The organism is Verrucosispora sp. WMMA2121 (assembly GCF_027460185.1).
GTDB lineage: Bacteria > Actinomycetota > Actinomycetes > Mycobacteriales > Micromonosporaceae > Micromonospora > Micromonospora palythoicola.
Window position 1 is genome coordinate 2,531,069 of the sequence record NZ_JAPZBH010000006.1, and the last position, 57,671, is coordinate 2,588,739.

40 protein-coding genes and 3 pseudogenes (1 of these 43 cut by a window edge) are annotated in these 57,671 nt (G+C 67.3%); 16 read left to right on the forward strand and 27 right to left on the reverse strand.

What is annotated here, in order from left to right:
- Window positions 1-66 precede the first annotated feature (66 nt).
- The 4 genes from O7605_RS20540 to O7605_RS20555 all read right to left on the reverse strand — a co-directional run bounded on the left by O7605_RS20540 (window position 67) and on the right by O7605_RS20555 (window position 3,359).
- Window positions 67-831: an SDR family NAD(P)-dependent oxidoreductase gene (locus O7605_RS20540; protein WP_269740661.1), complete on the reverse strand. Its 765-nt coding sequence runs from the start codon at window positions 829-831 to the stop codon at window positions 67-69.
- Window positions 832-900: 69 nt separating this feature from the next.
- A complete protein-coding gene (locus O7605_RS20545) occupies window positions 901-1,884 on the reverse strand; it encodes an NADP-dependent oxidoreductase (RefSeq protein WP_269740662.1) in 984 nt (327 codons plus the stop codon).
- Between the two features lie 24 nt (window positions 1,885-1,908).
- On the reverse strand, window positions 1,909-2,652 hold the full coding sequence (locus O7605_RS20550) for a DsbA family oxidoreductase (RefSeq protein ID WP_269740663.1): 744 nt from the start codon (window positions 2,650-2,652) through the stop codon (window positions 1,909-1,911).
- Between the two features lie 101 nt (window positions 2,653-2,753).
- Window positions 2,754-3,359 carry a TetR/AcrR family transcriptional regulator gene (locus tag O7605_RS20555; protein WP_269740664.1) on the reverse strand — a complete coding sequence of 202 codons (606 nt, stop codon included), beginning with the start codon at window positions 3,357-3,359 and terminating at the stop codon, window positions 2,754-2,756.
- 901 nt (window positions 3,360-4,260) lie between these two features.
- On the opposite strand from O7605_RS20555, the gene O7605_RS20560 reads away from it, so the two are divergent.
- On the forward strand, window positions 4,261-4,917 hold the full coding sequence (locus O7605_RS20560) for a nuclear transport factor 2 family protein (RefSeq protein WP_269740665.1): 657 nt from the start codon (window positions 4,261-4,263) through the stop codon (window positions 4,915-4,917).
- 113 nt (window positions 4,918-5,030) lie between these two features.
- Here O7605_RS20560 and O7605_RS20565 read toward each other — a convergent pair whose 3' ends face one another.
- Complete coding sequence (locus O7605_RS20565; protein WP_269740666.1) at window positions 5,031-8,303, reverse strand: hypothetical protein; 3,273 nt, start codon at window positions 8,301-8,303, stop codon at window positions 5,031-5,033.
- A gap of 1,331 nt (window positions 8,304-9,634) precedes the next feature.
- Here O7605_RS20565 and O7605_RS20570 point away from each other — a divergent pair.
- Window positions 9,635-10,711: a hypothetical protein gene (locus O7605_RS20570; protein WP_269740667.1), complete on the forward strand. Its 1,077-nt coding sequence runs from the start codon at window positions 9,635-9,637 to the stop codon at window positions 10,709-10,711.
- A 129-nt stretch (window positions 10,712-10,840) separates the two neighbouring features.
- On the opposite strand, the gene O7605_RS20575 is transcribed toward O7605_RS20570, so the two are convergent.
- The 7 genes from O7605_RS20575 to fxlM (O7605_RS20605) all read right to left on the reverse strand — a co-directional run bounded on the left by O7605_RS20575 (window position 10,841) and on the right by fxlM (O7605_RS20605) (window position 20,237).
- Window positions 10,841-11,251 carry a RidA family protein gene (locus O7605_RS20575; RefSeq protein WP_269740668.1) on the reverse strand — a complete coding sequence of 137 codons (411 nt, stop codon included), beginning with the start codon at window positions 11,249-11,251 and terminating at the stop codon, window positions 10,841-10,843.
- Window positions 11,252-12,110: 859 nt separating this feature from the next.
- The gene (locus O7605_RS20580) at window positions 12,111-13,379 is read right to left on the reverse strand and encodes a helix-turn-helix domain-containing protein (protein ID WP_269740669.1); all 1,269 of its coding nucleotides are present in this window, start codon (window positions 13,377-13,379) and stop codon (window positions 12,111-12,113) included.
- A gap of 896 nt (window positions 13,380-14,275) precedes the next feature.
- Window positions 14,276-15,724, reverse strand: a complete 1,449-nt coding sequence (gene ltrA, locus O7605_RS20585) for a group II intron reverse transcriptase/maturase (protein ID WP_269740670.1) — start codon at window positions 15,722-15,724, stop codon at window positions 14,276-14,278.
- Window positions 15,725-16,421: 697 nt separating this feature from the next.
- A complete protein-coding gene (locus O7605_RS20590; RefSeq protein ID WP_269740672.1) occupies window positions 16,422-16,619 on the reverse strand; it encodes a hypothetical protein in 198 nt (65 codons plus the stop codon).
- A 249-nt stretch (window positions 16,620-16,868) separates the two neighbouring features.
- On the reverse strand, window positions 16,869-17,504 hold the full coding sequence (locus O7605_RS20595; RefSeq protein ID WP_269740673.1) for an AAA family ATPase: 636 nt from the start codon (window positions 17,502-17,504) through the stop codon (window positions 16,869-16,871).
- Entirely contained in the window at window positions 17,501-18,742 is a 1,242-nt protein-coding gene (gene fxlM / locus O7605_RS20600; RefSeq protein ID WP_269740674.1) for a methyltransferase, FxLD system, read from the reverse strand. Before fxlM (O7605_RS20600) ends, O7605_RS20595 begins: the two co-directional genes overlap by 4 nt.
- A 277-nt stretch (window positions 18,743-19,019) precedes the next feature.
- The gene (fxlM, locus tag O7605_RS20605; RefSeq protein WP_269740675.1) at window positions 19,020-20,237 is read right to left on the reverse strand and encodes a methyltransferase, FxLD system; all 1,218 of its coding nucleotides are present in this window, start codon (window positions 20,235-20,237) and stop codon (window positions 19,020-19,022) included.
- Here fxlM (O7605_RS20605) and O7605_RS20610 point away from each other — a divergent pair.
- From O7605_RS20610 to O7605_RS20620, 3 genes and pseudogenes are all read left to right on the forward strand, one after another.
- Window positions 20,230-20,670 carry a hypothetical protein gene (locus O7605_RS20610; protein WP_269740676.1) on the forward strand — a complete coding sequence of 147 codons (441 nt, stop codon included), beginning with the start codon at window positions 20,230-20,232 and terminating at the stop codon, window positions 20,668-20,670. The genes fxlM (O7605_RS20605) and O7605_RS20610 overlap by 8 nt on opposite strands.
- A gap of 132 nt (window positions 20,671-20,802) precedes the next feature.
- A pseudogene (locus O7605_RS32170) lies at window positions 20,803-21,516 on the forward strand (helix-turn-helix domain-containing protein); the annotation flags it as partial.
- 635 nt (window positions 21,517-22,151) lie between these two features.
- On the forward strand, window positions 22,152-22,817 hold the full coding sequence (locus O7605_RS20620; RefSeq protein ID WP_269740678.1) for a 2'-5' RNA ligase family protein: 666 nt from the start codon (window positions 22,152-22,154) through the stop codon (window positions 22,815-22,817).
- A gap of 612 nt (window positions 22,818-23,429) precedes the next feature.
- Here O7605_RS20620 and O7605_RS20625 read toward each other — a convergent pair.
- From O7605_RS20625 to O7605_RS20640, 4 genes are all read right to left on the reverse strand, one after another.
- The gene (locus tag O7605_RS20625) at window positions 23,430-23,837 is read right to left on the reverse strand and encodes an Imm1 family immunity protein (protein ID WP_269740679.1); all 408 of its coding nucleotides are present in this window, start codon (window positions 23,835-23,837) and stop codon (window positions 23,430-23,432) included.
- Window positions 23,834-24,274, reverse strand: coding sequence for a DddA-like double-stranded DNA deaminase toxin (locus O7605_RS20630; RefSeq protein ID WP_269740680.1), 441 nt, complete (start codon window positions 24,272-24,274; stop codon window positions 23,834-23,836). The genes O7605_RS20625 and O7605_RS20630 overlap by 4 nt, the downstream gene beginning before the upstream one ends.
- Window positions 24,275-24,423: 149 nt before the next feature.
- A complete protein-coding gene (locus O7605_RS20635; RefSeq protein ID WP_269740681.1) occupies window positions 24,424-24,951 on the reverse strand; it encodes a DUF6244 family protein in 528 nt (175 codons plus the stop codon).
- Between the two features lie 117 nt (window positions 24,952-25,068).
- Window positions 25,069-25,632, reverse strand: a complete 564-nt coding sequence (locus O7605_RS20640) for a class IV adenylate cyclase (protein ID WP_269740682.1) — start codon at window positions 25,630-25,632, stop codon at window positions 25,069-25,071.
- A gap of 162 nt (window positions 25,633-25,794) precedes the next feature.
- Between O7605_RS20640 and O7605_RS20645 the strand changes: the two genes are divergently transcribed.
- Window positions 25,795-27,150, forward strand: coding sequence for a helix-turn-helix domain-containing protein (locus O7605_RS20645; protein WP_269740683.1), 1,356 nt, complete (start codon window positions 25,795-25,797; stop codon window positions 27,148-27,150).
- On the opposite strand, the gene O7605_RS20650 is transcribed toward O7605_RS20645, so the two are convergent.
- On the reverse strand, window positions 27,151-27,867 hold the full coding sequence (locus O7605_RS20650; protein WP_269740684.1) for an alpha/beta hydrolase: 717 nt from the start codon (window positions 27,865-27,867) through the stop codon (window positions 27,151-27,153).
- Window positions 27,868-28,409: 542 nt separating this feature from the next.
- Here O7605_RS20650 and O7605_RS20655 point away from each other — a divergent pair.
- The gene (locus O7605_RS20655) at window positions 28,410-29,729 is read left to right on the forward strand and encodes an IS701 family transposase (RefSeq protein WP_443083951.1); all 1,320 of its coding nucleotides are present in this window, start codon (window positions 28,410-28,412) and stop codon (window positions 29,727-29,729) included.
- On the opposite strand, the gene O7605_RS20660 is transcribed toward O7605_RS20655, so the two are convergent.
- Complete coding sequence (locus O7605_RS20660) at window positions 29,707-30,525, reverse strand: hypothetical protein (protein WP_269740685.1); 819 nt, start codon at window positions 30,523-30,525, stop codon at window positions 29,707-29,709. The two genes, O7605_RS20655 and O7605_RS20660, sit on opposite strands and share 23 nt — an antisense overlap.
- Before the next feature lie 257 nt (window positions 30,526-30,782).
- Between O7605_RS20660 and O7605_RS20665 the strand changes: the two genes are divergently transcribed.
- The 3 genes from O7605_RS20665 (at window position 30,783) to O7605_RS20675 (ending at window position 34,628) form a co-directional block, all read left to right on the forward strand.
- Window positions 30,783-31,388, forward strand: coding sequence for an RNA polymerase sigma factor (locus tag O7605_RS20665; protein WP_269740686.1), 606 nt, complete (start codon window positions 30,783-30,785; stop codon window positions 31,386-31,388).
- A complete protein-coding gene (locus O7605_RS20670; RefSeq protein ID WP_269740687.1) occupies window positions 31,385-32,890 on the forward strand; it encodes a hypothetical protein in 1,506 nt (501 codons plus the stop codon). Before O7605_RS20665 ends, O7605_RS20670 begins: the two co-directional genes overlap by 4 nt.
- A gap of 85 nt (window positions 32,891-32,975) precedes the next feature.
- A complete protein-coding gene (locus O7605_RS20675) occupies window positions 32,976-34,628 on the forward strand; it encodes a DEAD/DEAH box helicase (RefSeq protein ID WP_269740688.1) in 1,653 nt (550 codons plus the stop codon).
- A gap of 402 nt (window positions 34,629-35,030) precedes the next feature.
- On the opposite strand, the gene vsr is transcribed toward O7605_RS20675, so the two are convergent.
- The 4 genes and pseudogenes from vsr to O7605_RS20690 all read right to left on the reverse strand — a co-directional run bounded on the left by vsr (window position 35,031) and on the right by O7605_RS20690 (window position 42,523).
- Window positions 35,031-36,866, reverse strand: coding sequence for a DNA mismatch endonuclease Vsr (gene vsr, locus O7605_RS20680; RefSeq protein WP_332317140.1), 1,836 nt, complete (start codon window positions 36,864-36,866; stop codon window positions 35,031-35,033).
- Between the two features lie 152 nt (window positions 36,867-37,018).
- Window positions 37,019-40,960, reverse strand: coding sequence for an nSTAND1 domain-containing NTPase (locus tag O7605_RS20685; RefSeq protein WP_269740689.1), 3,942 nt, complete (start codon window positions 40,958-40,960; stop codon window positions 37,019-37,021).
- Between the two features lie 24 nt (window positions 40,961-40,984).
- Window positions 40,985-41,206, reverse strand: a pseudogene (locus tag O7605_RS31955) (helix-turn-helix domain-containing protein); the annotation flags it as partial.
- Between the two features lie 963 nt (window positions 41,207-42,169).
- Window positions 42,170-42,523 (reverse strand): tyrosine-type recombinase/integrase, encoded by a 354-nt coding sequence (locus tag O7605_RS20690; RefSeq protein ID WP_332317183.1) that lies wholly within the window; start codon window positions 42,521-42,523, stop codon window positions 42,170-42,172.
- Between the two features lie 47 nt (window positions 42,524-42,570).
- Here O7605_RS20690 and O7605_RS20695 point away from each other — a divergent pair.
- The 4 genes and pseudogenes from O7605_RS20695 to O7605_RS20710 all read left to right on the forward strand — a co-directional run bounded on the left by O7605_RS20695 (window position 42,571) and on the right by O7605_RS20710 (window position 47,262).
- Window positions 42,571-43,121: pseudogene (locus tag O7605_RS20695) on the forward strand (Tn3 family transposase).
- A 61-nt stretch (window positions 43,122-43,182) separates the two neighbouring features.
- Entirely contained in the window at window positions 43,183-43,692 is a 510-nt protein-coding gene (locus O7605_RS20700; RefSeq protein ID WP_269740690.1) for a hypothetical protein, read from the forward strand.
- A complete protein-coding gene (locus tag O7605_RS20705; RefSeq protein WP_269740691.1) occupies window positions 43,689-46,301 on the forward strand; it encodes an ATP-binding protein in 2,613 nt (870 codons plus the stop codon). The genes O7605_RS20700 and O7605_RS20705 overlap by 4 nt, the downstream gene beginning before the upstream one ends.
- A 409-nt stretch (window positions 46,302-46,710) precedes the next feature.
- The gene (locus O7605_RS20710) at window positions 46,711-47,262 is read left to right on the forward strand and encodes a class I SAM-dependent methyltransferase (protein ID WP_332317141.1); all 552 of its coding nucleotides are present in this window, start codon (window positions 46,711-46,713) and stop codon (window positions 47,260-47,262) included.
- Window positions 47,263-47,906: 644 nt separating this feature from the next.
- On the opposite strand, the gene O7605_RS20715 is transcribed toward O7605_RS20710, so the two are convergent.
- From O7605_RS20715 to O7605_RS20735, 5 genes are all read right to left on the reverse strand, one after another.
- Window positions 47,907-49,847 carry a UvrD-helicase domain-containing protein gene (locus O7605_RS20715; RefSeq protein ID WP_269740692.1) on the reverse strand — a complete coding sequence of 647 codons (1,941 nt, stop codon included), beginning with the start codon at window positions 49,845-49,847 and terminating at the stop codon, window positions 47,907-47,909.
- Complete coding sequence (locus tag O7605_RS20720) at window positions 49,844-51,847, reverse strand: ATP-dependent nuclease (protein WP_269740693.1); 2,004 nt, start codon at window positions 51,845-51,847, stop codon at window positions 49,844-49,846. The genes O7605_RS20715 and O7605_RS20720 overlap by 4 nt, the downstream gene beginning before the upstream one ends.
- A gap of 1,171 nt (window positions 51,848-53,018) precedes the next feature.
- Window positions 53,019-53,741 (reverse strand): ABC transporter permease, encoded by a 723-nt coding sequence (locus O7605_RS20725; protein ID WP_269742708.1) that lies wholly within the window; start codon window positions 53,739-53,741, stop codon window positions 53,019-53,021.
- Window positions 53,742-53,758: 17 nt separating this feature from the next.
- Window positions 53,759-54,694 (reverse strand): ATP-binding cassette domain-containing protein, encoded by a 936-nt coding sequence (locus O7605_RS20730; protein WP_269740694.1) that lies wholly within the window; start codon window positions 54,692-54,694, stop codon window positions 53,759-53,761.
- Window positions 54,691-54,900: a hypothetical protein gene (locus O7605_RS20735; protein ID WP_269740695.1), complete on the reverse strand. Its 210-nt coding sequence runs from the start codon at window positions 54,898-54,900 to the stop codon at window positions 54,691-54,693. The genes O7605_RS20730 and O7605_RS20735 overlap by 4 nt, the downstream gene beginning before the upstream one ends.
- Before the next feature lie 62 nt (window positions 54,901-54,962).
- Here O7605_RS20735 and O7605_RS20740 point away from each other — a divergent pair, with 62 nt between their 5' ends.
- Both O7605_RS20740 and O7605_RS20745 read left to right on the forward strand, forming a co-directional pair.
- Window positions 54,963-55,961 (forward strand): LysR family transcriptional regulator, encoded by a 999-nt coding sequence (locus O7605_RS20740; RefSeq protein ID WP_269740696.1) that lies wholly within the window; start codon window positions 54,963-54,965, stop codon window positions 55,959-55,961.
- Between the two features lie 1,412 nt (window positions 55,962-57,373).
- A protein-coding gene (locus tag O7605_RS20745) for a hypothetical protein (RefSeq protein ID WP_269740697.1) crosses the window boundary here: on the forward strand, window positions 57,374-57,671 show its 5' end (the start). Its footprint extends 818 nt past the window's final position; the window shows 298 of its 1,116 coding nt (coding positions 1-298); the start codon lies at window positions 57,374-57,376; its stop codon lies beyond the right edge, outside the window.

The following is a 57,671-nucleotide window of genomic DNA, read 5'->3' on the forward strand; positions in this document are numbered from 1 at the left end:
AGCCGTCAGAGGCGATGGCATCGTCGGTCACAGCGTTGTACGCGCCGAAGGTTGGCAGGCGAGTCGTCAGACAGCGGTCAGGCCGCCGTCGATCGCGAGCGCGGCTCCGGTGACGAACTGGGCTTCGTCGCTGAGGAGGAAGGCCGCGAACGCGGCGATCTCCTCGGGCCTTCCGATCCGGCCCACGGGGTGCATGGCGCCGGCAGCACGGAGGGCCTCCTCCGGGTTCGGGCCCATGTTGCCGCGCAGCAGGGGGGTGTCGACACCACCGGTGACGAGCGCGTTGATCCGCACGCCCGTCGCGGCCACGTCGAGTGCCGCCGACCGGGTGAGCCCGACAACGCCGTGCTTGGCCGCACTGTAGGCAGCCATGCCAGCCATGCCGGTGACACCGAGGTTGGATGCGTTGTTCACGATCGAACCCCCGCCGGAGGCCTGCAGTGCGGGGATCTGGTGCTTCAGACCGTGAAAGACGCTGTTGAGGTTGAGTGCCAGTTCGGCACCCCAGGCGTCACCATTGATGTCGGTTACCGGGCCGTACGCGGTGGCCGCGCCGACGTTGTTGAAAGCGCCGTCGAGCCGGCCGTAGTGGTCAACCGCCTGCTGGACCAGCCGCGCCACCTCGGCCTCGACCGTCACGTCGGTCGGCACGAAGAGGGCGTCGCGCCCGGCGGAACGCATCTCGGCGGCGAACGCGTCGCCGGCGTCCTTGCTGCGGGCCGCCAGGACGACCTTGGCGCCTTCGGCGGCGACCCGCTCGGCGGTGGCTCTGCCCATGCCGGAGGTGGCACCGGTGATCAGAATGACCCTGTCTGCGAATCGGGTGGACACGATTGATCCTTGTCTCTTGTCAGTGGAATGTTTCAGTGGATGGTTCAGGCTGGGTAGTCGGTGTGTGGTTCAGAAGGTGAGCACGAGTCGGCCGCGGACACCGCCGGCGGCGAATCGGCGGTGCGCGTCGGGTGCCTCGGCGGCGGGTAGGGTCTTCGCCACCCGCGGAATGAGCACACCCGCCTCTGCGAGCCGACGGATCTTGTCCAGCTTGTCCGTCCGGCCGGCGTAGTCGGGCACGAACGGCGTCAGCACCGTGATGCCCCGGGTGCTCGCGGCCTGGTAGCCGCCGGGCTCGTCCGCTTGGCGGACCTGGATCAGGGTGCCACCGTCACGAACGACATTGAACAGCCTCGTTCCGAGCAGCGCCACGTCGGCGACGGCGTCCACCCCGTCCGGGAAATGCGCCCGGATACCGTTGACGACCTCGGCTCCCCTGGCCACCACGATGGCTGCACCGGATTCCCGGACCAGGGCCTCGTCGGCCGGGGCGGCGTCGGCGACCACGGTCAGCCCGGCGTTGCTAGCCATCTGGACCAGGTAGCCGCCGAGCGCCCCGGCGGCCCCGACTACGGCCAGGGTCGAACCTGGCGCGAGTGCCAGCTGATCGAGCGCCAACAGCGCGGTGAGCCCGTTCATCGGCAGCGTCGCCGCCGCCTCATGACTGACGCCCGCTGGCGCGCGGACGACCCAGCTGGCCGGACGCACCACGTACTCCACGTAACCGCCACCGCTGTTCTCCAGGGTGCCTTCCGCGGTCGGGGTCACCGGCAGGAGCATCGCCATCACCCGGTCACCGACCGACAGATCGGTGACCGTACCCGGGCCGATCTCATCGACCACGCCCGCGACATCCATTCCGGGCACGTAGGGCCCTGGCACCCCGGCCAGGGCCGACGCGTGCACGCCCGAGCGCAGCAGGATGTCGGACGGATTAACCGCCGCCGCGTGTACGCGTACCCGAACCTCGCCAGGGCCCGCATGCGGTTCCGGCAGTTCGATGACGCGCAGCACCTCCGGCCCGCCGAATTCATGTAGACCAACAGCTCGCACGACACATCTTCCTCTCGTGGTTCATCAAACAACCGGCGTACTGGGTTCGCCGGTGCTCCCGCCGCTGGGCAGTTCACACCCGTGCGCGTCGCATCCGGCCTGGTCGCCAGCACCGAGGACCGTCAGCTCCGGTTGGCGCTCAACCCAGGCCCGCCTCAGTACCTCGGAGAAGGCTTCGACCGACTGGGCACCGGAGACGCCGTACTTCCGGTCGATCACGAAGAACGGCACGCTGGTGATGCCCAGCTGCGCGGCCTCGCCCTCGTCCCCGCGCACCTCGTCGGCGTATGCCCGCCTGTCGGCTAGCACGGCGCGTACCTCGGCCTCGTCGAGTCCGGCGCGGATGGCGATCTCCACCTGGTGCTCGGAGTCGTAGATGCTTCGTTTTGCGGCGAAGTTGCCCTGGTAGAACAGCGTCAGCAGCTCATCATGCAGGCCCCGGGCCGCCGCCAGGTGCAGCAGACGGTGCAGGTCGAAGGTGTTGCCATGGTCCCGGAAGTCGACAAGGTAATCGAGTCCTTCCTTCCTGGCGATGCCCGCGAGGTTCTCCTCGGCCGCCCGAGCCTCGGCCGACGTCAGGCCGTACTTCTTTGCATGCGCCGCCCCGGTCGTCGGGCCGGTGTGGGCAAGCTGAGGGTCGAGTTCGAAGGAGCGGTGGGTCACCTCGACGTGGTCCCGATGAGGGAACGCGGAAAGCGCCTTGTCGAAGCGAGCTTTGCCAACAAAGCACCATGGACAGGATATATCCGACCAGATTTCGACATGCATGGTCTGCCTCCCTATTGGCAAGGGTCTGTCGCGTGCAAGGAGGTAGCGCCTGCGGCTAGCAGAAGCTTGGGCCTACCTTGTGGGTGGCATCTCCGGTGGTCCTACCTGGCGGACTGTGGCCCGGACCCGTCAAGAGTTGTTCGCCCGGGGGCACGCATGCCGTCGAGCAGGATGGTGACGACGCGCCGCCACCCGCCGGGTCCCGCGTCGACACCGAGACAGTGATCGGTGTCCAGCGACGCGCGTGAGCAGATCATGATGTCCTGCCAAGTCATGTCGGCACGCAGCTCGCCGGCGGCGTGCGCCCGCTCGGTCAGTTGGATGACGGCGTCCTGGAGTGCGGCGGTCCGCTCCGCCAGCTCGGGTGACGGCGGCCTTTCGCACGCTGCGGTGACCTCTGCCAGGCCGCGACTGTCCCGATGTGCTCCCGCCAACTCCATGACGAAATCGGCCAGCCCGCTCCATGGATCCGGGCGCTCGATACAAGCTTGTGCGGTCTCGCACAACTCGTCGTAGAGGCCGAGGACCACGGCGTCGAGCAGTGCCTCTTTGGTGCCAAAGCGCCGGTACAACGTGCCCACTCCCACGCCCGCAGCCGTGGCGATGTCCAGAGCCGACACGTCGAGCCCACGGGCGGCGATCGCCTCTCGTGTGGCGACGATCAGTTGGCGTCGGTTGCGGCGAGCATCCGCCCGGACGTCAGACATGGCACCCAGGCCAGACATATAGGATCCGGCGCTCCTCACTGCTTCCGATCGCCTTCGACGCGTCCCGCAGCCGGGAACCTTTACTGGAATGACTCACGGAGCCTCCCTGCGCATCCATCACCAATCGAGCATAACTAGGCGGACGGGTATCGTCCGCATCTGACTCTAACTCAACAGGACGGGTGTCGTCCGCTTTCTGGGCCTTCGGCAACGTGACCCTGGCCACCGTCCCGTCAAGGGCGGGAGCGCCCACAGGCGGGGTTGACCGATTGAACGGGTTCGGCCCGTCGGCGACCGCCAGTGCCGGCGCGACGATGCACGCCGGCGTCCGCGCCGATTGTCAGCCGAAGACTGGGGCGCGTGCGGGCGCGCTGAAACCGGCGGGACGCGTCCGCCACGGACGCCGGATCAGACGACGACCCTGTCACGTCGGATGACAGGGAATCGGCCAGCAGACAACAAAGTTGCGGCTGTCCGACCGCCGCCTCCCCGCCCCGCTCCCACGCCGCCTGCTGCCTCTCGGTCGCGGGTCGTCGCATCAACGACCGGCGGCCCGTCCGCCCATGCCGGGTGGCACCTCGACCGCGCCCTGCCCGACCCGGGCGTCCAGCCCTCAGGTCGCCAATGCCGGTCAACTCGGCTCAGCAGGGCGCCTGTCGGCGGCATGTCGGCTCCGGTGCCGCAACCTGGGGTGGTCAGGGCCACCTAGTCGACCGCCAGCAGAAGCGGACGAACATCGTCCCATTGAGCTAAGCTCGCTGTCAGCTAGAAGCGGACGCCTTCCGTCCGGGTAGAGACGGAGGGGCAAAGTGCGGGATTGTCCGATCTAGGCCCCTTCGCCTTACGAGGGCACGAAATCCGAGCCGTCCGAGACCGTTACAGAGACGAAAGGAACCACGTCATGAACAAGCAGGAAACCCGCCGGGCAGGGACGTTGCGTTCGCGGGCCAGCGCGGCGGTCGCGGCGGCCGCGTTGCTGGTCGGCGGTGGGGTGGGCCTCGCAGCCCTTACCTCCCAGGCGGCGAGCGCGCACGACCACTCGACGAGCGCCTCGCCCAAATCACTCGCTGACCGCGTGCAGCGCTTGGAGGACATCGAGGAAATTCACCAGCTCAAGGCCCGCTACTTCCGCTTCGTGGACGAGAAAAAGCACGATGAACTGGCCGCGCTGTTCACGCCCGATGCCAAGCTCGTGACCGACGGGATCACCTGGAAATCGCCGAAGGAGTTCGCCTCCACGATCCGTGACCTCACCGGCGCCGCTCCGTCAGCTCACTCGGGAGCCATGCCAGAGATCACGATCACCGGACCGGACACGGCATCCGGAACCTGGTCGATGGAAGACATCCTTACCTTCCCGGCCGGCCCGAACGCTCCCGAGGGGCACAACGGCTACGGGCAGTACCGCGAAACCTACAAGAAGGTCAACGGTGAGTGGCTTATCGATTCGCTACTGCTCACCCGCTTCTGGATGGACCCGCTGCCCGCCTGGACTCCTCCGGCGACCACGACCCCTTCGACCCCCAGCACCCAGCCAGCAACCACGAACGGCAAGTGACGCAAGTGGCGTGTCCGGTTGCGTAATGGGACGGCGGGTGGACGTGCCGGTGCCCTGGCCTGGCGAACTGTCAATCCTGTCAACGCTTCCAGTGCTGCTGCTTGGTCGGGCGGTTAGCTCATGTCGATTGCGTATGCCTGTTCGCGTACGTCGGCGTCGGGGTGTCGGCGCAGCCGGATCAGCAGGTCCCGCCATGGGGTTTTCCACCCGTAGCCGGCCCCGTGGCGGACCAGGGCAACCGCGAACAGGCCGTTGGTGAGGTCGCCGCGTCCCGTCAGGCGTGTGATGGTGTCGGTGAGGGCCGCGGGGTCGGGCGACTCCCGGAGGTTTTGTAGGCGGGTGCCGACGCGTTCGGCGGTGCGAGCGGCTAGGACGGGCCGGTCTGCGCACACTGCGGCGATTTCGTCGAGGTTGTCGAGTCGGCCGAGGTCGACCAGCAGGCCGGTGGCGGTGCTGGCGAAGGCGGGCCGGCCGGCGAGCCAGCGCGCGGCTTCGATCAGGGCGGTCCGGTCGGCGCTGGTGGGATGGTGAGCGGATCGGATCACCGCGCCGTGTGCGAGGAGTGCGATGCGGCGTCGGGCCGGGCGATCCGTGGCCGGGTCGCCCGGATGGTCGTCCTGGGCGTCGCGGTCCACCAGCCGGGCCAGCGCGGTGCCGAGGATGTCGTCGCCTCCGGCCTTGAGCAGGTGGGCGACCTCGGTGGGCACCATCGTTTCGTCGAGGTCGGTGAGTCGGTCGGTGACCAGGTCGGTGATTCCGGCCAGCCACGGTGACCAGTCCCCGAGTTGGTGGAAGGCGGTGCGTCGAACTTCCCGGTCGGTGGCCTGGCAGGCTTTGACGATGAGCGCGCCGTAGGCCGGGCGGTGTCGGTGCGGGATCGTGTCCGGGGATGCGTCCAGGACGGCGCGCCGTTCCTCCCGGCTACCGTCGACCGCGGCTCGCAGGATGGTCCAGCTTGCCTCGGCCTGTACTCGCTGCCGGGCGGCGGAGACGATCGCCGCGCGTAGGTCGCGGTGCGCGTCCGGGTGGTGATATGTGTCGAGCAGGGTCGCCATGACCCGCGGCGGTCCGTGGCGTGCCAGGAGCCGGGCGGCCTCTTTCCGGCTTGTGATCTTCGCCGGGCCGGTCAGCACCTCGGTGAGGACAGGGACCAGCCGGGGCGGCGCGACGTGCCGGGCGGCCCGGCCGGCCGCGTACAGCGAGACCCGCGCCCGGTCGCTGTCGGCGTAGCGGAGCAGCACCGGCAGTGCCTCGTCGGGCCGGTCGGTCCAGACCAGCGCGCCCAGCGCCGCTTCGGCGATCGCCACGTCGGGGGCGTCGAGGTGGCGCAGCACCAGCTCGCGGCCTGCGCCGGGCACGTGTGCGGCGGCTCGGATCGCCGCCGCGCGCTGCCACACTCCCTGGTCGGTGTCGGCGAGGATCAGCTCCAACTGTTCCACGAAGCGGGTCTGTTGGCGGGGCAGCCAACGCTCGGCGTGCGGCACCCAGGCGGGCACCCACCGTATTCCCGGTTCCACGAACCGGCCGCGTGGGCGGCGTTTGAGTACCTGGTCGAGCAGGTCGGTGCGGGAGGCGCAGATGATCGCCCACACCTCGTGGAGCGTCACCGCTGTCGGATCGGTGGCGAGTACCTCGGCGACGCGGTCCGAGCGGGTACGCGGGTCATCGAGCCACAACCGGATCGCGGTGCGGGCCACCGACGCCAGCGTGTGCGGGCCGATCGCCTGACGCAGTAGGTCCTGCAGTTGTGGCAGCCGCCAGGCCCGCTTGCCGAGCGCGTGGGTGAGCGCGAAGAGCGGCCCGTACCGGCCGCGGGCGATGCCCGCCTCGATCCAGCCGCGTAGCCGCTCGAAGACCAGTGTCTCCTGCCCGCGGCGCAGGACGGTGTCGAAGCGACGCAGTACCGGCACGGCGGCGCCGGTGCTGACCAGGTCGATTGTCAGTAGCGCCCATTCGCGTAGCTGCGGCTCGGCGACGTGGTGCTGCAGGACGTCGGCGGCGAGCGAACTCAGCGCTGTCGTGGTCGCGGCGGAGGCGTCGCGGGCGTCGACCGCGTCGGTGGTCAGCTGCGTGAGCCCGGCTACCGTGTCCGCGGTGAGGAGCGGCGCCACCTTCGCGAGCGCGGTGAGCGCGGCGGCGCGTACCGGGTCCTGCTCGTTGCGCAGCCGGCTGAGCCGCACAACCATCTCCGCGACCACCCGCGGGTCGCGGGAGCGGCGGGCGGCCTGCACCAGCAGCGCGTATCCGTGTGCCCGCTCGTCGGCGTCACCGGAGCGCAGCGCGACGTCCAGCGCCGCTGACGCGTCCGGCCAGGCCAGGTACGCGCTCCAAAGGCGCACCTCCGCCTCACGCTCCTGAATCTTCGCCAGGCCCAGCACCCGCCTCGCCTCGCGGATCCGGATCGCGGCCGGTAGCACCTCCATGATCTCGGCAGCCGGGATCAGCATCGCCGTGTCGACCTCGGACAGTGCCCGGTCGTACAGGTCCGCGCGTCGGGCCGGGGCGACGGCGTCGAGCAGCGCCGCCAGCGCCCGGCTGTGTTCCCGGTACCGGCTGGCCAGGGGCACCAGCTCGTCGGTGGGCAGGACCGCCAACCGGCGCAGCAGGGCCGGCGGGAGCACGTTCCGGCGCAGCCAGGCCGCGCGGCCGGGTGTGGTGAGCAGCCGGGCGACGCGAACCGGATCGTGTGCCGCGAGTCGTCCGTACGCGTCGAGCGGGCCGGGTAGCGACTCCTCCGGTGCGTACCGTTCGAGCAGATCGAGTGCCCGCGCCGGGTCACACCGCAGCACCGCGACGGCGGCGTCACCCCAGATCCTTGCCCGCGGTTCGGGCGGGGCTGCGGCCAGCCGCTCGCGGACCCGCTCCAGGAGCGGACCTCCATGCCGCCGGACCAGCCGCTCCAGGCGCAGCGCGTGCTCCAGATCCGGCAGCAACGCCCGTACTGTGTCGTCGCCGCAGGCTGGCAGTAGCGTGGCGGCCTCCTCGTCACCGAAGTGGGCGTGGACCTCACTGATCAGCGCGTCGGCGACAGCCGGCGCATACCGGCGGCGCAGGCTTCGATAGACACGACGCCGCTCCATCGCGGACCGGTCGGTGATATCGCCGACCGGGATGTCGGCGCGCAGCGCCGCGGTGAGCGCCGCACCCCTGATCGACGGCTGCGGGTCGCGGGCCGCCGCGGCGATGCCCTCGGCATCGCGGGTCGCCATCGCCGCGACCAGGGCCAAGTGCCGCGCATAGGGATCCTGCTCGCGCAGATCCCGACAGACCTGGACACGATCAGTCGCGGTACGTGCCCACTCGACGAGCCGGCTCATCCGCACGGGGTACGGCAGCGGATCGAGCGACGTCAGCAGGCTGCGGGTGGCGGTCAGCACGGCGTTCATTGTGCCCGCAGGCGCACCGTAACGAGATCGATTAAACGTCCAGCGCGACCGTCGCTTAGTCGGCCACTATCGATGTATATCCCAGTAGCCGAGACAACGGGAAGGAAGTTCTTGACAAAGCCTAGAAACAATACATCGATCCCCAAATCGGGCTGCGGGAAGGAATTTGATCAAGGCTCTGAGCTGTGGCGTCTGACTTCTCGTCTACGGATCAGAAGGTTAGGGGTTCGAGTCCCTTCGGGCGCGCAACGCAATCAAGGCCGTGGCCAGCGGAAACGTTGGTTGCGGCCTTGACTCTTTCCCGCTATGTGCCGTGATCTTCCACCATGTGGGAGCTTGGTGCTCCGTTGGTGCTCCAAAGTTCGAGTGCCGTTTCAGTGGCGGTTTGTGCGCGTGCGTGCTGACCAGTGCGTTCGCGTTTCGCATGGTCTGGATCATGGAGTCGGTGCGCGTCGACGGGCGGTTGGTATAGGTCCTCTGTGGCCTGTGGTGTGGATCTTCTTGGCGGCTGTCGCTGCGGGTGTGGTCGGTGGCGTTGACCTGGGTTCACGGCTTGGCGGGTCGGGGGCTGCATCATGGGGTGGGGGTAGTGGCCAGTGGTGGCGGTGGTGATGTGGGCATCTGATTTCCGCCCGGTTGTCCTGTCCCGGGCGGCGGGTAGTGGAGGGCACTTGACACGGTGCGGTTGAAGACCGTGCGGGTTTAGTTTGGGCCGGCACGAGCCGGGCGCCCGGCTTGTCGGCGGGGTGTCCATCGGGTCTGGACCAGGTCGGTGCCGGCTACGCGATGAACCGCAGCGGCCGATGTGGCAGCCGCCGGTGACCGGCGCGGGAGGGTGTTGGTCGAGCGGCTTCGCCCACGAACCGTTCACGTGCGGTGCCTGCACGACGCGGTTCGGGACTGCCATCACCTGTGCACGCTCATGCCGAGAAGAGTGTATTCGCGGCGCCGGACAACCGCTCATCCGGCGCTGGCGTCTCATCTTCACCGGGCTGCCGCTGGTCGCGCGACAAGTAGCCGAATAGAGCGCGGCCGGAGCAGGTGCATATCACGCTACACATATTCGCTCCCGAATCCTCAGACAAAGCTATGGCCGGGCGTTGTCTGTCAGGTATTAGATCGACGGAGGCCTCATGTTATGAGATGGTGGCGAGATGCGGAGCTGGTTTTTCTCACGTCGTCGGGCCACTGTAGCCGCCGAGCCGTCTGCGGAACCATTCCAGGGCAGCGTACTGCTTGACAACACGACGATCTTCGGTGCGCGTCGGGCACTCGAGTGGGATCCCCTACTCCCACGTACACTGCCGCCCGGAGTGGACCTCCGATCGCTAATGGATGTTCTCGAGGCGATAGTGCTCGTCAATGACATGGTTGTCGATTCGTCGAGCCGTCGAAATGATGCATGGCCGGAACTAGACGACCTTAGCGCCATTTCTAGTTCTTTTTACCGGGACACTGACATCGCCGAGGGGTACGGTGACAGCGCCCTAGAGATGGAGTTGTACCGCCTGAGTATCGAAAAGACGAGGAACCTTGTCTCCTCAGGAGATCTGCAACGACAGTTGGGTTTCCTGCCGTCGATGCGCGAGATAGAGGTTCTTCCTGTCATCTATCGAGACCGCGCAGATTTCGTCGAAAAGATTCTCGACTCAATCCGATCCTCTCCGAAGAATGCCGGTATCTCAACAGAACTGCATCGGCAACTCAACGGCTTTACTCAAAGCCTGAATGTGCTTCCTGACGCGCTTCAGAACTTCGCGCTCTTCGCCTTCCGTGGATTCTACTATCAAGAGCTCGCGCACCTTACCAGCGCCTCGTACATGCCGCACTCCTGGCGTTCAGGCATCATTCGATCGCAGCTCAATCGTTCTGTTTCCCGTTTCGCCGATGTCGCTATCGGTGCAGGTGAAAAGGTCCGTAGCAAGCTTCAAGCTGCTATCAACGACGAGTTTGGCGCCCAGGTAATCAGCGCGAATTTCCCGCTCATAGCCTCGTTTGTCATCGGGCAGGCGAGCCGGCGCAGTGACTTGCTGCGCACCGCTGTAGAGATTCGCGACTCGGCGAAGGCAACTGCATTTCGAGCCTGGGTCTACGAGATGGAGCGCAGGATCCGCAACGAACAAGACTTAGACAAGGTCAAGCAGGCGCAGGACGAACTGACCACGCTTGTACGAGAACTCGAGGTCGACCTCGGGCTGCAAAGAAAGCCGACGCAGGAGATGACGTTGACCCTCGCACTGCCGCTTCCGTTGACGCCCTCGATCGAACGCACGCTACATGTGAGCTCGCCAGCATGGGTCCGGCGTGTCCTACGCCGCAGGACCCACCTCGTTTTCCTTCGTGAACTAGCGCAAGAGTCGATCAGTCTGCCGCCGTTCGTCCGTTCGTACCAGATGCTCAAATTGTGAGTAGCGGTGCCGCTGTGGCTTAGGTCCAAAGAACCCAAGCAATCTCGCGCGGTTTCCCGTATGGAACGATTACCCGATGTCGCCAACCTGTGCACTCATCTGCCGCGCTGCGCGCGCTTAACTGAGTGATCAGCATAGGGCGGCGACGGCTTCTACCTCGACGAGTTGGTCGCGGTAGCCGAGGACGGCGACTCCCAGCAAAGTGCTGGGCACGTCGTGCGGGCCGAAGTGTCGACTGACCACGTCCCACGCTGTGACAAGGTCGTCCCGGCGGTTGCTGGCGACGTAGACGGTCGTCTTGACCACGTCGGTGAGGTCGGCACCGGCCGCTGCCAGTGCGGTGCGTAGGTTCGCCATGACCTGCTCGGCCTGCCCGGCCACGTCTCCGACCGCGACGGTGGCGCCGTCCTCGTCGAGCGGGCAGGCGCCGGCAGTGAACACGAGCTTCCGTACGTCAGACGCTACTGCGGCATAGGCGTACGGAGCCCGATCGGTTAGCTGTGGAACTCGGATCAGCTCAACGGAGTCGGATGCGGTCATGGGCGCATGTTTGCAGACGATCTCGGCAGAGACGGCCACATTATGTTGCCCACGATCTCGGGTACCCCGATCTGCCGCAGACAGGGCGCTACGTCGTGAAATCGAGACCGTGCAGGACCTGCGTCCGACCCTGCCGAGATGCGGCTGATGCTAGGGCCAGGCTGGGTCGCGGTACAGCGGAGCCGGTTCCCCATAGCGAACCCGCCGGACACCACCGGGCAGGGCCCTCGCCATAGCCTGGGACGCGTCGACGGAACATCCCACGGTGAACTCGACTTCCTCGTCGACCTCGCAGGCCAGGCACCAGGCTTGATCCTCGGGCCACACGAGGTGCGGTTCCTGATAGCCCTGCGCAGAGCCGTACCAAGCCAGGTACGCCGCATCTCTGAGTACTTCGACAGGCCCGGTGAACAGCAGCATCGCCCGATGAGGAATCGGCACTCGTGGCGCATCAGGATGTGGGTCCCCGCCCCAGCCTTCCCAGATCGCCGCATATGCAGTGGCAGGAGTCGCCGTGTAGGCAGCAAGGGTCGCGAGCGCTCGGCGAAGGGCAGGATCTTCTCCTTCCCCCGGATCCTGGGCGAAGGCGACACGCATATACACGTCGAAGCCTGGCGGGCCATAGCGAACAAGATCCCACCAATCAACCTCAGACCGGAGCAACCATTGCGCTGCGTCGGAAGTTGCCGCGGGTCGTACCTCGCTCATCCCTTCAGTCTGACGCCCCACGGCTACCAACCAACGCACTCACATGCCGCGATCCGCTCGCTACGCAGCGCTATGGACGACTTGCTTGTCGAGCTAGAGGATAAAGGCACGCCAGGCGCCGCTTGTCGTCTGAGCGCCGGATGGCGGCCGGTCATAGCTCGGCGAGGATGCGAGCGCGTTGCTCGGCGTGCTCGTGGTCGCTGATCAGTCCCTCCCGGTGCAGTGTGGCCGCGTGGCGGAGCCGGTCGGCGATGGTGTGCGGCGGTGGCGTTGTCGGGTTGGTGTGTGGGTGCATGCCACGGTTGTCGGGATCCGACCCGACAAGGTCACTGGGGGAGGGCGCTGCGTCCGGCGATGACGTGGTCGTGACGGTGTTGGCGATGGTCCAGAAGTCCTCATCGACGGCGGTGGCGCTGCTAGCGGCGTTGGTGAGGTGATGCAGGGTGTCCGGTTCGCAGTTCAGGACGGCCGCCAGGCGGGTGGCGTGGGCGGTGGTGGGTATCCGGCGGCCGGCGAGGATGTCTGCTGTCACGGTGGTGGCGATGTCGGCCCGGGTGGCCAGTTCGGTGGGGGAGATGCCGGCGAGTTCGGCGTAAACGCAGAGGTAGCGGGCCAGTGCCCGGCGGGCGGGTGGTGCGGTGGCGTCGATCGTGGCGACCAGGACGCCGAAGCGGATCCGGCGGCGGGTGGCAGGCAGTTCCGGTAGGTCGATGATCGGCTTCGCGCGTAGGTCGGGTGTGGCGATGAGTTCGAGGGCGACGCACTGGCGCGCGTACTCCTCCCGGATCGTCGCGATCTCCGCGGTGACGGTGCGGAGCCGTAGCAGCTCTTCCCTGGTCTGGTGGAACTGGGATTCGAGTTGGTTGGCGTGGCGTAGCGCCTGGTTGCGGGCTTTCTCCGAGGTCCGGAGGTTGTCGATGTGGCGCAGGTTTTCCGCGTAGAGGCGCTCCTGCAGGCGGGCGAGTCGACGCTGCAGGACGGGGACGCTTGGTTCGCTCTCGGGGACGTTGCGTTGGCCGGGTTTGCCGGGAGGGCGGCTGACGGGGCCTTTGTAGCCGTGGGGTAGTTGGCCGCGGGCGCACTGGTACCAGCCTGCGGCAAGTGCGCGGATGCTGGCGGTGTCGCAGCTGTCCGGCAGGCAGGCGATGATCAGCTCGGTCATCTCCCAGGTGGGGCCGAGGCGGTACCGGCTGAGTTGCTCGGAGAGCTTCTGCCGGTTGAGGCCGGGGTAGTGCAGGCCTCGGGCGCGGGCGTGTTCGAGAATCTTCGCCTGGCCGCCGATGCCCAGGTAGTCGTGGATGAGGCTGCGCACGTAGAGGGTGTATTCGGCGGCGTCGGGGTTGGCGCACCGGTTGCGGATGGTGGCCTCGTCGACGGCGTACGGGCGGGTGTTGCGGCGCGGCGCGGGGTAGGTGCTCATGCGGTCGTCCTTGATGCACGAGGGTTGCCCGACAGCGGTCGGTGTTGTCGGGAGTTCGTCGGGACCTCTTTCCCGACATTAGGGGCGTCGGGGAAAGTCATTCGCGCCGATCGGTGCTGACTGCCTGGTCGGTCAGGGTGCTCCGTGCCGCTTGGTTGGCCGCCCGGTTGCGCGGAGCACCCGCCATCTATACACCATGCGAGAAAGTGGTGACACAGTGCACTCGACAAGGATCTGGCGTGTGACGGCAACCCTGAGCGCACACGTTGTGCGGGCGTGGCTGAGGCCACACTCAGCCCGTCGCCCCAGCCGACCCGTCCGCCCGGCCCGCCACCGGCCCAAGCACCGTCGTCCAGGCCCGTGGACACGGCGCCCCCGCCGGCGACGTCCCTAGGTGGCGGTGACCAGGCGCTGAGTCGACAACCAGTGACGCACGCCGCCCGAGCGCTGTGACGAGTGACGATGTCGTCGCGATCGAGCGCTGTGGGCGGCGTGCGCCACAGGGCCGAATTCCGTGGAGCGCTCGACTGGGCAAGGTCCTCGTCGTGCTGGTCTGCAAGGGTGTGACGGACCGTAGACGGCGCGGGCGGGTCAGTCTTGCCTGACGTGCTCGCGCCACGAGCCAGGCGAGGGCGCGCGCAGGAGACGGTCGACCATGTCCTGGGCTTCGACTTGGCTGTCGAACTCCCACCGCAGCGTCTTGCCGGTCTCGCTGTCCCCGGCCCGGGCGACGACCGTCCATCGGGTCTGGCGGACGAGCCACACATCGCGGCGCGCAAGCCGCCCCCAGTGGGGTCGGGCCGAAGCGCGGTGCCGGGCTTTCGCCTGGTCCGTTTCTTCGGCCCGCCCTCCCGAACCGGACGTGCGGCTCTCACCGCATCCGGCTCTCCACGGCCTCATGTCGGCTGGGTCAGGCGGCGCGTTGTGGGTGTCCAGGGGTTGGGGATCACGTTGCGGCGTCGGTACCGGGACACGGTGACCGAGGCCGGGTTGAACAGGGTGAGCTGTCCGTCGGTGATCGTCCATCCGCCGGCCATGAAGCGTCGGCGGAGTTGCTTCCACGTCAGGCCCTTGTGTCGTTTGCGGAGCCAGATAGCTGTCCGGCGCCAGGTGAAGGCGCCGAGGTAGCTGAAGGTCCGTTTGGACACGCCGTGCTTGAAGTAGTTGCTCCACCCTCGTAGTACGCCGTTGACGCGTTCCAGCAGGGCGGTCAGGTCGGCTTGTGCTGAGCTGTGGGTCAGCGAGCGGACCTTGTCCTTGATCGCGGTGACCGCTCTCCTGGACGGGTAGGTGTACACGCAGCGCCGACCTGTGCCTCGCTTCCGGTGCCGCTGGATGCGGAACCCGAGGAAGTCGAAGCCCTCGTCGATGTGGACCACCATGGTCTTCGGCGGTGATAGGCGCAGGCCCATCCCGGCGAGGACCACGGCTACCTCGTCTCGTAGCTGTTCGGCGTCACGCCGATCACCGTGCACGAGGATGACGAAGTCGTCTGCGTAGCGCACGAGCCGCCAGTTCGGCTGGCCGTTCCGGCGGCGCTTCTCACGCAGAACTCTCGTCGACATCGCCGTCTGCCAGGTGTGCTGGGCGAAGTCGTCCAGCACGGACAGGGCGATGTTGGCCAACAGCGGAGACAGGATGCCTCCTTGCGGTGTCCCGGTGTGCGTCTCCTCGCGGGAGCCGGTCTCCGTGAGGATCCCGGCTTTGAGGAACGCCTTGACCAGGCTCAGCACGCGCTTGTCCCCGACTCGCCGACGCACCCGCGCCATCAGCGCGGCGTGGTCGATCGAGTCGAAGCACGCCTCGATGTCCGCTTCCAATATCCACTCGTATGACTTGGATGTCAGAAGATGAATGTCGGCGATCGCGTCCTGAGCGCGTCGGCGAGGCCGGAATCCGAACGAGCACGGACGGAAGTCCGCCTCGAAGATCGGCTCCAGCACCAGCTTCAGCGACGCCTGCACGACCCGGTCCGCGACGGTCGGAATCCCTAACCGACGCTTCTTGAGACTGCCCGGCTTCGGAATGAGACGCTCCCGAACCGGAAGCGGCCGGAACTGCCCCGACCGCACCGCCTCCCGAATCATGCCCAGGAAGGGCTCCGTGCCGACCAGCGCCTCAAGGTGGTGGGCGGTCAAGCCGTCCACACCCGCGCTGCGCGAGCCGATGTTGCTCCGCACCCGATCCCACGCAACCGTCAGGCACGCGGGATCGGTGACAAGGTTGAACAGATCATCAAACCGGCGAGACCGCTCCTCGCCTGCCCATCGATGCAGCTTGGTCTGAATCTCCAGTACCCGCCGCCACGCCTCATCGAAGCTCGGCCACGGCGCGCCGGTATTCACCAGCGACCTCCTGGCATGACAATCCCTCCCTGCGAACCCGCTGCCCGCCTTCGCCGTGCGGACGGCTTTCCCGCCCTCGGACTACTACGCGGACTCCGCCCCATCGGAGTGCCCCGGCAGGACAACGTGCCCTCCCATCTCCGCCACGCTGGCCGCGTCACGGCGGGTCCGCACCCGACGGTTCCCACGTTCACCACCGATCGATCGACGGAGGAGGTGCCCGACTTTGCCCCTGCGGCCCGTTGCGGGTACGCCGTAGACCTTCCCCGCAACCACCACAACGAGGGGACCGTCCCCGCCATGATGTCCACCCGGACGGCACGAGCCCGGATGGTTCGTCCGCGATCCCGGCCCATATCCACCAGATTTGAGCCGGTGGTGGAATTAAGAGGCGTTACACGTCGGTTCCTCACGTACACCTTTCCGTCTCGCTTGCCGAACCTGAGCCGTCTGGCAGTACCAACCCATCCCGGCGTTGTCGAGGCCGCTTCCCGCCCACCCGCGCGTTCCCACGGTCAGGCTGCCTCCAGCTTCACGCCCACTGCTACGACAGCAGACGGGTGAAGGTCTCCCACCTCCACTCGATCAATAGCGCCTCGTGGCGCACCGCGCCGTTCCACCACCTCCTGACCACCTGATCCATGACCCGAATCGTACGCATGTTCGATCACATTGTGGGTGGCCGGCGCGATGGAGGTCACTCACAGCGGTCCTCGGCACCCCTGCCGTACAGCTCGCAGCAGTCGGGGCGGTGCCGGTAGACCCGCAGGTCGTCTCCCTGCCGGTGAGCCAACGCAGTGGTGATCTCGTACAGGCAGGCCCGCCAGACGACGGTCTCCCCGCCGCCGGTAACGACCTGCCCATCGCCGGGCCCGCCGCGCAGCAGCAGCCTCATTCCTCCGACGGTAGACATCCGCCCCGTCAAGGGCGGCAGATCGTGAGCGAACCAACTCCGATCCACTCATAGAAGCGTGCTCAGGGCTGCCGTGCTCGTCGATGTCGAGCAGGTGCTGCTCAGGATGGCGCGCCGGATGCGGCCTGAGGTATTGGGGTGGAATCGTGCTCGGAAGGACATGACCGGCCGTCGACCGCGCCGGCTCCGTGGCCTGAGCGGGTTCCGGAGGGCGTGAGTCCGCACGATGTGTCAACAGGCCGTAGTGGTGGCGGTAGCCGTCTGGTCGGCTTTGCGGGCACAGTGCGGGCATCGTCGTGGGCAGGGTGTCTGCGGTGCCACGGTGGTGAGGCCGCTGGCGTGCAGGATCGTGGTGACTGTTTGCTCGAAGGTGCTGGTCTCGCCGATGACGGTCTCCCCGGGGATGTCGAGCAGGTCGCGGTGGGTGTACCAGCTGCGCATGTGTTCGGGGGTGAAGGACATGGGTTCGTCGCGGCCGAGGTGGCGGCGGACGGTCTCGTCGAAGGACACGTCGAGGTAGAAAATGGCGACCGGGCCGGCATGGTTGTCGATGAGCTGACGGAGTACACGGGCGTAGCGTTCGGTGTGCAGGATGCCTTCGAGGATGACGTGGTAACCGAGATCGAGGGCGGTGCGGGCGGTCGCGGTGATGAACGTCGGGGCGACCGGGTCGATGCGGGCGCTGTCGTGTTCCCGGAGCACGGTTCTGCGCAGGTAGTCCTGTTCCATCAGGGCCGCACCGCGTCCGAAGCGGCGGCGTACCTCGCGGGCGGTAGTGGTCTTCCCGCTGCCGGAGTTTCCCCGAATGATCACCAGCGTAGGCGAGCCCGGGGAATTGCGTTCAATGCGCGACGGGTCGGAGGTCATCTCGGCTCTCCCGAGGCAGGCCAGGTGACGGTGATCGTGGTGTGACGGCGGGTTACGAGCAGCTGGGGTCCGTCGGGTGTGAGCGGGTGTGTGCCGGTGGGGTGCACGGTGATTGTCGGACCGGGGCCGTGCCGGAGGTCGTCTTCCCAGACCGTGATGAGGTCGAGCATGTCGGCGGTGAGGGTGTCGGCATCGGACCCGAAGCCGTGGGAGCCGAACTGCCAGGTGGTGCCGTCGAGCCTGCGCATCGCGAGGTAGGCGAAGCTGTCGGCGGTGAGCAGGGTCGGACAGACGAACCGGTCTTGCGGGTCCACCAGGCCGACGGCGTGCTCGCGGTCCACGGCGAGAGTGCCGAAGGGTCGGGGTTGGCTGGCCAGCCACAGGTGCAGCGACTCGAAAGAAGAGCCTTCGTGCACGGTGATGGTGACCGGCGACCATGCTTCCCGCCGCGGCGAGTGCAGGGCGGAGGCGAGTGCGTCCGGGTTCACGTCGGTGGTGGTGTCGTCCAGGGTCACGACGATGTCGTCGCCGCGCAGGAGCAGACGGCGGGTGGGTTGGCGTCCGTCGCCCTGCATCGGTACGAACCCGCATTGCAGTGCGGCGGTGGCGAGGAGACGGTCCTCGTGGCGTCGCAGGGTGAGGCACCGGGTCATGCCGCGTATCCGCAGCGGCACGATGAGAACACCGGCGGGGGTGAGTTGGTCGAGCCAGGCCGGTGGCAGGTCCGGTGTCTCCACGGTGACGATGATGGCGTCATACGGGGCGCTGGGCGGGTGTGCGTACTCGCCGTCGCCGTGCACCACCGTGACCTGCTGGTAGCCGGCACGGTCCATGCCGGTGCGGGCGCGGTCGGTGACGTCGGCGTCGATGTCGACGGTGACGACGGTGCCGTCCGGGCCGACGACGTCGGCGATCAGCGCAGCGTTGTAGCCGCCGGAACCCACTTCAAGGACCCGGGCGCCGGGTGCCAGCCTGGCTTGCTCCAGCATGTAGGCCTGCAGCCACGGCGCGGAGATCGAACTCGTCGCGCGCCCGTCCGGGCCGCGTCTGGTGATGACAACGTCGTCGGCGTACGCGGCATCGATACTGACGCCGCCGGTCGCGAACAGATGTCGCGGCACCCGGCGAAACGCCGCCTCCACCGCCGGCGAAGTAATCCACCGGCCGGCGAGAAGCTGATCGACGAGCCGAGCGCGGGCCTCATCAGCGGAGACGGTGTCGAGCGCGGCACCAGCCATAGGTAGACCTCCATGAACGGGCGTCAATGGGGATGCGGATGCGCGGCGACAATATCGGGCGCATGAGACAAAACGTGCTCGACCTGGAGTCGCCTCTTGGGAAGTCCTCGGCCTCGGATGGTGCGCCGGCATAGGGGCTGGGTCACCCGGGCGGTGGTGTCGTGTTGCGCAAGGCCGTGCCTCGGGAAGCGAGGGGTGCGGTTGGCTGCGGTAGTGCTCTGCACACGGGCCGCTCGCGTCGAGACGCCGGGGCGGGGTTCCGCCCGGTGCCGTGTGGTCAGAAGGAGATGGTGAGGACCGTGTCGGGTCGGCTGATGTCGCCGGTCTGGACCGGTCGGGTTCCGGCGCGGTGGGCGGTGACGGTGGGCTTGTTGGGGCGGCCCGCCTCGTCCCACTGGTCGAGCAGGTCGGTCAGTTCCGCGGCGAGCTCGTCGGCGTCCGGGCCGTTGGCGATGGCGCCGAGTTTGTGCTGGCCGTCGCCGGTGTCTTGGAACGCGAGGTAGGCGATGGTGCCGCCGTGGTAGATGGCGGCTCCGGCCCAGCGGTAGGCGGGGGTGACCAGTGCGCTGGTGCGGGCGGTGTCGCCTGCGCGGATACGGCCGAACGGCTTACTGGCGTTCACGAGGAGCCACAGGTCCAGGTGGCCGATGGGGTCGTCGTCGGTGACCTGGATACCGGTCCAGCGTTCGTACCGGGGGTGGTTCAGGGCGCGGGCGAGGGCGGCGCGGTCGGGTTGGTCGGCGGCGTCGAGTTTGACGACCACGTCGGAGTCGAGGCGGACGTGCTGGTCGGTGTGCTCGGCCGTACCGCGCATGGGCACGAACCCGCAGACCAGCGGTGTCATGGTGCTGACCAGAGTGGTGGGGCCGGTGCGGTCGAAGGCGAAGCACCGGGTCAGGCCACTCTCGTGCACACGCAGGGGTACCACGATGCGCCCGTGGTCGGCGAGTTGGTCCCACCAGGCTGCCGGGATGTCCCACGCTCCGGCGGTGATGATGACACGGTCGTACGGGGCGGACTCGGGGTGGCCGAGGGCTCCGTCGCCGCAGATCACCTCGACCGTGTGGTAGCCGGCGCGGTCGAGGTGGGCGCGGGCGCCGTCGGCGAGGTCCTGGTCGAGTTCGATCGTGGTGACCGTGCCGCCGGGGTTGGTCAGCTCGGCGAGGAGGGCGGCGTTGATGCCGGTGGCGGCGCCGATCTCCAGGACGTGGTCTCCGGGTTGCGGGTCGAGTTGTTCGAGCATGTCCGCGACGAGGTTGGGGCTTGATGCCGACGACAGCGCGGCGCCGTGGGGGTCGCGTTTGGAGACGATCTGGCGGCGGGCGTAGACGGTTTCCAGGTCGACGCCGGGGAGGAACTGCTCACGGGGCACCGTCCGGAATGCCTGCTCGACAGGGGCGGAACGGATGTGGCCGCGCTTTTTGAGAGTGGAGACAAGCTGTTCACGCAATGCCGCTGTGTCGACGGCGTCAGGTGTGGCTTGGGAGGTGTTCACCGCTTTCCCTGCTGTCGGTCGCCTCGGCAGGTTGATAGCTGAGTGGGATGTTGGACGAGTGGTGGAAGGTGATGTGCTCGGCGGCCGGGGCCAGGTATCAGTGGCGAGTAGCGAGCCGGTTGAACAAGGAACAGGACGTCTGGGTCAGCACGCCGCACAGGTCGCGGGTCAGTGTGCCGTTCCGGTCGAGGAACCCGAGGTCTTTGTCGGCTTGCTCATGGCCCTTGGCTATTCGGGCGTGAAGTCGCAGCGTTCGGAGGGCATGCAGGGACGGTATGCCGCCTCCGGGTCGACACGCCCGCAGCGTCGTGCCCCGATATTGTCGGCAGATGCCGACACCAACTCCGACAAAACTTTGACAACGCAATCCGGCTTTGGCTTGCCATCGATCCCGACAATGGCAGCCAATGAAACAACGCGCAGGGTCGCGTGATCCCGGGGACGCGACCGTCGGTCGCGCCGACGCCCGGCAGCGTTCCGGCCGGTCGGGAATGTCACCGATTGAAGCTATGGTGTGCGCGCATCGTGACCGGTGACGTCTGCGGGTGATCGGGGGTTCGCAGCGATGGCCGACAGCGACGAGATCAAGACCGCCCGGCGTGCGCTCGGCCGTCGGCTCGCCCAGTTGCGCAAGGCCGCCGGTCATACGCAGCACGGCTTCGCCCGGCTCGTGCAGTACGGGCGCAGCTCGGTGGCGAACACCGAGACCGGCCACCAGCACCCCGACCGCGCGTTCTGGTCCCGCTGCGACTCAGTGCTGGCGACCGGGGGCGTGCTTGCCGCCGAGTATGACCACATCGCCGACCTGGACCGAAGGCGCCGCTTGTCGGCAATTCAAGGGACCACACCCAGGTCCTGGCCGACGGCCCCCACCCACACCAGCCCCGACGCCCCTGGCGCGGATGGTGGCTTTGTCCTCTGGGAACTCGAAGAGAGTATCGACGCTCGCCGGCTGGCATTGAAGTCGGCCACCGACGACGACGCCCGCCTGGCGTACCTGGAGAACGAGGTGCGGGTGGCGATTACCGACAACGAACGCCTCACCCCGGCGGTCCTCATGGCGCGGATGCGACCACTGCGCGCCTACGTCGACCAGCTCATGGCGGGCCGGCAGCATCCGCCGCAACGGGCCCGGCTCTACACCGCCGCCGCGCACCTGTCCGGGATCCTCGGCGCCCTCGCCCTGGACCTGCGCGCGTTCCGGGTGGCGCACGCCTACGCCGCCGAAGCGTTCGACCTCGCCGACGCCGCCGAGCAACCCGACGTGCAGGCATGGGCCCGCGCCACGCAAAGCTTGATCGCGTTCTACACCGGCGACTACCACGACGCGCTCGCCTACGCCCAGGACGGCCTGCGCCGCGCCAACGCCAGCCCGCACCGCCTCCGCCTCACCATCAACGGGGAAGCCCGTGCGCTCGCCCGGCTCGGTGACCGCTACGGCGTCGACCGCGCCGTCGACCGCGCGTTCACCATGCTGTCCGACCACCCACCTGGCGGCGAGGTCAGCGCGAGCCTCACCCTCGGCCCGTACTGCCCGGCCAGGACCGCCGCCAACGCGGCAACCGCCTACCTGGCCCTCGGCCGCACCGCGGGCATCACCGACCACCTCACCACCGCCATCACCGCATTCGACACAGCGGCGCTGGCTGGCCCGCGCGCACTGAGCCGCCTCGACCTGGCCACCGCGCACCTGCACACCGACAACCCCGACCCCGAACAGGCAGCCACCCTGGCGGCGGAAGCGCTCACCCTCACCGCAGACCAGCGGTTCGAATCGGTCCACCAACGCGCCCGCCAATTCCTCGCCTGCGCCCAGCCGTTCGCCCGCCACCCGCAGCTGCGGCACGTCGCCGACATGCTCGCCGACCGCACACAGCTCGATGCCACGACACCACCCGCTCTACCATCACCGCCATGAGCAGCCGGGAACTGGCCAGCCTGCACCAACGCTGGACCGCCTACCAGGACCTGCCCGAACTCACCAACCATTGGTACTGGCGCCCCGGCTGGCGAGCCGACCGCCAGTTCTACACCTGGCACCTCACCTTCGAAAACCAACCCCAACTCGACCACCTCGTCACCGACCTACAACGCCAACTGGCGCTGCCCGGGTTGGACCTCGTGCCGCTCGACGGCCTGCACCTCACCATGCAAGGACTCGGTTTCACCGACGAGGTCAGCGACGCCGACATCAAGGCGATCGTCGCCGAAACCCGGCAACGCATCGCCAATCTGCCGCCGCTGGAGCTCTCCCTCGGCCCGGTCGACCCCGACGCCGAAGGAGTCGGCCTGCTCGTCAAGCCCTGGGACCGCGTCGAACACCTCCGCGCCACCATCCGGGACGCCATCGGCACGGTGTGGCCCACCGTCCCCGAGCCCGCGCAGGGATTCCGGCCGCACGTCACCATCGCCTACAGCGGCGCACCAGCACCAACCGAACCCATACGCGCCCGGCTAGCCGAACTCCGTGAACAGCCCCCGGTGCAGGTGACAATCAGGCAGGTGCCACTGATCGCGCTCCGACAGGAAAACCGCACCTACCGATGGAGGACAGTTGCGACGGTGCCCTTGGCCGCGTGACCTCAGCTCGTCAGTGCAGCGCCTTACCTGCAGCGGGTACACGGCCGTCATGGGCACCGTTGGCGACGCTGAGGGCCGGTGACCGTCAACGCGAGGGCTCAGCGATCGGGGCGACGTCCCGGTAAGTCAAAGCCGTTCTCCAAGCCCATTGATACGGGAGAGGCGATTCCTTCGCACAGCCGCTTTGTAAGGTGCGAGCCAGAGTCGCCGGGTCCGATGGAGGTGCATCGGACGCCATGGCGGGAACAGATGGCTGTCCGGCACGACGTTGCCGCTGGTGCCCGCCTAGGCAGCCTGCTGTCCGGTCGGGCGTGACGGCTGCACAGTGCGCGCGCGCCGCCACGCTGTAGGGCTCACCGTTCTCGCCATGCAAGCCCGGACGGCCTGCTTCTGGTTGCGCTTGTTTGGCCACGGCACGCCTCCGGGGACCCGAGCTCCATCAGGACGAAGACCGGGCGTACGACTATGGCCACCGCGTATTCGGAGCTGGGCGACCCGGTTGTGCACCGGGAACCGTTGGTCGCGCGAGTCGGGCGAGACCCTCGTCCGTCGACGTTCCGGCGGCGTGGGTGACCGGAACGCGGAGCCGGCTGGCGTCCAACATGCGGCGTGTCATGAAGGGGCCTGGTCCCGGTGGCTCCAGTCGATATTGGTGGGCCGCTGCCATGTGGCGGCGTATTCGAGGAGGGCTGCTCGGGCTGTTGCGGGGGTGACTCGGGCGAGTTCGGGGGAGATTTCTATCAGGCCGGTGTCGGGTGATTCGTAGACGGTGATTGGTGTGTCGGGTTCGTGTTCGGTGGCGTAGCTGCCGTCGGGTAGCCACTGCACTGCTGCGCGGTCGGCGTCGATGTCGATGTCGATGCGGAGGACCGGCTTGTCGTCGGTGCCGATCGTGAGGGTTTGTCCGCATGCTCCGTGGGGCATGATCGTCTGGGTCTGTTCGTCGAACCAGTGTCCGGCGTCGTCGGGGCTGGTCGCGTCGTAGGCGTGACCGTGGTAGTCGCGTAGCAGCAGTGTCACGGGGTGATCCTTTCTCCGGTGCCGGTGTAGACACGGTGCCACCATGTGGTTCCGCCGTCGCGGGTGACCCACACGCGGAGGCGGCTACCCGCCGGAAGGATGGCGGGGAGCATCTTGTCGCAGGTCCAGGGGTAGCTCTGGTCCCGGTCGTTGCTGCCGCAGACGGTGTTGTCGATCGCGAGGTCGCCTTCCCGGGCGTTGGTGTGGCGCATCCGCGCGGCGGCTTTGGACTCCGCATGCTCGTAGAAGGTGACTGGTGGTCCGCGAAGCGGATCGTGGTCCAGGTCGGCGGCCAGGGACCGGTCACCGCCTCCTGAGTAGATCTCCTCGCCGTTGAACAAGCCGAGGGTGGGCCGGGTCGCGCCGGCGGGGCGAGTTTGGAAATGGTCGACGGCGTGCCGTACGCGTTCGGGCAGGGCCGCCGGATCGGCTGGCACCCAGTCGGGGCCGACCGGCCGTGGGACACCCGCCGTCGGTTGCCCGCTCGGTCTACCCGCGTCGCCACCGGGATCGTGCTGGGGTCGTGTCGCATCGTCGGCTGCTGGGGGCGTGGCGGGCGGTCGGTCGTTGCTTCCGCCGCCCCTCGCTAGTTTCCCAGGTCACCGACCTGTCTGGCCTGCGCCAGCGCCGCCTCGACGTGTTGCCTGGCCGTCGTCCCCCGGGCGCGGACGGCGGCCAGGATCTGCAGTATCTGCTGCAGGCGCGCCAGCGTCGGGCCCGGCTGCCCGCCCTGCAGCGCCGTCGTGGCCATCCGCCGCGCATCATCGACCGCGGACGCCGCCGCCGTCACGCTGCCCTCGACTGTCGTCAGCGCCGCGACCACCGGTGTGAGGGCGGCGATGGTCTCCTGCGGTGAGGGCTGCCGCCCCACCGAGCCCACCGCCCGGGACGCTTCACCCAGAACATCCGTGGCCTCTGCCAGCCGGGACCGGGCCTGCCCGATCATCTGCCGCACCCGAGCCAGACCCGCCGTGATACCGACGAAACCGGAGGCCACCGCCCGAACGGCGATCTGCTCGACACCATGGTCGGCCGCTGCTGCCTCCTGCTGCGCCCGAGCCACACCCGCCGTCATCGACTGCACGTCGACACCGATGCTGTCGGTCAGCGACATCGCACCACCCCGCTCAACGCCTCGCATCCACAGCGGACCGTGGCAGCGTAGAGACGCACACCGACGAGACACAACCACCTTGGGTAAGGGGCCCGGGACCGACGCCACGGAGGTGTTCTAACCAGCTGCCGCCGCGCTCCGCAGCAACGAGTCGTACGTGTCCGTTGTGCGCATCACCGGCACCCCGAGCGAGCGAACCAAGCCGTCCAGACGCTCCTGCACGGCCCAGCCGGAATCATCGCTACCGATCAACGCCTCTGCCTCCACGAACGCGCCCAGCCCCTCGACGGCGTCCAGGCACAGCGACACCTCACCCCATCGACCGGTACGGCGCCTCTTGACGATCCGCACCGTCGGCGTGAAGCCCATCGTCACCAGCGCGGCGTGCATCTGCTCCCGATCGGCCACCACGGTCTCGTACTCCAGACAGGCCATCTCGTTGTCCACCGGCCGCTTGACGGTGAACAGATGCCGGCCGTCCTGGGTGCGCAGCCGCGCGAACGGCACCCCGATCTTGCTCATGCCGTACCGCCACGCCGCCGGCGCGTACGCCTGATCGTCCTGACTCACCGCGTCGGACAGCACAACCCCGTGAGCTGCCAGAGCCGCCACCAGCGCCGCCTCGTCGCCCACGCGATACTTGACCTCGACCTCGTGCACTGCTTCCGGGATAGCGGTCACGTCGCAGCAGCCTAGTCGCCAGCAACCCGCCGCAGGTGCATCCGCACTGCGGCACCGGCCGAAACGCACCAGCCGGCCCGGCGGGTGGCGGGTCTGCCCATCACTACAGAATCCGGCTACTGTGACAACACCCCGTACCCGCGCCTGTAGGAAGCCAGCCCCATGTCCAGCGCGCCGCAAGAGGTCCGCGAAGCCCGTTTCGCGCTTGGGCGCAAACTGGCAGCGCTGCGCAAGGCCGCCGGCTACACCCAGAGCAGTCTGGCGCCGTTGACCCTGTACGGGCGTAGCACTGTCGCCAACGTCGAGTTGGGCCGGCAAAGCGTGGGCCGAGACTTCTGGGTCCGCTGCGACCAGATACTCGACACCGGTGGCGCGCTGGTCGCCGACTATGACCGGATGCAGGCCCGCGCCCGACAGGTGGACCGCTCATCTGCCCTTCGTGGTCCGCCGCGGCCCCCTGGACCGGACTACGTCGACCGCGAAGACGTCGACGGGCGATCGCCTCTTCTCGACCGCGGGCCGGACGTTTCGCGGCCGAAGGGTGGTCTGCTCGCGGCAGTGCACACGCTCGGCCCAGCGGCGCTAGCTCTCGATGATCTCGACCGGTTTCATGCTGTGGCACGCGATGCCCACCGCTACCTGGATGCCGACCTGGTCCGATACCTCGACAACGGACTGGCCCGATGCGCCACCGACGACCGGGTCCACGGTCCCCGGCACGCGCTACCCAGGGTGCTGGGCATCGTGGCCCTAGTCCAGCACTCCGTACGCGACGCGAAGCCACAGGTAAGGCAACCGCTGCTCGCCGTCGGTGCGCGGGCGGCCGAGTTCGCCGGCTGGCTGTACCGCGACTGCGGTCAGCCGTCCCCGGCGGAATACTGGCGCGACCGTGCATCGGAGTGGGCCATGGAGGCCGCCGACTTCGCGATACCGGGCTACGTGTTGATCAAGAAGAGCCAGTCAGCATGGGACGACCGCGACGCCGCCAGGATGCTCGGACTGGCCCAGGCCGCGAGGGAAGGGCCGTGGCGACTCCCGGCGCGGGTCATGGCGGAGGCCGTGCAGCAGCAGGCTCGCGGTCTGGCGATGCTCGGCACCGGTCAGCGGGAAGTTGACGACATGCTGAAGGAAGCCCGCGACGTCCTCGCCCTCGCCGCCGAGGACCGCACATCGTTGGCGGCTCACTACGACGCCGTTCTATTCAAGGTGCAGACGGCGATCTGTTACGGGGAATCCGGGCGCCCGGAGCAAGCCGTCGAGATTTATGAATCGACGTTGACCCCTGCTGTCTTCTCCGCCCGCGATCTCGCCTACTTCTCCACGCTGAAGGCTCAAACCCTGGTGGCCGTACATCGTCCCGACGATGCGGCGCTGGCCGCTACAGCGGCGATCGGCGCAGCCTCGGCTGCGGGATCGGCCCGTACGCTCCGAGAGCTGTTCCGCCTGCGCTGTCGCCTCCAACCGTGGCAAGCCCGCTCAGCCGTGCACGAGTTTCTCCGGTTGATGGATGCGGTGTAGTCAGGACAACCATTCGGTGATCGACTGGATCGCTGCGGCTTGCCAAGCCTGGGTTCGCGGATCCAGGTACTGGGGATCGTCGTGCGCCGCGATTCCGTGCTGCGCTCCTCCGATCTCGATCAACTTGGCCGGGCCAGCCAGTTTCTCGATGAAGTCGCGGGAGCTCTGCACGGGGATGAACGTGTCACCGGTGCCGTGCAGGACCAGCGTCGGAACCCTGATCTGATCGACCGCCTGGTCGGGTCGCAGATAGAACACCTCGTTCAACAGCGGGCGACCGAGCTTGAATGTCGGCGAGTGCGGCAGGAAACCCTGTTGCAGCAGCTGGCGTCCAGCAGCGTCATCGATCTGGTCGTCGGTCCAGTACGGCTTGTCGTCGATGAAACGCTTCTTATAGTTGAGCAAAGGATTGATCAAAACCAACTTCGCCAGCGCCTTGGGATAGCGCGCGGCGTAGAAGCCGCAGATGCCACCGCCGAAGCTGGCACCGAGCAGATGCGCCGGCACCGAGCCGACGAGGGTCCTGGCATGTGTCAGTGCGGCGCGGATGTCGTTGAGCACGCCGGAGATGGTCAGATCCTCCTGGCGCCCTTCGCTCTCACCGTGCCCCCGCAAGTCGAACCGCAAGGACGCGATACCGCCCCCGGCGAGTCCGTCCGCCAAGCGTGCGAAGAAACCGCCCTCATCCCGGGTGACACCGCCGCCATGTACGAGCACTGTGACCGAAGTCGATGGTGTCGCTGGCGCTACATATGTCCCCGCCAGCCGGAGCCCGTCGAGGCTTCGGAAGGCTACGGGCTGCGCGGGCGCTGTCGAAGATGACTCACCGAGCACGTCGTGTCCTCCGTCCGGCGAACGGCCTCGCCCGAGAGACTACCGGCATCCGCGTCATCCGAGCTGCGGAGCGAAACACCGGGAGGCGGGGAAGGACCGACCCGTAGGGCAGCCGTTTACCCAGCGGCCTTGGCCGCTGAGGCCCGAAAGCACTGCCGACACGCGGCTACGTAGTTCGACGGCGCAACCAGTGGGGCGTACAGGACTGGATGCGCAGGCAGGTACGCCAAAGCGTGCAGAGATCCACGTCCCTGAAGAGCCGAGGATGCTTGTCGAGCAATCATCCACGCCACACGACGCACTCGCCGACCACAATCGTTTAGTACGGCAGCCGCCGTTTGAGATGTCGCTGGTGGGGCCGGGTAGACGAGGTGCGGCCACCGCGTGATCGTCTGTCTGCTGTGGACATAACTTCAGATCTGGCGGTGGCCGCGTGCCACAGCGTAAACCCTGCCCGGTGGCGGCGGGTTCTGGCCGGGGTGTGTGATGCGTTCGCGGGTCGGTTCGGGCGGGTCGAGCCGCGGCGGGCTGCGGCGGCGTTCGTGACCGGGCTGCTGGCGGATATCGAGGTCAAGACGTGCTGGCAGTTGGCGGAGCAGGCCGGGCATGCCCGGCCGGACGCGATGCAGAGGCTGTTGTATCGGGCGGTGTGGGACGCCGACGCCGTCCGCGACGATCTGCGTGACGTGGTCGTGGCCCGGTTCGGTGACTCGGACGCGGTGCTGGTCGTTGACGAGACCGGGGACCTGAAGAAGGGCACGCATACGGTCGGGGTGCAACGCCAGTACACCGGCACCGCCGGCCGGATCGAGAACGCGCAGGTAGGGGTGTTCTGTGGCTACGCCAGCCGGCATGGGCACACACTGATCGACCGCCGGGTCTACCTGCCGGTGTCGTGGACCGATGACCGGGACAGATGCCAGGCCGCCGGAGTTCCCGACGAGGTCGTCTTCGCCACGAAGTCCGAGCTGGCCGCCGACATGATCACCGCTGCCCTCGACGCCGGCGTCCCCGCTGGGTGGGCGGCTGCGGACGAGGCCTACGGCAACAGCAGTGTCTTCCGTGCTCACCTGCGCGAACACGGCCTGGGCTATGTCCTGGCCGTGTCCCGCAGCCACCTCGTCCCCCTCGACGGCGGCAAGACCCGCCTGCGGGCTGACCGGGTCGCCGCCGACCTGCCCGCCTCGGCGTGGCAGCGCCGCAGCGCAGGCGCCGGATCCAAGGGCCCACGCTTCTACGACTGGGCCTGGCTCGACGACGTCTGCACCGACGCCGACCCCGACGACGGCGGCCACCACAGCCTCCTGATCCGCCGCAACACCACCACCGGTGAACTGGCCTTCTACCGCTGCTGGACACCCAGACCGGCCACCCTCGCCCAGCTCGTGAGGGTCGCCGGCATCCGCTGGACGGTCGAGGAAAGCTTCCAAGCCGCCAAGGGCCAGGTCGGCCTCGACCAACACCAAGTCCGCCGCTGGGACTCCTGGCACCGCTTCACCACCCTCGCCCTGGCCGCCCTCGCCGTCTTGGCGATCTGCGCCGCCGAAGCCGACGATGATTCCACCGACACCGGTCTGATCAAGCTGACCGTCAACGAGACCCGCCGGCTGATCAACACCCTCGTACTCCGCCCGATCCGCGACCTCGCCCACCGTCTGCGCTGGTCAGACTGGCGCCGCCGCCATCAAGCCCGAGCCCGCCAAGCCCACTACACCCGACGCCTCAACCTCGAACTCCAGCCATGATCCCGAACGGCGGCTGCCGTACTAGGGCGAGCAGAATTCGTTCTACCGACGTCCTGGGCGGGGAGAACCATTCGTTGCGCGGCCCGGTCGACGTGATCTCCAGCAAAGCGGTGGGTGGTTCGGACATGGCAGACCCGGTCCGCCACATTCGGTAGTCCGGGTTGCTGGGACACCAACGGTGCTGTTCGATGCCGTCCAGCATCCGCACGGTCACCGTGCCGACCGTCAGCGGCCCACCGTCGGCTGTGAAGACATTGACCAGTGGACACTGGGAAAGGTAGCGAAGCGCAGTGTCGGCGGCTACGTCGAGAACCTCGTCGGCGAACCGCGCTCCTGTCGTCGTCATGGTGTGCAGGTTCATGAGGTGATGGCGCAAGGCCGGGTAGATCAACATCCGAGCCACCCAGTCCGGTCCGTCGACGGCGAAATCGGGTGGATGGCCCGCGTCGTCTGCCGTCCGGATAAGCGGCCAGATCCGGCCACCCGACGGGGAGTTGAATGGCAATGTCGACCGATGTTCCGCGAGCAGTGCCGCCGCGACCTCGTTCAGCGCCTGGACGTCGGCGGACGTCAGCCACGGGGCGCAGCGGCGTTCGATCGAGTGGTCGTGCAGCGGGCTGCGGGCTGTGCGATACGGCTCGACGCTCCACGAGTCCTTGGCACGCACGATGGCGTATCCGGTAACCGCCTCCATGGGCTGCAGACCCAACTCGCCGAGCTTCGCACCGACGCTGGCGGCACAGGATCCGAAGAGGTCGATTAGCCTGGTCCGGAGGTTAGGCAATGCGCTGGTCACCTCGACACGATCTCAAGTGGTTACGTGGAGTTCCAGACCTACGCCGGGTCACCCGCCGCGACCAGTTCGCCGGGGACGAACGAACCCGGCGCTGGACCAGAGCCGGGCTCGGAGATGCGCGGGAGGAAGGTTCTTCGCCGTAGATCTGGGGTAGCGGCCTGCGGTCTTCATGGCGTCCGGTGCGGATTTCCTCGCGAGCTGTCCGAAAATTGTCGAGGTCGCTGTAACGCTGCGGATGCGAGAGCACTCTTCCAATCGTGGGCGATCGTGACGGTGGAACGTGGGACGGTGTCGAGGATCTGCTCGACCTTATGCGGGAACACTTCCTCGTGGGTCTGGTCCGCCAGATGCGGCAGGTCTACCCGGAGGCGAGGACGGTGCAGCTCGAAGACGCCGTGGCCACTGCCGTGGAGAAGCTGTACGTGCAGCTGCGCAAGGGAGCGGCGGTAGCCGACCCCAGGTCCTACCTGGCCAAGATCGCCCACAACGAGTTCAAGCGGGGCGCGCAGCGGAGCATTCGACGCGAGGTCCTCCACGAGCAGTGCCCAGAGCACCTGGACGACTCGGCCGAAAGCGAGGCTCTGCGGGATGCGGCTGTCTCGGCTATCAAGGCCGAGGTGCGCTCATGGGAGAACGCCAACATCCGCGAGGTGATGTTGGTGTACGTGGAGTCGATCGCCTATGGAGAGCCGGTCGAGGCCGAAGAGGTCGCGGCGATCGTGAGCCAGACGTTGGGTGAAGACATCTCGGCAAGCTCGGTGAGGGTGTGGAAGATGCGCGGGCTGAAAAAGCTGCGTGACTTCGTGGAGAACGCAGGATTGGTCGACACGGGCCGGACGTACGGCGGAGGGAATCTTTCATGATCACTGTTGAGTCGGATCGACGGCTCCGGGCGGCTGTGCGAGCGCTGCTGGGTGAGATCGAGACACTGACGGCCGACTTCGGGCCGAGCGTGCAGGACGCCGTGGCCGCAGCGCGCGCTACGGAGGTTAGTCCGGCCGAGGCAGAGCGGCTTTACACAAGGGTGCTACGTCTCCTACGGGACAGGGACACCTCCTGGACCGACGAGCAGATCGCCGACGAAGTGCGCAAGCTACTCGACGGCCCGGGTTCTCCGAGCAGCAACCCGTGGGGTGAGGTGTCGCTGGTCGAACGCAACGGCCTCAGCCCACACCTCGTCACACCGGTGCCGAGGTTCAACAACCTCGCGGTGCCGATGTACGAGGGTTACGTCGACGTCGGTGACATTGACCTGTGGCCGGACAACCACCGCGTCGAACTACAGGTTGCCGAGTTCGAGGACCGCAACCGTCGTGCGCCGGATCCCAGGGAACTCCTCGAACTGGTGCAGGGCAAGATGCGGCTACCCAGCCTCAACAAGCGCGACCCGTACAGCATCGAGCCGTTGGCCAAGAGTATTGCGCGCAAGGGTGTCGAGCGGGCTCCGATCCTGACCCACGAGGGTGTTCCGATGGACGGCAACCGTCGCATCGCTGCAGCCAAGGCGGTGTTGTCGGGCAACTTCACCCGGGAGGAGAAGGAACGTGCACGCTGGGTGAAGGTGTGGGTCGCTCCACCGGGCACGACACCTGACCAGTTCGACGCCGTAGTGGTCGCCCTCAACTTCGAGGACGACCTCAAGGAGAAATGGCCCGAGTTCGTCAAGGCCAGGCTGGTCGTCGACGAGTACCGCAAGGAGCGCGACGGCGAGATCGGCGGGGTGACCACGACGCGGGACAACGCGATCAAGAAGCGTGTCGCCGAACACTTCGCGATCACCGCGACGGCGGTGACCCGCTACATCCGCATGGTGCAGTGGGCCGAGGACTTCGAGGAGTACCACGTCCACGAGCAGGGACGCGACCAGTCCGCCGTGCGCTACAAGGCCGACGACATCTTCCAGTGGTTCTACGAGATCCAGGCCGGTAAGTCGGCCGACAAGATCACCACGCAGATGGAAGATGACCCGGAACTTCGCAAGATCGTCTACGACTTGATGTTCGAGGTTATGGACACCGGCACCCAGGTGCGGAGCCTGTGGAAGGTCGTCGCCGACGAGGAGGCGATGAAGCAGCTGGAAGCCGCTCACGACAGCTTGGTGCGCGATAACAAGAAGGACGCCCTCGACCTCGTCAAGGAAGCGGTCAACACCGCCGACCGCAACACGAAGGCCCGCAAGAAGCTCGGGTTCGACTCGTGGCTGCGTTCCGCGGTCGACCGGCTGGGTAGCGCGCCGCCGGACAACTGGCGCACGCTCGACAGCGCCTTGCTCAAGGATCTTCAGCGCGTATTCGTGGCCAGCACCGGGGTGATCGAGGCGGAGTTGGTGTCGCGTGGTGAACGGCCGATCCCCGACCATGCCTGATGTCGCTGTCACCGTCCCTCGGATCGACGTGGGTGTCGACCACACCGGTCGCGGTCTCCGCTTCACGTCGGCGGAGCCGGGGCGGATGCGGACCGAGCTCGCCGCGGCAGGAATCAAGTTCCGCCTGCGAAGCGACGCCGGGGCTCTCCTTTCCGACGCGTGGGAGGGTACCAAGCTGCTGCAGTCGGCTGTGTCGGTGCGCTGGGCACCAGATGCTCGGCGTCTGGTTATGAACCGATCCGGCGTTGCCGAGGCAGCCCCTGTGGTACGCGCCGCCTACGCCCGCGTGCGTGACGGTGGTGCTGCCGTCGCCCGAAAGATGATCTCCGATGGGGCCCTCAGTGGCCGGCTGGACGACCATCAGGCCGCGAACGTGGCGATGCTGACCTCGCCGAAGACATGGGGGGGCTGCGTCTTCGACGAGCAGGGAACTGGCAAGACCGTCACACTTATCGCCACCTTCGACGTGCTCGTCGAGCGACAGCTGACCGACACCCTGCTCGTGGTGGCGCCGAAAAGCATGGTCGGGGAGTGGCAGCAGGAGTTCGGCCGCTTTACAGGCGATCTGTATCGGACAGCGGTAGCCGAGGGGGACCGACACGGCAAGACAAGGACGCTGTTCAGCGGTGCCGACGTGATCGTCATGAACTTCGAGACGCTCGTGGCGCTGCAGGACGAGGTGGTCCGGCTAGCACGTCGTACCCGGTTGACATTGGTCGTGGACGAGTCGTTCAACGTCAAGAACCCCGAGGCCAGTCGGACCCGCGCCGCTGCCACCGTCCGTGAATGGTGCACCCATGCCTTCGTCCTCTGTGGCACGCCTGCCCCCAACTCCGCGGCCGACGTCGTCGCCCAGTTCGACCTGGTGGACTTCGGATACACGTTTCGGGGACTGCGCCTGGATCGTGACAAGGGCGTCGCCGCCCGTCAGATCGGCCAACGGCTGGAGGACACCGGCCTCTTTGTCAGAAATGTGAAGAGTGTCGTCCTGCCGGATCTCCCGTCGAAGTCGTTCACCGAGGTGGAAGTCGTGTTGGCGCCCCAGCAGCAGGCGGCGTACGACGCCGCGCTCCACGACCTCATCGTGGACCTCGAGAACGTCGATGACGAGGCCTACGCGAGAGAGATCACGTCATACCTGGAGCGCCGTGCGGCCCTGTTGAGGATCTGTGCCGACCCGTCACCAGTCGTCCCGGGCTACGACGAGCTTCCCGCGAAGATCGCGGCCTTGGACGAGTTACTCGGACACCTGGTCGGCGAGCGCGGTGAGAAGGTTGTCGTCTGGTCGTTCTACCGGTCGAGCCTAGACAGAATCGCGAGGCGGTACGCCTCGATGGGCCTGGTACGCATCGATGGGTCGGTGACCGATGCCTCCGAGCGGCGTCAGGCCGTGCACCGCTTCCAGCACGATCCTGACGTGTCGATCTTCCTCGGCAATCCGGCCGCGGCCGGCGCAGGATTGACCCTGCACAGCGCCAGGTATGCCGTCTACGAATCCCTGTCCAACCAGGCTGCCCACTACCTGCAGAGCCTCGACCGCATCCACCGTCGAGGACAGCAGCGCGATGTCCGCTACGTGACGCTGATTGCCCGCGAGACTCTGGAGGAGGTCGAGTACGAGCGCCTGCGTGCGAAGGCAGACGCGCAGGCCGACCTCCTCGGTGACCCTTTCACCCCCGCGCCTACCCGGCGAATGATGTTGGAGGATTTGTTGCGACCCAAGGCGGTGTCACGATGAGTGCCCCCTCTCCTCTGCACGAGACGCGGGTGAGGCTTCTCGAAGACCTCGCGAGCTTGGCGGGTTTCACCGTTGCGGTCGACATCGATGGACACGTCCGCCCGGACATGGCGCGCCTGCACTGCCGCGGCGGCGGCCTCCTTATCGGAGATGCCAAGGCGACCGAGACACCGTCCGGTGCCGATACCCGCTCACGACTCCTGACCTACGCCCAAGTGGCGAGCACGTGGATGGCCGCCGGCATCGGCGTGGACATCGCGATTTGTCATAACCTCGACCCTAAGAGGCTATGGCACCACAGTGTGGTAGCGCTCGCGCGTACGGCGGGCCTCGAGGTGGCCAGGGCCACCTATGCCGAGCTGGATGCCGAAACCGCGGTGACGGTGATGTTCCACCGTCCTGTCAGGCCGATCGGGGGAGCACGCCGACAGCAGCAGTCTGTCGCGCGAGCGCGGAGGTCGTCCTCGTTGGCTCCGGAGGTGCCACTGTCGTTCCGTTCGTCGCTCCGGCCCGTCGTGGGGACGTGATTTGATCGTGCTTCCGGGAGTGATCCGAAATGCCGGCCCCTGCTTCGGGGATTCGCCGACGCCGCGCCAGGATCTCCTGCTCGATACGTTCGACCGCGGCGTCGGGGTCTTCGTGCTCCCACACCCGGATGCTCTTCCAACCCTTGGCTTCCAACAGTGCGACGGTCTCGGCGTCGCGCTGTCGATTGGTTTCGATCTTGTCGGCCCACCATTTGGTGTTCGACTTGGTCGGCCGTGCATGCTGCTCGCAGCCGTGCCAGAAGCAGCCGTCCACGAACACTGCGATCTTCGGACCGCGGAAGAGGAGGTCGGCGGTGCGTCGGAGGGCGGGTTCGGGCTTCGCGTCGACTAGGAAACGGTACCCACGCGAGTGGAGCTGCCGCCGGATGCGCATTTCCGGTGTGGTGTCTCGCTTGCCTTGGCGACTCATGCGAGCACGGGTCTTGTCATCGGTAGCGGCGGGCGCCGACGGCAGGGACCGCGAGGAAGGGGGCACCTGCGGACGCTTGTGAAGCGCTGCGACGGCCGGCTCTGCGATCTGCTGGGCGATCGCGCTGGCCAGGATAGCGCCCAGGAGCGGAGGTACGGCATTGCCGACCTGACGGTATCGCGAACCCAACGATCCCACGAGCCGGTAGCTGTCCGGGAAGGTTTGCAGCCGGGCGCCTTCCCGCACAGACAGCGCCCGGTCCTCGTAGGGGTGGGTGAAGCAGCCGGTGGTGACATTCCCGAACTGGGTGTTGACGGTGTAAGCCGGCAAGCGTGGATCGAGCCTGCCCATCAGGTTCGTGCTGTCCGTGCGCCGCATGCCTCCCATGAAGCGTTCCGGCAAGAGGTGTGGAGGAATATCCCGCCAGGTTCCCCCTTGTGGGACGTGGCTGATCAGGGCGAGATGGTGGTCGGACAGGGGCGCCACCTCGTGGTCACGGACCTCGGCTGTGTCGCCCCGGATCCAGCGGGCAAAGGGCGTGATGCGGTCCTGACGATAGTCGAGCAAGCCCGAGCCTGGCCCGTTGCCGATCTCCGGAAGGTCGGCAATGCTGTCCCACACGGTGAGGTGTCGCTGCTTGCCTTGCTCGACGCGCTTCTTCTCCCACAAATGCAGGGTGTCTCGTCGCCAACCGCCCATGTGGGTCGGTTCGGGAAACTCGAAGGGCTTGCTGTCGAGGAGCCCGACGATGAACAACCGACGGCGGCGCTGTGGCACCCCGTAGTCAGCCGCGAGGAGGATGTCTTTGTTGACCGCGTAACCGAGGTCCTCGAACGCGGCGAGGATCTTGGCGCCGAAGTGGCCTTCACGCCAGTAGACCATGCCGGGCACATTCTCCATGAGGAAGGCGCGGGGACGAAGTTCGGCCACTACCGCGAGCATGTGTTCCCACAACTGGTTGCGCTCGTCTTCGGGGCGAACCCAGCCGGTTCGCCGTCCGGCGGTACTGAAGCCTTGGCAGCTCGGCCCGCCCACCACGACGTCCACCTCGCCTCCGGCCAGCTCGGCCAACTGCGCTGGTGTGTAGCTGGTAATAGAGCCGTTTTCTACGTGGACCTCGGGATGGTTCGCCTCGTAGGTCGCGCACGAGTCCTTGTCAAGGTCTAGGGCGAAGCTGACCTCGTAGCCCGCCATCTTGAGACCCTGGGTCAAACCTCCGGCGCCGCAGAATAGATCGATGGCACGGAGGGGACGCGGGGGTGGCACGCTGCTCGTCGACACGAGTGTACGATAGCTTGATCTTACGCCGTCGTCGAGTGCTAGTACCCCTGCGCGTCATCTGGGTCCCGCGTGCTCAACCTCCGGGGCCCCGTCGGTCGGCCTAGCCCAGCGACCATCTCCCCTGGGCGCGGTCCCCTGACTTGGACTCAAGCCTAATCGGTCGGACTCGCCGCGCTATCGGCTGACTGGCAGGGATTGCGGTAGGCCTGGCCGGGAACATGTTCATTCCATTCCGTCTGCGTGATCGGGTCACCGATTGTTGTGCAGATCTGGGCAGCGACGGCTTCGGGGTCGACCAGCCATAGGCGGGTGAGCTTGTCCGCACTGCCGCTGGCAAGCAGTTTCCCTCGCTTGTCGAAGGCGAGCGTGTTCACTCCCGCAGTGTTCCCTCCGAGAGTGGCTTGAAGACTCGGCCGTCTCTGGTCGGCTATATCCCAGAGCAGAATATTCCCGTTGCCGCTGCCGGCTGCGAGTGTCCGTCCGTCGGGACTAAAGGCGATGGCGTACACCGAGTTGATCGGTCCTGCCAGGGGGGTGGCGAGCGGGGCTGGCCTGCTTGCGTCTGTGGTGTCCCATAGGCGCACGGTGCCATCAGCGCTGCCGGCTGCGAGTGTCCGTCCGTCGGGACTAAAGGCGATGGCGTACACCGAGTTGATCGGTCCTGCCAGGGGGGTGGCGAGCGGGGCTGGCCTGCTTGCGTCTGTGGTGTCCCATAGGCGCACGGTGCCATCAGCGCTGCCGGCTGCGAGTGTCCGTCCGTCGGGACTAAAGGCGATGGCGTACACCGAGTTGATCGGTCCTGCCAGGGGGGTGGCGAGCGGGGCTGGCCTGCTTGCGTCTGTGGTGTCCCATAGGCGCACGGTGCCATCAGCGCTGCCGGCTGCGAGTGTCCGTCCGTCGGGACTAAAGGCGATGGTTTGGATGGTCGAAGCGCCCGCAGTCAGCTTGGCCGAGATCACCTTTGGGCGCGCCGAGTCGGTCACGTCCCAGAGTCGGATTGTGCCGTCGTCCGCGTCGATCGCCACTGTACGGCCGTTCTGGCTGATCGCCGCGGCTCCTGATGTTTGACTAATCGTATTCGCCGCTTTGATAACTGGACCGACTGGGCGAGGTTCACGCGGATCGGTGGTGTTCCATAGGTGGATCGTGGCGTCAGCACTGGTGACGATAAGCGTCGCGTTGTCGGTGGCAAACTGTGTGGCGCTCACCGGCCCAGTCGGGCCGGTGAGCGCTGGCCCGGGCAGTCGCCAAAGACGCACTGTGCCGCCAGCATCGCTTGAAACGAGCGTGTGGTTGTCACCGAATGCCAGACCGGCGGCAGGTGTCGGGTGCGGCAACGAAGAGCTGATCTGCCAGTTCGCGGTGTTCCAGATCCATACATTGCCATCAGAGGACGCCGCGGCGAGGGTCTTGCCGTTAGGGTCAAAGGCGACCGCGTTTATCCAGCTTTTTGCTACGACTAGTGGAGATTCGGCGGCCGGCGGTCGACTAGAGTCGGCGAGATTCCACCGCCAGACTTTGTTGTCGGCGCTACCGGCGGCAAGTGTGTGTCCGTCGGGGCTGAATGTCACCGAGAGAACGGTCCCAGCGGGTCCGGTCAGCGGTGGGTCTAGGGAGCGAGGCGGGGCGCTGTCAGCTACGTTCCAGAGCCGTACCGTGCGGTCGGTGCTGCCGGCGGCGAGTGTGTGTCCGTCGGGACTGAAGGCTACCGATTGTATGGCTCCGTCGCCGGTGAGTGTGGCGATCGGGCGGACGTGGTCGGGGTCGGATACGTTCCAGAGCCGTACCGCGCGGTCGGTGCTGCCGGCGGCGAGTGTGTGTCCGTCGGGACTGAAGGCTACCGATTGTATGGCTCCGTCGCCGGTGAGTGTGGCGATCGGGCGGACGTGGTCGGGGTCGGATACGTTCCAGAGCCGTACCGCGCCGTCGGCGCTGCCGGCGGCGAGAGTATGTCCGTCGGGGCTGAACGCGAGCGTGTAGGTGTTGCCGGTGGGACCTTGTAGTGCTGGACCGCGCTGCGTTGGGGTGCCGGATTCGCCGAGTCGCCATAGCTGGATTGCATATTGCGGACCGACAATGGCCATTGTTGTGCGGGTACTGGTGATGGCGACCGCAGGGGCCGTACCGGTCGAACTGAGCAGGCGAGTCACCGGTGGGTTCCCGTATGCCTTGAGCAGGCTCGAACGGGCCTCCGGGGTCGATGCCATTCGGTACGCGGCTAGAGCCAGTTGTGTTGCTAGCGCTGGGTCGGAACCTCGAAGTTGGTCGGCTGTAGTGGCCAATTGCCGCGACATGGCGAGGGCGCGCTGCTGCTCGGCGATGGCTCGCTGACCGTTGACGAGGTTCCGCTGGTACACCGCCGTGACCGCTAATGAGGTCGCGAGGAGCGTTAGCACTACGAGCGCCACGATCACGTACTGAAGTCGTCTTCTTTCGAGTCGTTCCCGCTTGATGCTAGCCGCGAGGAACTGCTCCTCGAGGCCGTTGAGACGGGCGGCATGAAACATTTTCGAGTGCCACTCCACGGCGGCGGCGAGCCGGCTGCCACGATACAGCGCGACTGGGTCGCGCTCGGACTCTTCCCAGGTCCGTGCGGCCTCCGTAACCTGTAGCTGCACGCGCAGCCCGTCGCGGTCGGCATCGATCCATGCGCGTAGCCGTGGCCATGCTGTAAGTAGAGCCTCGTGCGCGATCTGCAGTTGATTGCGGTCGACAGCTACGAGGCGGGCCGCGATGAACTGCTCTAGAACCAGGCGGACGTCGTTCTCCTCCGGCAGCTCGTTCAAGGCAACCGCTCGGCGTGTGTCGGCCGTTCCGGGCGTTACTTGCACGAGTCGCAGGAAGATTTGCCGGGTGAGCTCCTGTTGTGTCGGGATCAGCTGGTGGTACACGCTCTCCGCGGTGTACGCGACGGCACCCCGTACGCCGCCGGACCGTGTGTAGCCTGCAACCGTGAGACGTCTGGAGCCGCTACTTTCCCAGGTAGCGAGCAAAGCGTGCGACAGCAGCGGCAAGCTGCCGGCGTCACCACTGCCGTCAATGGGCGCGAAGTCCCGCAGCAGTAGTTCCACGAGACCTTCCTCGACCTCGATCCCGGCGATTCTCGCCGGTCCCAGGATCGCCGAGCGCAGCTCCGCCTCGCTCATGGGCCCGACGACGACTTGGCTATCCTGCATGGCCGCAGCAAGCTGAGGCAGCCGACATGCTGCAGGGTAGAAGTCCGCGCGTAGCCCGATTACCACGAGCGCCCCGGTCGCGTTGAGCGCGTCGAGAAATCTCCGCCGTTCGCCCTCGTCCCGGCAGGCGGTGAACAACTCCTCGAACTGGTCAACGACGATCACGGTGCGTTGTCTGCCGTGCAGGTTCAGCTGGGAGGCCAGTACTTCTTGCGGATGCGCTCCCGGCGTGAAACTTACGAGATTCCATGGGTCACCGTCAGGCAGCACAGCGGCGCCATTGAGTAGTGCCGCGACCGCGCCCGCGTGGATGAGCGAAGACTTGCCCGCACCTGAAGGCCCGACGACCAACACAAGCCCGCCGTCGTGCCAGCGTTCGATCATCTTGCTAACGAGCCTGTCAGTGAGGGCCCTCCGTCCGAAGAACCAATCCGACTCATCGACCGCGAAACTGGCCAGGCCGCGGTAAGGCGCCGGCGCGTTGGTAGGTCTCGGCCCCGGAACCCGCCGCACCCGCGCCAGCGCCCGCGCCCATTCATCGATCGCGTCAGCGCCGTCAACCCCGCATGTCCGAAGAATCGCCTCCAACATGCCGTGGGGTCTGGTGGCCGGAAGGTGCCGGCCGGAAAAGAACCCACCGACTGTCGAGGCTGGCAGGCCGGCGAGCTTGGCGACCTCGCGGACGGTGCGTCCTGCACGCTCGCGAAGTAGCGTCAGTGCCCGCGCAAAGTCGCTAACGGTGGCGATAAGCTTCGGATCTGGTTCGTCCTGCCGCCCACCCTCTGGCTCCGACCGGGCGCTCACCCGCGGCGAATCGACCTCGATCGTTCTGAAGCTGGAGTCGACCTCAAGATCGTGCGGTAGAGGGCTGGGTTTCCGACCATCCGGACGCTCCGATCCAATGGCTGCAGCGGTCACGCTCCACCGCCGACGCCATTCCTCCTCGTCGCCGTCGCAAGCACGGACGAATGCCGCAGTGACGCGCCACGTAGGCAGCTTCTTGCCAGCAGCCGCCACCGAGAGGACTGCCGCTGAGTACTCGGCCTTCGCCGCGAGATCACGGTATGAAGGGCCCCCGGCACGTTGACGCAACGCCCGGAGGGCGCACGCGAACGCAGCCAGAGGCCCATCAGTGGGGTCAATCGCCTTCTCCGGTCGGGCCATCAGGCATCATCCGAAGCCGCTGCCACAGCAGAAGTGCCGTTTACTAGGAAACCGCCGGGCGTCGTACCGTAGCCGCCAGCCGCTGCGCAACGGCGACCGCGACGCCCGAAGCGGCACTAACGACAGCGACGGCGCTTGCGACGTCATGGCCTTGGGCAAGCAGTACAAGCACAAAGCTCAGAATGACGACCAGTATGACAACACCGATCTTTACTGGCACTTCGGGTAAGCAGGCGGCATCGCGCCTGGATCTCCGCTGTGACACGGAAGCACCGTCCTTGATGATCACTTGGGTTCGGACAAACCTGACACTCCGGCACGACGGAATCCTTGCCGTGCAGTTGGCGCTACACGACTCCGTACGTCCCACCATGGATAATGAGGGCAAGCTCCCCTCGCCGCCAGTCCTCCGAGCAAAGAAATCAATGCGTCTGCCCTGAGGCCCAGTCGGAGCACCGAGCGAAACAACGACTCGGATCTTGCAAAACAATCCAGCGCGGCGTAGATGCACGCTGACCCATTGGTCCTATTTCCCCAGGTCAGAGTTGTTTGGATGGTCGGCTCGGTTCGGACCTGTACGGGCTTTGCGTAAGACCTACCCGCCCTGGGCTGGTTCGGGTCTCCTAGTCGTTGAGCGATGAACCTCCTCGAGGGGTTGAGCTTGCCAGTGCGCCGTTCGTGGGTTCGGACGCGAGTATGGCATCAAGAGGGTTCGCTGTTGGCGCAGTGGACCCTCTTGGCATTGCAAACACAAAAGTGAGCCATTTTCATCGTGATGAAGGGGGCCTGAGCGGCTACGCGGCGGCGTGTCGTTGCTCCAAATAGGCCCCACGCTTGTGTAGCTGACCCAGCACCACAAATATTTGATCTTGCGTTTGGGAGAGCGCTGTGGGGGCCCGGGGCCCGGGGTCATCGCTGGTTCGGGTGCCAGTAAGAAGCGCATCACCAGCCGCATCCGGGGGATCACATCTGTTCGATGTAGCCCGCGGCGATGTCCTCGGGCGGGTTGGTGTACCGGCTGATGTGGCGCTGTGACTGGTGGCCGAGGCGGCGTTCGAGCTCGTAGGCGTCGCTGCCGGTGGCCTCGGCGAGCGCGAAAGCGAACGAATGCCGCAGGTCATGGGGTCGCAGCGGACTGATATGCCGGGCAGGGTCGCCGTGTTCGGCGTCGTGCCACCGGCCGACCTGCTCACAGATCAGGTTGATCGAGCGCGGCGAGAGCCGCCCGTCGGGGCGCCGGGAGCCGATCGAGACGGCAGACAGGAACAACGCGGCCGACGTCGCGCCGACGTCGGCCGGGGCGTTCCTGATCCAGATAGTCCGACCGGTACGAGCACATCGACGCGCTGTTCAGCGCGGAGGCGGTGGACTGGCAGCTGATCGAGACTCACTGGGACGACCTGATGCGGGTGGCGGTGTCGGTACGCGCCGGGCGGATCTCCTCGGTCACGTTGCTGCGCCGCCTCGGTAATGAGTCGAAGAAGAACCGCATCCACCGGGCGCTGCGCGAGGTCGGCCGCGCGGTGCGCACGATCGTGCTGCTGCGCTACCTGTCCGAACCCGGGCTGCGCGACAGCATCGCCGCGATCACCAACCGGGTCGAGGCGTTCCACGGGTTCGCCACTGGCTGTCGTTCGGGCGGGAGGTCCTGGCGCACAACGACCCGGTGCACCAGGAGATGATCGTCAAGTTCAACGAGCTGATGGCCAACTGCGCGATCTACTCCACCGCCCTCGATATCATGGTCGTCGCGAACGAGCTGTTCGCCGCCGGATACCCGATCAACTGGGAAGACCTGGCCACGATCAGCCCCTACATCACCAGCAAGATCCGCCGGTTCGGCGACTGGATACTCGACCTCACCCCACCACCGCAGGGCACCCTCGTCACCCTCGCCCTCGCGACATCCGGTTAGCCGACCCGGTACCGCACCGCGGGTGGGTGGCCGGATGGCGGGGACAGTCGACAATGGTGTCATGACCGTGCGTGGCGGCAAGCGGTGGTGGATCGTCGGGGTGGTTGTCGGGCTGGTGGTGTTCGCGCTGGGCGGGTTCCTGGCGTGGGCCGGGCTGCAGGACGCGGACCGGTGGGCCAGCGTGATCGGGGTGTTTGTGAACGTGGCCGGGCTGGTGGTGGCCGTGTACAGCGTGGTCCAGGCCCGCCGTACCGCATCGTCCGGGGGCGGGCCGACGCAGACGGTACGCAACACGGTCACCGATGCCGAGGTCGCCGGGCCGGCGCTGCTGATCCGGGACGCGCAGCGGGTGAGCCTGACCGGCACCCCGGTCACGGCTCCCGTAGATGACGGTGGGCCTGATGCCCCGGCGCCGCGGGCGGCGGGTGGGGCGCCGGGGGATGTGGACAACAGGGTCACCGGCGGCACCTTCGGCGGGCCGCTGATCATGGGTCGTGACCTGCGGGACATCGTGCTGCCGCCATCGTTGCCGCCGCCGGGGGGGCAGGGTGGGGACGGTGGCGGCCAGTGACCGCCACCGGCCCGGGTGGGGTGTCGAACCAGATCACGGGTGGGGTGTTCTTCCACGCGGTGATCCAGGGCCGCGACATCCAGGTCGTCCTGCCTGCCGAGGTCCGGCCGGCGCTGACCGGGCTACCACCGGCGTCGGCGGTGTTCACCGGCCGCGACAGCACGGTGCGCGCGTTGTGGGAGGCGTTGCGGCCCGACCAGCCTGGTGGGGTCCAGCTGGTGTCGGCGGTGTCGGGGATGGCCGGAATCGGCAAGACCGAACTCGTGCTGCACACCGCCCACCAGGCGCTGCGCGAAGGCTGGTTCCCCGGCGGGGTGTTGTTCGTCGACATGTTCGGCTACGACCTCCAGCGCCGGTTGTCCGCCGGGGACGCCCTGGTCGGGTGGTTGTCGGCGATCGGGATTCCGGGCGAACACATCCCCGCCGCTGAGCAGGACCGGTCCCGGTTGTGGCGCAGCGTCCTGGACGCCTACACCACCCAGGGCCGGCGGCTGCTGCTGATCATCGACAACGCCGCCGGCGAGGACCAGGTCGGCCCGCTGCTACCCGGCGACGATCGGGTTGCGGTGCTGGTGACCTCCCGGCACACCCTGGACCTCGACGCCCGCCTACACGACCTGGACGTGCTCGACCCCGCCGCCGCCCTCACGCTGATCAGCGAGGTCATCGCCGGGCGCCGCGGACCGGACGACCCGCGCCTGCACCAGGACGGGCAGGCGGCAATCGCCGGGCTGGCCGAGTTGTGCGCCGGGCTGCCCCTCGCGCTGCGGATCGTCGCCGCGCTGCTGGCCGACCGCCCCCACCTACAGGCGGACGCCCTGGCCGGCCGGCTGCGCGACGACCAACACCGCCTCGACGGGCTTTCCCGGCAGCAGGCCGCCGTACGCGCGGCGTTCGACCTGTCCTACCAGCACCTGCCCCCGGCGCAGGCCCGCCTGTTCCAGCTGTTGCCGGTCAACCCCGGCCCGGACATCGCCACCACCACCGTCGCCCACCTCGCCGGCCTGGCCCAACACCAGGCCGCCGTGTTGCTCGAAGACCTGCACCGGGCCCACCTGATCGCCGAACCCGCCCCGGACCGGTGGGGCATGCACGACCTGCTCCGCCTGTACGCCGCCCAGAAGCAGCCCTCAGGCGGCGGGCAGGAGACCGACACCGGGCAGGCCCGGCAGCGGCTGTACCGCTACTACCAGGACACCACCCGAACCGCGAACACCCACCTCAACCCGAACACCCCCGCCGACACCAGCGTGTTCACCGACCGGCCCCACGCGCTGGCCTGGCTGGACGCCGAACACACCAACCTCACAGCCACCGCCACCACCGCCCCCACCCACCACCTGGCCGAGGTCACCTGTGACCTCGCGTTCACCCTCGCCGAGTTCCTGGACTTCCGCCGCCACTTCACCGACTGGATCACGATCACCACCCTGGCCCGCGACATCTTCCAGCAGACCGGCGACCTGCACGGTGAAGGTGAGGCGTGGGGCAGCCTCGGCCTCGCCCTGGCCGGGGTGCGCCGGTTCGAGGAGGCCATCGAAGCCCACACCCGCGCCCGCGACATCTTCCAGCAGACCGGCGACCTGCACGGTGAAGGCCGGGCGTGGGGCAACCTCGGCCTCGCCCTGGCCGGGGTGCGCCGGTTCGAGGAGGCCATCGAAGCCCACACCCGCGCCCGCGACATCTTCCAGCAGACCGGCGACCTGCACGGTGAAGGCCGGGCGTGGAACAACCTCGGCCTCGCCCTGGCCGAGGTGCGCCGGTTCGACGAGGCCATCGAAGCCCACACCAAGGACCTGAAGATCTGCCAGCAGACCGGCGACCTGCACGGTGAAGGCACGGCGAGGGGCAACCTCGGCCTCGCCCTGGCCGGGGTGCGCCGCTTCGACGAGGCCATCGAAGCCCACACCCGCGCCCGCGACATCTTCCAGCAGACCGGCGACCTGCGCGGTGAAGGCCGGGCGTGGAACAACCTCGGCCTCGCCCAGCGCCAGGTGCACCGCTTCGACGAGGCCATCGAAGCCCACACCAAGGACCTGAAGATCTGCCAGCAGACCGGCGACCTGCACGGTGAAGGCACGGCGTGGAACAACCTCGGCCTCGCCCAGCGCCGGGTGCGCCGGTTCGAGGAGGCCATCACCGCCCACACCCGCGCCCGCGACATCTTCCAGCAGACCGGCGACCTGCACGGTGAAGGCCGGGCGTGGGGCAGCCTCGGCCTCGCCCTGGCCGGGGTGCGCCGCTTCGACGAGGCCATCGAAGCCCACACCCGCGCCCGCGACATCTGCCAGCAGACCGACGACCTGCACGGTGAAGGCACGGCGTGGAACAACCTCGGCCTCGCCCAGCGCCAGGTGCGCCGGTTCGAGGAGGCCATCACCGCCCACACCCGCGCCCGCGACATCTTCCAGCAGACCGGCGACCTGCACGGTGAAGGCCAGGCGTGGGGCAGCCTCGGCCTCGCCCTGGTCGAGGTGCGCCGCTTCGACGAGGCACGTACCAGTTGGCAGCGGGCGGTGACCGCGTTCACCAGCACTGGTGACACCGACAGTGCGACCGTGGTCCGTGGATGGCTGGACGATCTACCACCCACCGACAGCACGAGCTAACTTCAGATGAACCCTATTAATCTGAAGTAAAATCCCCGGGCGTGACTTCAGATAAAGCGATCCACGGCGGTACGCAGACCCCGGAATCCACTTCAGATAAATCGGAGCGGTCCGCCGCGCCCCGGCGCCGGGGACGCCAACCCGCACCACTGCCAGCCCGGTACGCCGGCACCCACGCCGCATACGTCGCGGCGCTCTCGCCGCCGGAAACCTGACCGACCCGAGCGCCCAGGTCCTGCAGTCCGCGGCGAACGGTAGCTGGACCGGCGCCCAGATCGCTTTCAGCCTCGCCGCCGAGGACACCACGGCGGGTGTCCGCCCCAGCGGCGTCGCGATCGAGTGGGACAGCCGCTACGGGGACCAGGAACGCGCGTGGAGCGCCAACCCGAACGGCACCCTCACCGCGGAGGTGACGGACCTACCCCCCGGGCGGGCGCTCGACGTCGGCGCAGGCGAGGGAGCCGACGCGCTCTGGCTGGCCGAACGAGGCTGGCAGGTGACCGCCTCCGACATCTCCAGCAGGGCACTCGACCGCATCCGGGCCGAAGCGCAACGTCGCGGACTCGACGTCCGCACTCTGCACCGCGACGCCAACGAACCCGCCGGATTCGCCGACGAGACCTACGACCTCGTCTCCCTGCAGTACGGTTCGTTCCAGCGCACCCCCGAACAGCGCGGACTGCGCAACCTGCTCGACGCCGTAGCCGTCGGTGGGACGTTGCTCGTCGTCGGTCACGACCTGACCTGGCTCCAGCAGCCGTCGGATCCCGCTGAGCAGACCCGCATGTACGACCCGGAGGCATACGTCGGCATCGACGAGATCGCCACCGCCATCACGGCCTCGGATGACTGGCGCGTCGACGTGAACGAAACCCGCCCGCGCCCACCAGGGGCGATCAGCACTCACCACGTCGATGACGTCGTACTGCGCGCCGTGCGACTGAACCACCGCAACGAGTAGGGCTGACCGACCGCCCCGGAGAAGGAGCGCTCGTAAGGGCTCGCGTGGTCAGTTGCTAGCTTCGCCCTTTCACGGCAGCCGTGATCTTGGGTGTCTAGTTCTAGCAGGCCGGTAGATATGGCGAAGTGCCTGCCCGACTCGTCGCCTCGCTACGGATCAGAAGGTTGATGCGCGGCCGGATGCCGGACTGGCCGGAGGAGCGTTCACCACAGTGCGGGCCGCTACCACCGCGGCTGGCCGCGCCGCCGGACCAGTCGCGACGGCGTGGAGTCAGGACGACAACGGCAACGGGTACGAGGTGTCCCGGCACGACAGCCGGGCCCGGGCGGAATCGGTGGTGGCCCCGTGTCGACTGCGCGGGCTGTCACGGATGAACTCCACTCGCAGCCGTTACGTGCGCCGAGGCGGGGCTCCATGGTGACGGCGGGCTGGGAGTACGACATCTTCGTCCCGGTCTTGGCGCCTTGAGCGTCCGGGTCAGGAACACGGCGCAGCACCGCCACGGCCCACCGGCAGAGCCGAGACGACGGGCAGCGCTGGCGGAACAGCCTGCAGACGGTGCCCGACGTCGGCGCGGCCCTGTTCGGCTTGGCCCTCACGGGTATGTCACCCATTAGCTGCGGAAACCGTCGCTGCAGGCGCGGCTACCCCTGGTCGATCTCGGGGACACCTGCGTTGTCGAGCATGGTGAACAGGTCGGCGATGCGACCGGTGCGAGCGTGTGGCGTCGTCGTCGTGAAGATCAGCCGCTGTGCGGCCCGGGAGAGGCCCACGAAGAAGGTCGAGGTGGACTCGGCCGGGTCTAGATGATGCGCCCACCATTGTTGATCGTCGAGGCCGAGGAAGAACACGGTGTGGTACTCGAGGCCCTTGCTGCGGTGGGCCGTGAGCAAGCCGATGGCATCGGCGGCCTCGAATCCGTCGAGGGCGTCCGTCCAATCCGCGCTGGTAGCGGTCGCGGTTGCGAGGCGTGCTCGGAACGCGTCGGTGATGGTCTCCAGGTCTTCGCCGGGGGTCGTCGACTTCAAGTACCGGCCTAGCGCCGCGGCGTCGGCGAGGCCGAGTAGGCAATTGACGGTGTAGTCGGCCGACGTGACTGCTGGAGGGTGAGCCTTGAGCCAGGCCCGCAGGGCGGTGGTCATCTCGGTCAGGTTCTCACCAACATGGCGCTGGGCCGCGTCGTCGCCGACGGCGCCATAAACGCGGGCCATCGTCCCGGACACGTCGCGCCATACCGCGGCCAGACCGCGGGGCTGGTGGGCAAGGCGGAGCAGGCCCAGCAGCAGGCGGGCAGTCTCGTTCTTCAGCAGGTCCTGCAGGCGCATTTTGCCGACCATGGCGTCGTCGTTGCGCACCCGGATGCCATGGGCGGCGAGCCGGTCGCGGAACCGTGGTTCGAAGTCGGCGATCTTCTGTCGGGCGAGCAGGGCGAAGTCCGCAGGGCTGCGGCTCGATGCGGCGATGTCTTGGGCGATCCAGTCGGCGATGAAGGCGGCCTCACGGTCGAGGCTGGAGAACGTCCACAGCGCGGCCGGGTCGTGCCCGGCCTCGGCGGTGGCCCTCGAGATGGCCGGGACGGTGTGCGCGTCCAGCTTGCTGGCGATGACGTGCTGCAGTTGCACGAGGGCGTCACTGGAGCGGAAGTTCCACGCCAGCGGATAGGAGGTGGCGTGGAACGCCTCGGTGAAGCGTCGAACCGCCTTGGGTAGGGCCCCGGCCCAGCCCATGATGCGCTGTTTGCTGTCACCGACGGCGGTCACCGCCGGGCCGTCGCCGAACACCGAGGTGAGGAAGGAGAACTGCGCGCTGGTCGTGTCCTGGAACTCGTCGACGAACACGAACGGATACGTAAGGCGCAGGGCGCGTCGGAGCTTCGGTACCGCACGCACAAGCAGCTCAGCGAGCCGGTTGAGCATGACGAAGTCGACATATGCCTTGCCCGGTCGAAGGTAGCGTGCGCGCCACCATGCGCGTACGGCGTAGGTGGCGGCGTCGACCGGGTCGTCGGTGGGCACTGTGGTCGGCAGATCCCATCCGCCGACGACGTCGGCCATGAATCGTTCGGGCTGGAGCGCGGCGACCTGCCAGCGCAGTGCCGCCGGTGCCGAGGGAGCGATCTCGGTGAGAAACCTTCGCGCCTCGGCCTCGAAAACCAGACGGATGTCGTAGCCCTCACTCTTGCGCCAGTCCGGGGGTAGGGCGGCAGCGAACCGGTCCACGAGCCCTTTGGTGAACGCGTCGAAGGTCATCGAAACGAAGCGGTGGGCGTGTTCGGGTACACGGGCGGTGACCCTGCGGCCGAGGTTGGCGGCGGCGTCACGCTTGAATGAGATTGCCAGGATGCGTTGCGGCCACGGGCAGATGCCGGTCTGAAGCAGGTAGCCGGCTCGTTGGGCGAGGAACTCGGTCTTGCCAGCTCCCGGCCCGGCCACGACCGCCACATTGCCCGTGCTCCGCAACGCGTCCCACGCGGCCGGTTCCAGGTCGTGGACGCCGATCGGACGCCAGTCCGCGACAGCGATCGGCCTGCTGGTGCGCGGTGCCGGCGGGCTCGTCTCGTCGAGTTCGTCAGCGGCAAGGCTCATAAGCAGACCTTGTCGCGGACGTGCTGCACGAGGGCCGTGACAACCGGTGGCGCATCATCCCTCAGCTCGTCATCGCTGAGACGGCCTAGCGCCCGCAGGTGGCTGCTCGGCTTCGAGCGGGACAAGAACAGGTACCGGTACCAGCGCAGCCGGTCAAGACGGTCGGCGTCCTCCCAGAAGACCCGCCGGGTGCCCGCTTCACCGATCACGGCGTTGGCCGGGTCGCTGCTGTTCGGGCCTCGTTCGCCCGATTCGAGGTCGGTGTATGCATCTGGGTAGTGGTATAGCATGGTGTAGTCGAGATCGAGCGGGTCGGCGAAGAAGACGCCGAACGTGCGCAGGTGCTCAAGGATCGGCCGAAGGTCCTTGAGTCGCAGGTCATCGTGGATGTTGTCCACGCTGTCGTAACCGTCCAGTTCAGCCAGCGGATCCATACCGCCGCGCTTGAGTCGCTTGCATGCGTCGCGTAGCCGGGCTGGGCCGGCTCCGGCCCGGCCGTAGTCGAGGTCAAGCAGTGTGGCGTGGGGGACGTCCAAGTCGTTGAGCAGCCGCCACATGTGGTTGGTGTGCCGGCCGCCGAGCGGTACCACCGCGACGAACGACGGGTCGAGCGGGACGCCTTGGGCCTGGGCGATACGGGGGATGACGAGTTGCTCGGTGTCGCCTTCGCCGAGCACGACGAACTTCGCGAAGTACAGCTCCGGGTGTGCGCGTACCGCCTCCCGCACATACTTTCCGGCCTCGGTGTCATCGGGTGGGAGGGCGATCTCGCGGACCGCTGCCGTCGCGGTTGCCGGGTCGGCGCGGAAGTACCGGATGTCTTCGGGGCGGATGCGGGTCAGCGTGCTGGCGGAGTGGCTGGAGAGGATCGCCTGCGTCGCTTCGCTGCCGCTCAGCTCCTGTAACTGGTTGACGATCCGCGAGAGGAAGAACGGCGACAAGCTGTTCTCGGGCTCCTCGACAGCAATCAGGGTCAGGTTGGGCAGCCGGGCCGGGTCCAGCGTGAACTCCTCGTCGTGCCTACCGTCGGCCACCGCGGCTTCGACATCGAGGGTCGCCGCCGTCAGGGCCAGGTGCAGCAGCGATCGCTGCCCGTCGCTCAGCAGCCGAGCCGGCCGTGGCTGACCGGTGTGATCAGGCTCGAAGACCAGTTCAGAGCTGCGGATCAGCTGGTTGAAGTCGTCGTCGAGCAGTCGCAGCTTGGGGACGGCGTGCGTGCCAGCGTCGTGCAGCTCCTGCCACCGGGTCGTCAGTGCCGTCTCGACGGCCGTGACCACCGGCTCCTCGGCAAAACTGTCCGCTACCTCGGCGGCGTGGTCGCTTACCAGTTCTCGCAGCTCCGTCGACCATTGTGCGGCCCGCCAGAGCCGGCTGCGCAGAAACGCCGTCACCTGGCGGGCCCCGTCCCGCGACGCCGGAATATAGATCATCTGAATGCGGCTTCGTTCCGCCGGGGTGAGCAGCGCCCATTCGTCATCGCCGTACTCCTCGGCGAACGTGCTGACGACCATGCGCGTCTCGGTGATGGCACCGTCCACGGTGCCGTCGTCCACCCATTCCGCCTTGAGCACGATCCGGACCTTCAGGTCGGCGCCGTGGGTGGCGGCCATGCGCAGGAAGAAGTCCGGAACCGCTCGCCGCCCGTCCGCCCGGCAGCCGGTCGACTGGTCGTCCTCGCCGGGCTCTTCGTCCGCGGACCGCTCCTCGTCGTCCTCGTCCGATTCCTCCTCGTCAAGCTCGGGGAAGGCGAGCACGGCCTCGATCGTCAGCTCTCGCGCCGACGACGTGGAGGTCTCGTCGACGGGGACGTGGAAGTCATCGAAGCGTACGGTCCGCTCCTGCACGGTGATCCCGAATATTCGCAGCAGAGCTTGGCAGGCCGCAGTCTTGCCGGAGCCGTTGGCGCCGATGAACGCGGTCAAGCCATCGTCAAGCCGGACGGTGGTGCGGCCCGGCCCGAAGCACTGGAAGTTGTCCAGCACGACACTCTCGATGAACATTCTTCACTTTCCGGTGCAAGGACGTAATGCGAGCGAACAGCGCGTCGGTCAGGGTATCTGGCCCGCGTGATCAGCCGGCGGGCCGTAGCGGGCCCCCGCTGGCGGGACGCGCCGTCCGGACTGTCGTGAATCCGTCCTCCCGTCACCGGACCGCCCACACCGATTTAGGCCGACGACCTGGAACGAGTGCCCCGAACCTCGTTCCGAGTTGGGTGGCGAAGAATGGTTCAACGCCCGAGTCGCCGAGGACGGTAGCGTGGTGAATGCATCCCGCACGCCCAACACGACGCCATCGGACAGATCAACTCTTACGCCGAGGATGGCTGCGCCCAGTGGTACGGGGTAATCAGTCGGGTAGGGAATCGCTTTTCGATGGCGGCCAGCCGCATTTGTCGATCGCGTGGTGCTCCGGTGGTGCTCGGACGTCGACGATCATTCCAGCCCGACCGGAACTGAATCAGCACGACGACGGAATGGCGCCGCGACTTGCCGTGTGCTTTACTAGGAGTGTCGCCTGGACCAGCGGAAACCTAGTGCACTCCAGGTGGACGAGGTGCCCATAAATCGGCACGGCGATGCCTTCCGATCGGCCAGATGCAAAGAGTGCAGAGCATCTGGCTACGGATCAGAAGGTTAGGGGTTCGAGTCCCTTCGGGCGCGCAAGATCATAAGGGGTCTGACCTGCCGGAACGCGGGTCGGGCCCTTTGTGCTGTCTGGCCGGTGTGGACGGTGGGTGTCACGTGGGTGCGATGTGGGTGCAGCCCCGGAACCGACCTTCACGCGGGTTTGTCGGGACGTGACCTGCGGCTTTGCGGCCTGCTTGCGCTTCAATGGGGGCGGAGTACCTGTTTTCGGTTTCGTCGGCGCGGGGGTGCCGGCTTTGGGGCCGCGGTCGGGCCGGAGCAGGGTGGTGGCGTGGTGGTGCCAGCCGTGGCGTAGGCGGGTGAGGATGCGCCAGTTCTTGAGGTGGGCGTGGGCGTGTTCGTTGGCGACGCGTTCGCGGGCGAGCAGGGTGTTGGCAGTTTTCTCGGCGCGAGTGAGTTTGTGGTTGCGGCAGGCGCGGCGGCCGACGATCAGGCCCGCTTCGGCAGCGTCCCGGCCACAGGCGGGTGCCGCCCAGGGCGATACTCGTCCAGGGCGGCACACTGCGGGCAGTCAACCGGATGGCCGTCAGGCCCGCTTGGTGAATGTCGAGCGTGCCCAGGCGTAGCCGATGACCGCGATGGCCAGACACCAGATCAGGGCAGGAATTACGTCACCGGCCGCCGGTGCGCTGTTGAGCAGTCCGCGCACGGTCTCGATGATCGGGGTGAACGGCTGGTATTCGGCGAACTGCCGCAGGCCGGGGCCCATCTTCTCGGCGGGAACGATGGCGCTGCTGAAGAACGGCAGCATGACCAGCGGTACGGTGGCCAGGCCCGCGGTCTCCGGGGATTTGGCCGACAGCCCGAGCGCGACGGTGAACCATCCGGCGGCGACGGCGAGCAGCGCGATGATTCCGGCGATGCCGAGCCAGTCGGTCAGGCCGGCGCTCGGGTTGAAGCCTAGTAGGAACGCGACGCCGACGAGGGCGCCGATGGCGATCAGGTTGGTCAGGACGCTGGCGACGACGTGTCCGGTGAGCACCGCGCCGCGGGAGATGTCCATGACCTTGAACCGGTTGATGATGCCTTTGGTCATGTCGGCGTTGACCGATGTCGCGACGGATCCGAGGCCGTAGCAGACGGCCAGCAGCATCAGTCCTGGCGTGGCGTAGTCGATGTAGTCGACGCCGACGTCGAAGGCGTCGCCGAACATGTACACGAACATCAGCATGATCACGATCGGCATGAGGACCGCGTTGAACACCGATGTGGGGTTGCGGGTTGTGTGCTTGGCGTTGCGGCGCAGCATCACCAGCGCATGGGACTTCACTTGGCTGCCACCTCCGTGGTCTGGCCGGTGAGGGCGAGGAAGACGTCGTCGAGGTCGGGGCTGTGCACGGACAACTCCTCGGCGTTGAGCGAGTATTCGTCGAGTCGGTCCAGCAGTGTCCGCAGCGACTTGGTGCCGCCGTCGCTGGGCACTCGCAGCGTCAACGCGTCGTCGTCGCGGGTGGCTTCGGGCAGGGCCTGCGTAGCAGCGTCGAGTTCGGCGGCGGTGGTGAACCGCAGGCGGACGTGGGTGCCGGGGATCAGGCGCTTGAGCTCGTCGGGGGTGCCCTGGGCGACTAAGCGGCCCTGGTCGAGCACGGCGATCCGGTGGGCGAGCTGGTCGGCCTCCTCCAGGTACTGGGTGGTGAGGAAGACGGTGACGCCGTCGGCGACCAGCCCGCGCACGATCGACCACATGGTGTGCCGGCTGCGCGGGTCCAGCCCGGTGGTCGGCTCGTCCAGAAAGATGATTTTCGGGTTGCCGACCAAGGTCATCGCCAGGTCGAGTTTGCGGCGCATGCCGCCGGAGTAGGTCGAGGCAGCCTTGTCCGCCGATTCGGTGAGCTCGAACCGTTCCAGCAGTTCGGTGATGACGCGCTCGCCGTGGCGCACGCTGCTGAGGTCGACCGTCAGGCGCAGGTTCTCCCGGCCGGTCAGCAACTCGTCGACGGCGGCAAACTGGCCGGTGACGCCGATCGCGGCGCGCACCTGCCTGGCCTCGGTCGCGACGTCGTGGCCGGCGACGCGGACGGTTCCGCTGTCGGCCTTGATCAGGGTGGTCAGCACGTTGACGGTGGTGGTCTTGCCCGCCCCGTTCGGGCCGAGCAGCGAGAACACCGTGCCCGTGGGGATCTCGAAGTCGATCCCGTCGAGCACGAGCTTGTCCTTGTACGCCTTGCGCAGCCCGGAGACCGCGACCGCGGGGGTCGTCACGTCGTCACCTCTGCCGTGTCGAGCGCAGCGCCGATCTTGCCGGTCATGGCCGGGACGGCGTCGGCCGCGTATGCAGCCTCGAGCACGGCGTCAACTGGCTGCTCGATGGCGAGGTTCCAGGGGCGGCGCGCGGTATCGAAGCCGCGCTTGCCAGGGAGCCAAACCTGGCCGCGGACGATGGGGCGCGAATCGCGCAGGGCACTCATGTTGGTCCTTTCGTGCAGGTGGACGAGTGTGTTGTGTCTCCACCCTGTGACGGGCCGGCTCGTTGATCAATGCCGACGTGTGCAAGGATCGTGAAGCTAGATTTAACGATCTGGGGGGACCTATGCTGGAGCGCCACGAACTGGAGGCGTTTCTCGCTGTCGCCGAGGAACTGCACTTCGGTCGCGCCGCTGCACGGCTACGGGTCTCGACCGCGCGAGTCAGCCAGACCATCCGTAAGCTGGAACGGCAGGTTGGCGTCGCGTTGTTCGACCGGACGAGCCGCCGGGTCGAGTTGTCCCGGGTCGGGCGCACGCTGTACGAAGACCTCCGGCCGGCCCATGATCAGATCACCGCAGCGCTCGACCGAGCGATCGAGGCCGGCCGAGGGTTCAGCGGCATCCTGCGAGTCTGCTTCACCGGCGCTGCCGGCGGCCGACTGCTGGTCCGTGCAGGCCAGGCGTTCCGGCGGGACCATCCCGAGTGCGAAGTACAGATCCGCGAAGCGCAGCTCGGCGATCTCATGCCCTGGCTGCGGGGTGGCGACGTCGACCTGACCCTGGCCACCTTCCCGGTCGACGAGCCTGGCGTGGTCACCGGTCCGGTCCTGGTGTCCGAGGCCCGGTTCCTGGCCGTGCCGGTCGAACACCCCCTTGCCCGTCGTGACGCTATCTCGGTCGAAGACCTGGCCACGGTCACCGTTCTTCAACTGCCCGACACGCTGCCGCGATCCCTACTCGCCGATCGAACTCCACATAGCACTCCGGCCGGGCTTCCCATCAGAGCCGGACAGTCCGCCGCGACGTTCCAGGAGATCCTCGCCCTCGTTGGCGACGGACAGGGCGTCTTTCCCGTCGGCGCCAACGCCAGGCGCTACTACCCGCGCCCCGATGTCGCCTACGTACACCTACGCGATGCGCCACCCCTACAGTGGGGCCTGCTCTGGCGCGCGGACGGTGCCACCGCCCGCGTCCGCGCCTTCGTCGAAGCGGCCCAGAACGTTGCCCGCCCGTTGAACCAGCCGCAGGGTTGCGTCGATTTCGGCTCTGTCTGGGAAACCTAGCGCCAAACGGCCGCAGCTGGAGCTGTCTCTCGGCCCGGTCGACCCCGGGTTAGATCCCGCTCGCGCAGGGCATGCCGGAATAGCAGCATCTCGACGATTATTGACATAGGTCGTAGAGGGCATGACCGAGCGGCAAGACCGCCCGCTGTGCACAGTTTACCCGGTGAGCTGGCTTCGTTGCTCAAACCAACCGGGCTACCACATCGCCAGCCGCGTCGCGGCCGACGACGCTGACCTCGGTGAGGTCCATCCCGTTTCGCTCAGCACCGCTGCGGGGAAGCCAGACAGCGTAGGCGCCGACCTGGCTACTACTAGGCGTTGGCAACGAATGCACGGCCGCTGTACTGGTGCTGTCGAACATAGTCACCGAAACGGTCGCGATGGCTCCTCGAATGACGCCGACGAGGATAATCCTTCGGGACTGCGGATCCTGGGGCACGGGAACGCCGCAAGGCGACGACCGGCCGCGTCGAAGCGGCCGCGATCGTGGCTGCCCGGCCGCCGAAGCTGCCGCGCGGCGCGGAGTACATCGTCGACGCGTGGTTGTGGGGCGCCGGGCAATGAGTGCTCCCAGCTCGCCGGCAAGTAGCTGATCGCCACCGGAGACCGAGCCCGACGCCGTCCACCCGAGTCCGGCGAGCAGACCGACGGTCCGGAGCGGGTGTCGCTGGTCTTCAGCGAGGACGCGTGCTGCTGGGTGCTGCACTACGACCTGAAGGTCGACGAGCCGGTCGCGTACGCCGAGCACCTCACCAACCGACGCCGTCGTCGAGGGCCTGGCCGACACGCTGATCGCACTGAACCGGCCTGGCTCTGTCCCCACCTCCCTCCGGGCCATCCTCGTCATGCATCACATCATCAGAAATGTGGATGTCGGTTGCCGTCTATATGAATATGATGGCTCTCAAGCGCTTGAGTCACCCTAGAAAGAGGAGGGAAATGACAACTGTCCTTACGTCGCCGAGTGCGAGCCCATTGGAGAAGATGGCTCGTGCCAGGTGGCCTGCTGAGAGTGCCGGACCAGAGAGTAAGCCCTCAGGATCACCGAATCTGATTACGGGTGTCATGACTGACTACATCATCTAGTGCCAGTCTAGGGCGGCGTACGGCCCGTGCCAGTGGAGCCGGGTCGATCAAGTCTGAGTAGCCGCCCTCGATTTGCTTTAGGAGTTGCAATGACCTCGACCGAGTTCCGCACGAACCGCCTGTCCAGCACAACGCTAGGGAGCATGCGTGACGCTGTAAAGGGTCGCAAGCTAGCCCCGACGCCGCCCGTCATGGCCACGCCCGCTGCACTCGTCGTTGTCACCGCCACGGTCGTCGTAGCCACTAGCGGCTGACCGTCGATCCCAAACGTGTGGGGTTGGTTTGCAAGGCCGGATCCACCTTACGGTGCGGAGGCTTGAGCAGAGATGGGTCTGCTGAAAAGCGCGGTACGCTTCGTTCTTGCACCGCATTCGCTCAACAGGCAAAAGACGCTCATCGCCGTCGAGCGGCTGAGCGCACTGACCCACCCGGTGTCCAGCCTCGAGCAAATGACCCGGACAGCGGACGGCGCCACAGGCTGCCTCAACGATCTCGCCTTAATCAGGCAGACCTTCGTAGGTTCCGGCCCACTGACCCGGCTGGCCGCCAGCCCACCCGGCGGTCCGCAGAGCACTGCAGCGCTGCATGCATTACGTGCTTGCGCTGCCGTCCCGCTGCTTGCGC

Coding starts and splice junctions, on each gene's coding strand:
- O7605_RS20645 (WP_269740683.1), top strand. CDS start 25,795: ATGTCCAGCGCGCCGCAAGAGGTCCGCGAAGCCCGTTTCGCGCTTGGG.
- O7605_RS20720 (WP_269740693.1), bottom strand. CDS start 51,847: ATGTTCATCGAGAGTGTCGTGCTGGACAACTTCCAGTGCTTCGGGCCG.
- O7605_RS20560 (WP_269740665.1), top strand. CDS start 4,261: ATGAACAAGCAGGAAACCCGCCGGGCAGGGACGTTGCGTTCGCGGGCC.
- O7605_RS20620 (WP_269740678.1), top strand. CDS start 22,152: ATGAGCAGCCGGGAACTGGCCAGCCTGCACCAACGCTGGACCGCCTAC.
- O7605_RS20550 (WP_269740663.1), bottom strand. CDS start 2,652: ATGCATGTCGAAATCTGGTCGGATATATCCTGTCCATGGTGCTTTGTT.
- O7605_RS20715 (WP_269740692.1), bottom strand. CDS start 49,847: ATGAGCCTTGCCGCTGACGAACTCGACGAGACGAGCCCGCCGGCACCG.
- O7605_RS20635 (WP_269740681.1), bottom strand. CDS start 24,951: ATGTCGCTGACCGACAGCATCGGTGTCGACGTGCAGTCGATGACGGCG.
- O7605_RS20725 (WP_269742708.1), bottom strand. CDS start 53,741: ATGCTGCGCCGCAACGCCAAGCACACAACCCGCAACCCCACATCGGTG.
- O7605_RS20735 (WP_269740695.1), bottom strand. CDS start 54,900: ATGAGTGCCCTGCGCGATTCGCGCCCCATCGTCCGCGGCCAGGTTTGG.
- O7605_RS20675 (WP_269740688.1), top strand. CDS start 32,976: ATGCGGACCGAGCTCGCCGCGGCAGGAATCAAGTTCCGCCTGCGAAGC.
- O7605_RS20670 (WP_269740687.1), top strand. CDS start 31,385: ATGATCACTGTTGAGTCGGATCGACGGCTCCGGGCGGCTGTGCGAGCG.
- O7605_RS20565 (WP_269740666.1), bottom strand. CDS start 8,303: ATGAACGCCGTGCTGACCGCCACCCGCAGCCTGCTGACGTCGCTCGAT.
- O7605_RS20595 (WP_269740673.1), bottom strand. CDS start 17,504: ATGACCTCCGACCCGTCGCGCATTGAACGCAATTCCCCGGGCTCGCCT.
- O7605_RS20575 (WP_269740668.1), bottom strand. CDS start 11,251: ATGACCGCATCCGACTCCGTTGAGCTGATCCGAGTTCCACAGCTAACC.
- fxlM (WP_269740674.1), bottom strand. CDS start 18,742: ATGGCTGGTGCCGCGCTCGACACCGTCTCCGCTGATGAGGCCCGCGCT.
- O7605_RS20590 (WP_269740672.1), bottom strand. CDS start 16,619: ATGAGGCTGCTGCTGCGCGGCGGGCCCGGCGATGGGCAGGTCGTTACC.
- O7605_RS20580 (WP_269740669.1), bottom strand. CDS start 13,379: ATGAGCACCTACCCCGCGCCGCGCCGCAACACCCGCCCGTACGCCGTC.
- O7605_RS20555 (WP_269740664.1), bottom strand. CDS start 3,359: ATGTCTGACGTCCGGGCGGATGCTCGCCGCAACCGACGCCAACTGATC.
- O7605_RS20570 (WP_269740667.1), top strand. CDS start 9,635: ATGGATGTTCTCGAGGCGATAGTGCTCGTCAATGACATGGTTGTCGAT.
- O7605_RS20700 (WP_269740690.1), top strand. CDS start 43,183: ATGACCGTGCGTGGCGGCAAGCGGTGGTGGATCGTCGGGGTGGTTGTC.